At 60.1% G+C, this 57,671-nt stretch carries 48 protein-coding genes (2 of these 48 only partly in view); 11 read left to right on the top strand and 37 right to left on the bottom strand.

All coding sequences use genetic code 11. The features are described from left to right. Positions 1-138, bottom strand: partial view of a DoxX family protein gene (locus JQ845_RS06865; RefSeq protein WP_010656997.1) — the start only. It extends 297 nt beyond the left edge of the window; 138 of the gene's 435 nt are visible here — the first part of the coding sequence; it begins with the start codon at positions 136-138; its stop codon lies beyond the left edge, outside the window. Positions 139-241: 103 nt separating this feature from the next. Then, complete coding sequence (locus JQ845_RS06860; protein WP_203008802.1) at positions 242-1,660, bottom strand: MltF family protein; 1,419 nt, start codon at positions 1,658-1,660, stop codon at positions 242-244. A 236-nt stretch (positions 1,661-1,896) separates the two neighbouring features. Between JQ845_RS06860 and JQ845_RS06855 the strand changes: the two genes are divergently transcribed. The 3 genes from JQ845_RS06855 to JQ845_RS06845 all read left to right on the top strand — a co-directional run bounded on the left by JQ845_RS06855 (position 1,897) and on the right by JQ845_RS06845 (position 4,725). Continuing rightward, on the top strand, positions 1,897-2,697 hold the full coding sequence (locus JQ845_RS06855; RefSeq protein WP_203008801.1) for a TatD family hydrolase: 801 nt from the start codon (positions 1,897-1,899) through the stop codon (positions 2,695-2,697). 161 nt (positions 2,698-2,858) lie between these two features. Next, a complete protein-coding gene (locus JQ845_RS06850) occupies positions 2,859-4,340 on the top strand; it encodes a methyl-accepting chemotaxis protein (RefSeq protein WP_202210407.1) in 1,482 nt (493 codons plus the stop codon). 118 nt (positions 4,341-4,458) lie between these two features. After that, entirely contained in the window at positions 4,459-4,725 is a 267-nt protein-coding gene (locus JQ845_RS06845) for a terminase (protein ID WP_127195882.1), read from the top strand. Here JQ845_RS06845 and JQ845_RS06840 read toward each other — a convergent pair whose 3' ends face one another. From JQ845_RS06840 to JQ845_RS06830, 3 genes are all read right to left on the bottom strand, one after another. Beyond that, positions 4,726-5,523, bottom strand: coding sequence for an acyl-CoA thioesterase (locus tag JQ845_RS06840; protein ID WP_203008800.1), 798 nt, complete (start codon positions 5,521-5,523; stop codon positions 4,726-4,728). Positions 5,524-5,615: 92 nt separating this feature from the next. Further along, the gene (locus tag JQ845_RS06835) at positions 5,616-6,389 is read right to left on the bottom strand and encodes a CHAD domain-containing protein (RefSeq protein ID WP_203008799.1); all 774 of its coding nucleotides are present in this window, start codon (positions 6,387-6,389) and stop codon (positions 5,616-5,618) included. Between the two features lie 28 nt (positions 6,390-6,417). Beyond that, positions 6,418-6,699, bottom strand: coding sequence for a hypothetical protein (locus JQ845_RS06830; RefSeq protein WP_003446784.1), 282 nt, complete (start codon positions 6,697-6,699; stop codon positions 6,418-6,420). A gap of 248 nt (positions 6,700-6,947) precedes the next feature. Here JQ845_RS06830 and JQ845_RS06825 point away from each other — a divergent pair, with 248 nt between their 5' ends. Then, positions 6,948-7,976, top strand: coding sequence for a patatin-like phospholipase family protein (locus JQ845_RS06825; RefSeq protein WP_127195879.1), 1,029 nt, complete (start codon positions 6,948-6,950; stop codon positions 7,974-7,976). On the opposite strand, the gene JQ845_RS06820 is transcribed toward JQ845_RS06825, so the two are convergent. From JQ845_RS06820 to JQ845_RS06785, 8 genes are all read right to left on the bottom strand, one after another. Continuing rightward, positions 7,977-8,669 carry a response regulator gene (locus tag JQ845_RS06820; protein WP_003446780.1) on the bottom strand — a complete coding sequence of 231 codons (693 nt, stop codon included), beginning with the start codon at positions 8,667-8,669 and terminating at the stop codon, positions 7,977-7,979. 36 nt (positions 8,670-8,705) lie between these two features. Then, complete coding sequence (locus JQ845_RS06815; RefSeq protein WP_003446778.1) at positions 8,706-11,372, bottom strand: sensor histidine kinase; 2,667 nt, start codon at positions 11,370-11,372, stop codon at positions 8,706-8,708. A gap of 75 nt (positions 11,373-11,447) precedes the next feature. Continuing rightward, the gene (gene kdpC / locus JQ845_RS06810) at positions 11,448-11,999 is read right to left on the bottom strand and encodes a potassium-transporting ATPase subunit KdpC (RefSeq protein ID WP_203008798.1); all 552 of its coding nucleotides are present in this window, start codon (positions 11,997-11,999) and stop codon (positions 11,448-11,450) included. Positions 12,000-12,020: 21 nt separating this feature from the next. Further along, complete coding sequence (gene kdpB, locus JQ845_RS06805) at positions 12,021-14,093, bottom strand: potassium-transporting ATPase subunit KdpB (protein ID WP_037001931.1); 2,073 nt, start codon at positions 14,091-14,093, stop codon at positions 12,021-12,023. 10 nt (positions 14,094-14,103) lie between these two features. Next, complete coding sequence (gene kdpA, locus JQ845_RS06800; protein WP_202210402.1) at positions 14,104-15,798, bottom strand: potassium-transporting ATPase subunit KdpA; 1,695 nt, start codon at positions 15,796-15,798, stop codon at positions 14,104-14,106. Between the two features lie 8 nt (positions 15,799-15,806). Beyond that, on the bottom strand, positions 15,807-15,896 hold the full coding sequence (gene kdpF / locus JQ845_RS06795; protein WP_003446770.1) for a K(+)-transporting ATPase subunit F: 90 nt from the start codon (positions 15,894-15,896) through the stop codon (positions 15,807-15,809). A gap of 194 nt (positions 15,897-16,090) precedes the next feature. Further along, positions 16,091-17,320, bottom strand: a complete 1,230-nt coding sequence (locus tag JQ845_RS06790) for a hypothetical protein (RefSeq protein WP_203008797.1) — start codon at positions 17,318-17,320, stop codon at positions 16,091-16,093. Between the two features lie 27 nt (positions 17,321-17,347). After that, positions 17,348-17,797 (bottom strand): YcgN family cysteine cluster protein, encoded by a 450-nt coding sequence (locus JQ845_RS06785; protein WP_003446767.1) that lies wholly within the window; start codon positions 17,795-17,797, stop codon positions 17,348-17,350. Positions 17,798-17,952: 155 nt separating this feature from the next. Between JQ845_RS06785 and JQ845_RS06780 the strand changes: the two genes are divergently transcribed. After that, a complete protein-coding gene (locus JQ845_RS06780; RefSeq protein WP_003446766.1) occupies positions 17,953-18,546 on the top strand; it encodes a nitroreductase family protein in 594 nt (197 codons plus the stop codon). Between the two features lie 368 nt (positions 18,547-18,914). Here JQ845_RS06780 and JQ845_RS06775 read toward each other — a convergent pair whose 3' ends face one another. The 3 genes from JQ845_RS06775 to rnd form a co-directional block, all read right to left on the bottom strand. Further along, the gene (locus tag JQ845_RS06775; protein WP_202210401.1) at positions 18,915-19,847 is read right to left on the bottom strand and encodes a D-2-hydroxyacid dehydrogenase; all 933 of its coding nucleotides are present in this window, start codon (positions 19,845-19,847) and stop codon (positions 18,915-18,917) included. Between the two features lie 119 nt (positions 19,848-19,966). Continuing rightward, positions 19,967-20,260 carry a YcgL domain-containing protein gene (locus JQ845_RS06770; protein WP_003446762.1) on the bottom strand — a complete coding sequence of 98 codons (294 nt, stop codon included), beginning with the start codon at positions 20,258-20,260 and terminating at the stop codon, positions 19,967-19,969. Next, the gene (gene rnd / locus JQ845_RS06765) at positions 20,257-21,390 is read right to left on the bottom strand and encodes a ribonuclease D (protein ID WP_003446760.1); all 1,134 of its coding nucleotides are present in this window, start codon (positions 21,388-21,390) and stop codon (positions 20,257-20,259) included. The genes JQ845_RS06770 and rnd overlap by 4 nt, the downstream gene beginning before the upstream one ends. Positions 21,391-21,613: 223 nt before the next feature. Between rnd and ampC the strand changes: the two genes are divergently transcribed. Further along, positions 21,614-22,774 carry a class C beta-lactamase gene (ampC, locus tag JQ845_RS06760; RefSeq protein WP_203008796.1) on the top strand — a complete coding sequence of 387 codons (1,161 nt, stop codon included), beginning with the start codon at positions 21,614-21,616 and terminating at the stop codon, positions 22,772-22,774. Here the strand turns inward: ampC and JQ845_RS06755 are convergent. The 3 genes from JQ845_RS06755 to JQ845_RS06745 all read right to left on the bottom strand — a co-directional run bounded on the left by JQ845_RS06755 (position 22,771) and on the right by JQ845_RS06745 (position 26,477). Beyond that, positions 22,771-23,418, bottom strand: a complete 648-nt coding sequence (locus tag JQ845_RS06755; RefSeq protein WP_003446756.1) for a class I SAM-dependent methyltransferase — start codon at positions 23,416-23,418, stop codon at positions 22,771-22,773. The two genes, ampC and JQ845_RS06755, sit on opposite strands and share 4 nt — an antisense overlap. A gap of 143 nt (positions 23,419-23,561) precedes the next feature. Then, positions 23,562-24,941 carry a glutamine synthetase family protein gene (locus JQ845_RS06750; RefSeq protein WP_010657006.1) on the bottom strand — a complete coding sequence of 460 codons (1,380 nt, stop codon included), beginning with the start codon at positions 24,939-24,941 and terminating at the stop codon, positions 23,562-23,564. Positions 24,942-25,289: 348 nt separating this feature from the next. Then, positions 25,290-26,477 carry a low temperature requirement protein A gene (locus tag JQ845_RS06745; RefSeq protein WP_127195875.1) on the bottom strand — a complete coding sequence of 396 codons (1,188 nt, stop codon included), beginning with the start codon at positions 26,475-26,477 and terminating at the stop codon, positions 25,290-25,292. A gap of 194 nt (positions 26,478-26,671) precedes the next feature. Between JQ845_RS06745 and poxB the strand changes: the two genes are divergently transcribed. Next, positions 26,672-28,393 (top strand): ubiquinone-dependent pyruvate dehydrogenase, encoded by a 1,722-nt coding sequence (poxB, locus tag JQ845_RS06740; protein WP_203008795.1) that lies wholly within the window; start codon positions 26,672-26,674, stop codon positions 28,391-28,393. 734 nt (positions 28,394-29,127) lie between these two features. On the opposite strand, the gene JQ845_RS06735 is transcribed toward poxB, so the two are convergent. The 3 genes from JQ845_RS06735 to JQ845_RS06725 are packed head-to-tail and all read right to left on the bottom strand — an operon-like array spanning position 29,128 to position 32,729. Next, positions 29,128-30,585, bottom strand: a complete 1,458-nt coding sequence (locus JQ845_RS06735) for a cytochrome c (RefSeq protein WP_203008794.1) — start codon at positions 30,583-30,585, stop codon at positions 29,128-29,130. A 3-nt stretch (positions 30,586-30,588) separates the two neighbouring features. Then, a complete protein-coding gene (locus tag JQ845_RS06730) occupies positions 30,589-32,178 on the bottom strand; it encodes a GMC family oxidoreductase (RefSeq protein ID WP_003446746.1) in 1,590 nt (529 codons plus the stop codon). A 14-nt stretch (positions 32,179-32,192) separates the two neighbouring features. Next, entirely contained in the window at positions 32,193-32,729 is a 537-nt protein-coding gene (locus JQ845_RS06725) for a sugar dehydrogenase complex small subunit (RefSeq protein WP_177412933.1), read from the bottom strand. A gap of 230 nt (positions 32,730-32,959) precedes the next feature. Between JQ845_RS06725 and JQ845_RS06720 the strand changes: the two genes are divergently transcribed. Further along, entirely contained in the window at positions 32,960-33,202 is a 243-nt protein-coding gene (locus JQ845_RS06720; protein ID WP_003446744.1) for a ParD-like family protein, read from the top strand. Continuing rightward, positions 33,199-33,987 carry a type I methionyl aminopeptidase gene (gene map, locus JQ845_RS06715; protein ID WP_203008793.1) on the top strand — a complete coding sequence of 263 codons (789 nt, stop codon included), beginning with the start codon at positions 33,199-33,201 and terminating at the stop codon, positions 33,985-33,987. The genes JQ845_RS06720 and map overlap by 4 nt, the downstream gene beginning before the upstream one ends. A 42-nt stretch (positions 33,988-34,029) precedes the next feature. On the opposite strand, the gene JQ845_RS06710 is transcribed toward map, so the two are convergent. Further along, entirely contained in the window at positions 34,030-34,725 is a 696-nt protein-coding gene (locus JQ845_RS06710) for a response regulator transcription factor (protein WP_003446742.1), read from the bottom strand. Between the two features lie 520 nt (positions 34,726-35,245). Between JQ845_RS06710 and JQ845_RS06705 the strand changes: the two genes are divergently transcribed. Beyond that, positions 35,246-35,941, top strand: coding sequence for a response regulator (locus JQ845_RS06705; protein WP_003446740.1), 696 nt, complete (start codon positions 35,246-35,248; stop codon positions 35,939-35,941). Position 35,942: 1 nt separating this feature from the next. Beyond that, a complete protein-coding gene (locus JQ845_RS06700; RefSeq protein WP_203008792.1) occupies positions 35,943-38,318 on the top strand; it encodes an ATP-binding protein in 2,376 nt (791 codons plus the stop codon). 50 nt (positions 38,319-38,368) lie between these two features. On the opposite strand, the gene JQ845_RS06695 is transcribed toward JQ845_RS06700, so the two are convergent. From JQ845_RS06695 to tssF, 14 genes are all read right to left on the bottom strand, one after another. Beyond that, complete coding sequence (locus tag JQ845_RS06695; RefSeq protein ID WP_236010193.1) at positions 38,369-40,609, bottom strand: ATP-binding protein; 2,241 nt, start codon at positions 40,607-40,609, stop codon at positions 38,369-38,371. Between the two features lie 405 nt (positions 40,610-41,014). Further along, a complete protein-coding gene (locus JQ845_RS06690; protein ID WP_003446734.1) occupies positions 41,015-41,230 on the bottom strand; it encodes a hypothetical protein in 216 nt (71 codons plus the stop codon). Positions 41,231-41,448: 218 nt separating this feature from the next. Further along, positions 41,449-42,120: a response regulator transcription factor gene (locus JQ845_RS06685; protein WP_328823148.1), complete on the bottom strand. Its 672-nt coding sequence runs from the start codon at positions 42,118-42,120 to the stop codon at positions 41,449-41,451. Between the two features lie 456 nt (positions 42,121-42,576). Beyond that, positions 42,577-45,846: a type VI secretion system membrane subunit TssM gene (gene tssM, locus JQ845_RS06680; protein ID WP_203008791.1), complete on the bottom strand. Its 3,270-nt coding sequence runs from the start codon at positions 45,844-45,846 to the stop codon at positions 42,577-42,579. Positions 45,847-45,891: 45 nt separating this feature from the next. After that, complete coding sequence (icmH, locus tag JQ845_RS06675; protein WP_003446727.1) at positions 45,892-47,097, bottom strand: type IVB secretion system protein IcmH/DotU; 1,206 nt, start codon at positions 47,095-47,097, stop codon at positions 45,892-45,894. After that, complete coding sequence (tssK, locus tag JQ845_RS06670; protein ID WP_203008790.1) at positions 47,094-48,434, bottom strand: type VI secretion system baseplate subunit TssK; 1,341 nt, start codon at positions 48,432-48,434, stop codon at positions 47,094-47,096. Before tssK ends, icmH begins: the two co-directional genes overlap by 4 nt. Then, positions 48,421-48,957, bottom strand: a complete 537-nt coding sequence (gene tssJ / locus JQ845_RS06665) for a type VI secretion system lipoprotein TssJ (protein WP_202210392.1) — start codon at positions 48,955-48,957, stop codon at positions 48,421-48,423. The genes tssK and tssJ overlap by 14 nt, the downstream gene beginning before the upstream one ends. Further along, entirely contained in the window at positions 48,944-51,028 is a 2,085-nt protein-coding gene (locus tag JQ845_RS06660; protein WP_203008789.1) for a type VI secretion system Vgr family protein, read from the bottom strand. Before JQ845_RS06660 ends, tssJ begins: the two co-directional genes overlap by 14 nt. A gap of 14 nt (positions 51,029-51,042) precedes the next feature. Beyond that, positions 51,043-51,414: a DUF4280 domain-containing protein gene (locus JQ845_RS06655; protein ID WP_003446719.1), complete on the bottom strand. Its 372-nt coding sequence runs from the start codon at positions 51,412-51,414 to the stop codon at positions 51,043-51,045. Positions 51,415-51,766: 352 nt separating this feature from the next. After that, the gene (locus JQ845_RS06650) at positions 51,767-52,456 is read right to left on the bottom strand and encodes a hypothetical protein (RefSeq protein ID WP_178105448.1); all 690 of its coding nucleotides are present in this window, start codon (positions 52,454-52,456) and stop codon (positions 51,767-51,769) included. 420 nt (positions 52,457-52,876) lie between these two features. Continuing rightward, positions 52,877-53,362 carry a hypothetical protein gene (locus JQ845_RS06645; protein WP_236010192.1) on the bottom strand — a complete coding sequence of 162 codons (486 nt, stop codon included), beginning with the start codon at positions 53,360-53,362 and terminating at the stop codon, positions 52,877-52,879. Between the two features lie 172 nt (positions 53,363-53,534). Further along, positions 53,535-56,147 (bottom strand): type VI secretion system ATPase TssH, encoded by a 2,613-nt coding sequence (tssH, locus tag JQ845_RS06640; RefSeq protein WP_203008788.1) that lies wholly within the window; start codon positions 56,145-56,147, stop codon positions 53,535-53,537. After that, positions 56,140-57,126 carry a type VI secretion system baseplate subunit TssG gene (gene tssG, locus JQ845_RS06635; RefSeq protein WP_203008787.1) on the bottom strand — a complete coding sequence of 329 codons (987 nt, stop codon included), beginning with the start codon at positions 57,124-57,126 and terminating at the stop codon, positions 56,140-56,142. Before tssG ends, tssH begins: the two co-directional genes overlap by 8 nt. After that, on the bottom strand, positions 57,111-57,671 hold the final stretch of the coding sequence (gene tssF, locus JQ845_RS06630) for a type VI secretion system baseplate subunit TssF (protein WP_203008786.1). It continues 1,320 nt past the right edge of the window; 561 of the gene's 1,881 nt are visible here — the last part of the coding sequence; its start codon lies beyond the right edge, outside the window — the gene reads right to left on this strand; it ends in the stop codon at positions 57,111-57,113. The genes tssG and tssF overlap by 16 nt, the downstream gene beginning before the upstream one ends.

Raw genomic sequence — 57,671 nt, 5'->3', positions numbered from 1 at the left:
GGCAAGTCCACCACCACCGAACCAGCCGAAGAGTTTTTGTGAGCCATGGGCAGCAAAAATAATGCCCACGAAAACCCGCAACACTGTCAGGCCATAGCCTGCACGGGTGCCCAAAACGGTTTGGATCAATTTGCTCATGCTGTAGTCCTTTAGATCATCAGGTGGGGAATGCTCGCCATACTAATCAGTTTTCATCATGTTAAAAGTCGAATAAACCCGACATAACAATCAAATTATCCGATCATTTCCGGGAGACCAGCTCAGGCTTTACTGGCTCCAGCGAGTCACGCTCCCGGTCGAAGGCCAAATAGTATTTATTCACACTATTAACATAGCTGACCGCACCCATTCCAACCTGCTCCATGGCAATCCGCTCGACCTGGAAGAACCATTGATCAGGGTTCAAACCACGCCGCCTGGCCTCGGCCCGCATACCCTGCACACGTTCCGGGCCCATGTTGTAGGCCGCCAGCACAAAAGCCATGCGCTCACGCTCATTGAGCTTGGGGCTGGCAAAGAACTTGCGGCGGATCATCGCCAGGTACTTGGCCCCTGCTTGCACATTGTTATCTACATTCTGAATGTTGCTGACCCCCACTCTCTGGGCAGCCGAAGGGGTAATTTGCAGCAACCCCGTAGCCCCGCCAGAGCCCCGGGCATCAGGGTCAAGGGTTGACTCCTTGAACGCCAGCGCCGCCAGGTTCAACCAGTCCATCCCCTGCTGGCGCGCGTGCTTTTGCAGAATCGGCCGCAGCTTTTCAAGCTTCTGGCGATCGGCCCGGGCCAACGGGTAATGCACTCGATACAAGCGTCGGTACACCCGCTCGAAGGCTAGGTCCTGATCGGACGGGGCCTTGTAGCTCAGCACAAAGCGGTCAATGCTGGCACGCAACATCGATGCATCACGGCGCACATACCAGCGCATGGCAGCAGGTTCGCTGACCAGTACCTTGCGGTCAAAACGCAGCTTGGGCATCAAGGTCGCCCAGCGTTCGGCAATAGGTCGCTCAACAATGGTCAGATGAAAAATACCGGCCTGAACCATCTCCAGCACATCTTCGACGGCCAGGCTGGGGTCCACCCATTCGATTTTTACCGCCGGCAGTTTTCGCAGGGCCAGCTTCTGATTGATCATGTTGACCGCCGCTCCGGCTGCGCTGCCGGTGGTCAATGTCACAGTCCGGCCTGACAGCTGTTCGAAACGGCTGAACCTGCGCTCACCCTTGACCCCCACCAGCAGCAAAGGCACGTCATCGACGATCGGGTCGCTGGGGCTGATGGCATGGTTGGCTTTAAAGTCGAGCAACTCGCCCGGGGCTACCAGATCACCTTCACCACGGGACAAGGCGCCCAGCAGTTGATCCTTGGCTTTGGGGATGATTTTGAGGGTGATTTCCTGGCCATCGCGGGCGTGGCCATTGAGGTAGCGCTCGAATGCGTGCAACCGATGATATTCAACACCGATCGCCTGGCCTTGCACCTCTCCCGAGCTATTGCGGCTTTGGTTGACCAGCACCCGTAACACCTGACTGCTGCGGATTTGCGCCAGATCGCGGACCTGACTGGGCTGCCCGACCTGTAACGGTCCGGCCAGGCGCGCCAGTACCGGTAGTGGCAGCAGCATCAGGCACAGCGCAATCAATAGTGTTGGTCTTGTCATCCGTTCTCCGGAAAGAATACAGCCCGGCGCCGTGTCGGATTACCCGACAACCGGTGCCCCTTTTGGGGGATTTAAGCGCTGGGAACAGCGCGCAATACAGTCAATGCGTCCTGTAGAAAACCGGGCATTGCGTTGTTGCGGCATTCAAAGACAACCATAACTGTCTGTAGTTCTTGGTTTTTCTTATAAATCTACAGCTCTGATATGCTTCTCGGCCTGTGGCCTGAGGTAGCACCATGCAACTCATCGATATCGGCGTCAACCTGACCAACCCTAGCTTCGACGGCAAACACCAGGCGGTTTTAGACCGTGCTTACGCGGCTGGCGTGGCGCAACTGATCCTCACGGGCACCAGCATTGAAGGCAGTGAACTGGCCTTGCAACTGTGTCGCGAGCTTGACCAGAGCAGTCAGCGACTGTTCGCCACAGCGGGGATTCACCCGCACTCGGCCAGTGACTGGAACAGCGACAGTGCCCAGCGTTTACTGGCCCTGCTCAAAGACCCCAACGTGCGTGCCGTGGGTGAATGCGGGCTGGACTTCAACCGCGATTTCTCACCGCGCCCGCAACAGGAGAAAGTGCTGGAAGAACATCTGGCGCTGGCGGTAGAGCTGCAGTTACCGGTGTTCCTGCACGAACGTGATGCCAGTCAGCGTCTGCTGGAAATCCTGCGCAACTATAGCGACCACTTGCCCGCTGCGGTGGTGCACTGCTTTACCGGAGAAAAGAAGGCGCTGTTCAGCTACCTGGACCTGGACTTGCACATCGGTATCACGGGCTGGATTTGCGACGAGCGCCGCGGTACCCATTTGCACCCGCTGGTGCGGGATATTCCCCGGGGTCGCCTGATGCTTGAAAGCGATGCGCCGTACTTGCTGCCGCGGACCTTGCGACCAAAACCGAAAAACGGTCGTAATGAACCGGCTTACTTAACAGAAGTTCTGCGGGAAGTGGCGGTGCATCGGGAAGAGAGCGAACAGGACCTGGCCGAACATACGACGGCATGCGCGCGGGCGTTTTTTGGATTGCCGGGTTAGCAGCAAGCCTCAAACCTGTAGCTTGCAGCCTGCCATACGGGCAGTTGGATCAACAACAAAACAACAGCATCCTTGACCCATATCAGCAGGTCTTCCTCGAGTAGCGGCACAATGATGGCACCTTGCCAATATTGTTTCCGCAAAATCAGAGAAGACCTTCCATGGGTACCTGGCTTAGCAACATCTCGCTCAAATACAAGTTCTGGGCCGTCAATGCGGTGGCTTTCATCACTACGTTGCTGCTGGTGCTGTACGCCGTACAGCTTGAGCAACAATCGCGCAGTGAAGCTGCTCAGGCCAGCGCCCGGGCCCAGGCCCATCTGCTGGCTGCATGGCCCGCCGGTCAGGCGCTGCCTGTAGCCAGTCATGTCTTGCTGTTACCAACCGATAAGGCCCCCAATCTTGATCCGCGCTCACTCGGGCAACTGAACAATGGCAATGGCTGGGTTTCTATCAATGCCATGCCACTGTTCGGGCAAAATCCGTTGCTGGGCGCCGAGGTGGTGACCCGCGGCGACAACCAGAAAATCGCGGTGCTGGCCTATGCCCCCAGCCTGGCTCAGGTATTCATGGAGCGCCTGCCCAACTATGCAGGGGCTGTGCTGATTCTGATGCTGGCGATGCTCGGCGCCTCGCAATTGCTGATCCGCTTTTTGCTCAGCCAGCTCAATACCCTCAAGGATGTGATGCTGCATGTCGAGCAAACGGGCGATTTGTCTGCCCGCGTACCCCTGGCCTGTACCGATGAAGTCGGGCAAATGGCCAGCGCCTTTAATGCCATGCAGGCCGGCTACCAGCGGGTGGTGCATACCGTCGCCGACACTGCCGCGCAACTGGACGCCGGCGCCGAGCGCCTGGCCAGCAGCATGGATGAGGTACGCCAGGGCATGCTCGGCCAGCAGAGCGAAACCGATCAGGCGGCCACTGCAATCAACCAGATGTCAGCCACCGTTTTCCACATCGCGCAGCACGCCGGCGCTACCCGCGACCTGTCTCAAACCGCCGATGACCTGGCCGGTAGCGGGCAGCAGGTGGTCAGTCGCGTGCAGCAATCCATCGCCAGCCTGTCCACCGGGGTGCAAACAACCGCCGAGATGATTCAGCAACTCGCCCAGGACAGCCAGAAAATCAACAGTGTGGTCGGGGTGATTCACAGCATTGCCGAACAAACCAACCTGTTGGCGCTAAACGCCGCAATTGAAGCTGCCCGCGCCGGAGAAATGGGCCGGGGGTTTGCAGTGGTCGCCGATGAAGTGCGCCATCTGGCCAAGCGCGTCCAGACCTCCACTGACGAAATCACCGCAATGGTATCGGCCCTGCAGGCAGGCACCCGGGACGCGGTGGACTTTATGCAGGAAAGCTCATTCAAGGCCGATGACTGTGTACAGCAAGCCCAGGAAGCCGGGGCAGCCCTGGCCGAGATCACCCGCGCAGTGGCGCAAATGCGCGAAAGCAACACCCAGATCGCCGTTGCCGCGGAGCAACAGAGCCAGGTCGCAGAAGAAATGAATCGGGCCGTGGTCAGCATCCGCGACGTTACCGAAAACACCGTGCAGCAAACCGTAGATTCCGCCACCACCAGCAACCAGCTGGCGACTCTGGCAGGTGAGCTGAATCGGGCCATCGGGCAGTTGAAACTATAGAAAAGACCCTATCGGGCCAATAGCCACAGTTGATTCGCCCCGCCCGTAACCCGGGCTTATGCTTTGTTCATAGGGTTCAACCAAGGCTGAACCGCTGAATAAAACAAGGAGAGCAATCATGGGCAAACGTCACCCCAACCTGCCGGCCTGGCAATGGCGCTCCAACCCGCAGAGCCATCAAAGCTCCGCGCATCAGGCACTCAACCTGATCGCAATACCCATGATGGTGCTGGCTTTTCTGTTGCTGGTATCCGGCGTATTCAGTGAAAACGCTGTGAGTGCCAGCATCGGGCTGCTGGCCTTGTTCGCAGGCATGGCGTTGCAACACCAGGGGCGCAAGCTCGAAGCCAGGGCCGGGAATGCGCAACGCAGCCAGACATTTTGACTAACCGAACACCGCTACCGTCTGGCGGCTGATCGCAACCAGTTCGCCATTGGGCGCCCACAGATTGGCCGCCACATGACCGTAGCCGTCACGGGCATGCTCAATCACGGCCAGATACTGACACCATTCAAGCGTGCTGACTTGTGGCAGGGGCTGCACAAACTCGATGGTCCAGGTCAGCGTGCTGCCCGCTGTAGGTTTGTTCAATAACGGCAGCAATGCAGGTGGCCAGGTATCGACCAGGGCCAGCAAATGGGTTTCAGTCAGCGGCTCGTCCTTGATATCACCGGCAAAACGCACCCAACCACCCATCTCCCGTGTGCCACGCCCGGTGAAAGGCAGCGCACCCACGGCCCAGGCCATGGACATGTGCCGCATGAACTCCGGGGTCACGCCCTTGATATAGGGCAGCAACGGGCTGTCTTCAGGCGCCTTGATCTGCGGCGCGGGCACTCCTTCGAGGTTGATGACCGACTCGCGCGGGGCACCAAAACTGCCTTGCACCAGGGTCACGACCTGACCATTCTGCACCGCCCGCCCCAGGACCTGGCTGACCGCCTTGCCTTCACGCAGTACTTCGACTTCAAAACTGATCGACACATCCGGCTCGGCAGGGCCGACAAATGTCACCGCCAGCGAACGCAAGGCACGCCCGGCGGGGACCTGCGCGCGCATGGCTTCGTACTGCAAGGCAACCATCAGGCCGCCGAAGCTGGCACGCCCCTGACCCCAGTCCGGGGTAATGGTGACGTCCAGTGGATTGCGGCGAACCGCTTCGACCAATTCACAAAACTGCATGAGCACCTCGATACAGAAAAATATGCAGCGATACTACTCATCCATCCGCCACTGCACAGTGTTGTATCCGCCAAATAGCCAGCCGAAAGGGCCTAGCGAAAACTGGCCGCGCTCAACTTGACCAGTGCCCGGTCTGCGCGCTTCTCGCCGCGAGCCAGCGCGGCCTGCCATTGCTCCACACAAGGCTGCAGGTCGGGCTGCTGCTCGGCCTGAACCAGCCACTGCCAGGCGTCATGCCATTCCCCCAGGGCCTTTTGCGCCTCCTTCAACCGGGCCAGTACCAGCACCGGCAAGCGATCCAGCTGTGGATAGGCTTCGGCGGCGTAACGCACGCGCTTGATCAGCAGCCGCACCCGATGCCGGTCATGCCCCGGATCATTCAGGGCCTTTTCCAGGGTCTGCCACTGTTTATCCAGAACCGTCCCGATCCGCTTGCGCAAGCCTTGCAGCAACCCTTCACGCTGAGCCGCGCGGATAAAGCGCGGGAAGACATCGAGGATCATCAGCAACTGTGCCAGTTGCGCACTGTCGGCCACCGCCGCATAACTGCCTGACAGCTGCTCCAGACGCCGCGCGGCCTGCACCCGATAGCCTTGCTGCTGCAAGTGCGCAGCCAGCACTTCAAGATCGCGCAGCGGCGTCGTCAGGAGACCTACCTGGGAGGCGGACATTTCCAGTTGCACCACGCCCGGCAAACCGCGCAACGGGCGCAACGGGCGCAACAGGCTGCGCAAACGACGTACCGTAGTACGCAAATCGTGCAGTGCCTCGGGATCGGTGTCAGCCTGCAAACGCGCCTGGCAGGCCAGCAACCTGACCTCCAGGCGCACAATTTTGCCGATTATCCGGTCTACCAATTGAGACATCCTTACCCTCCCCCTTCACCGCAACGGCTCAACGTCCTGCGCGGGATTCACGAATATAGAAACGCGCTTTTTCGGCTTTTGTGGTGCAGCCTTCAAAGGCTTCGAATTGTTGCTGGGTTTTCGCCCCGGTCAGTAACGACAAGGCTTTGGAATAACTGACAGTCCCTGCAAAACCTTCCGCCTTGGCCAGATCCAGCTCATGCCAGGCAGCGTCCAGCTGGGTAGCGCAACTGTCTCGATAAGCCGCTTTATTGCCCGCACAACCCGCCAGAGCCAATGCAATCAACGGTACACAAAGCCAAGCTTTCATAATGTTTCCCTCAAAAATTAATGTTCAGTGCAAACTCAGACGGGCAAGTGCCGTAAAAGTGCCTTGACCGGTGTGTGACTGTTGCTGCGACACGCTTTTCAATCGGCCCACGCCGACTGAAAAGCGCGTCCGTGTAACGGCGAGCGATTGCCCTTACATCCTAGCTGGCCGGCGCCGATTTATGCCACAGCTGTCACTACAAGGCACAAAAAGGCATTGTGGACACCTGTCAGACGAAGGTTCGGTTCATGAAAAAACGTATTGCACTGGTATTAGGCTCCGGGGGTGCCCGGGGTTATGCCCATATCGGCGTCATTGAAGAACTTGAGCGTCGCGGTTACGACATTGCCTGCGTTGCAGGCTGCTCCATGGGCGCGGTCGTGGGCGGCATCTACGCCGCCGGTAAACTTGACCAGTATCGCGACTGGATTCAAAGCCTGGACTACCTGGATGTATTGCGCCTGGTCGATGTCAGCTTCCGGCTGGGAGCCATCCGCGGCGAAAAAGTCTTCGGCCAGATCCGCAATATCGTTGGCGAAATCAACATCGAAGACTTGCGCATCCCTTACACCGCAGTCGCTACCGACCTCACCCACCAGCAGGAAATCTGGTTTCAGGAGGGCTGCCTGCACCAGGCCATGCGGGCTTCGGCGGCAATTCCCAGCCTGTTCACCCCGGTGATGCAGGGCAACCGCATGCTGGTCGACGGCGGCCTGCTCAACCCTTTACCCATAGTGCCGGTGGTCTCCAGCCATTGCGACCTGATCATCGCCGTCAACCTGAACTCCACCCACCACAATAACTATCAACTGCCCGTCATCGAGCGCCCTGCAGCATTCAAGGGCCGCTTCGACAGTTTGATGAGCTCACTGGGGTCGCACATTCCGTTTCGCACCAAACAGGCCGAGCACCTGTTGAACCTGGAACAGGAAATGCTCAACCCCCTGACCGAACAGCTGCCCGATCCCTGGCTCGAATCGGCCGCACCAAAAGCCCGGCATACTGGCGACCAGGGCGCCCCCAAGTCAGCCACCGGCTCGTTCATCATCGACAACGTCGGCCCCGCTTCGCTGCTGGACTTGATCAACCAGAGCTTCGAGGTGATGCAGACATCCCTGGCCCAATACAAGATTGCCGGTTACCCGCCGGATATCCTGATCAATGTGCCCAAACGCGTGTGCCGCTTCTTTGAGTTTTACAAAGCCCCGGAACTCATCGCTCTGGGCCGGCAAATCGCCAAAGACACGCTGGACCGCTACGAAAGTGAAGAGCACTAGTCAAACCCGGGTCAGCAACCGATAACCGACGCCCGCTTCAGTGGCAATAAATCGCGGATGCGTCGGATCATCCGCCAGCTTTTGCCGCAGATGGCCGATCACGATGCGCAGGTAATGACTGTTTTCGATATGGGTCGGGCCCCAAATGTCCTTGAGCAATTGCTGCTGGGTGATCACCCGTCCCGGATGCCGTGCCAGTTGCGCCAGCACCGCGTACTCCTTGCGGGTCAGGGCCACTTCGACCCCATCAAGCAACACCCGGCGATAGGCCAGGTCAACCACCAGAGGGCCAAGCTCAATCGCCGCTTCTTGCGTCTCGCCTGCGGGGGCCTGGCGCAACAGAGCCCGGACCCGGGCCAGAAATTCCTGGATACCGAAAGGCTTGGTCACATAGTCATTGGCCCCGGCGTCCAGCGCCTGGACCTTTTGCACTTCACTGGCGCGCACCGAAAGCACCAGCACCGGCACGTTCGACCATTCGCGAAATTCACGCAGCACCTGCTGGCCGTCCATGTCGGGCAGGCCCAGATCCAGTACCAGCATGTCCGGCTGCTTTAACGCCGCCTGGCTCAAGCCATCAGCCCCAGTGGCAGCTTCCAGCACGTTGTAGCCCTGGGAGACCAGACTGATGCGCAAAAATTTGCGAATCTGCGGTTCATCGTCGATGACCAAAATAGTCGCGCCCTGGCTCATGGCATCACATCGCAGTAAAGGAATGGCCGAAGAATATCAGTGTTCAAGGCCGGACTCTTCCTGATCGAAGGCGGGCTGCTCGGGCAAGGGCAGGTACAGCGTGATACAGGTACCGCTGCCATCAATACCGTCACCGACGGTAATTCGCCCCCCGTGGGCACCGACCATGCCCTGACAGATAGCCAGCCCGAGCCCGGTCCCCTGCCCGCCCCGATCGCCACGGGCGGCGGTGTAGAACATGTCGAAAATCTTCGCCCGCTCGTCCTCCGGGATGCCCGGGCCCTGATCGCTGACCGCAAACCACAGCTCCTGCTCATCGGCACCCGCTTGCAGCACCAATTGCCCGGCAGGCGGTGAGAAGCGTGCAGCGTTCTCCAGCACATTGATCAGTGCCTGCTCGATCAACGCCGCGTGGATGTGCAGCAACGGCAGTTGCGCCGGCACCTCTACCTTTACCTGCAGCGGTGCCAGCACCGCCCGCAGCCGATTCAGGGCACTGCCCACAATATCGGCCGGAGACACCCAGTCACGGGCCAGCTTCAACGCGCCGTGCCCCAGCCGGGTCATGTCCAGCAGGTTCTGAATGTAGCGGTCCAGACGCTCGGCTTCATCGCGGGTGGCTTCCAGCAGTTCGCGTCGATCCTGTACCGGTATCGACTCGCCCAGTGCCAGCAAGGTATCGATACTGCCCTGCATCGTGGTCAGGGGCGTGCGCAGATCATGGGACACTGAGGCCAGCAAGGCACTGCGCAGCTGCTCGGTCTCGCCGTGCAAACGCGCCGCTTCCAGATCCTGGGCCAAACGGGCCCGGGCCAGTGCCTGGGCCAGAGGTTGGCTCAGCGCCATCAACAGGCGACGATGTTGACCGCTGAGCGCCAGATTTCCCTTGGGGCACACCCCAAGCAAGGCCAGCGGCCCCTCTTCAGCGCTTAACGGCCACCACCACCAACGCCCCATGGGCAGTGTGCCGGTGCCCTTGCCGGAGGGCTGGTCGTGGGCCCAGGCCCAATCCGCAGCCGCGCGCTCGGCCTCGCTGAGCTGCAGGGGGCCGCCAGTCTCGACCTGCCAGCCAGCGTCGGGGTCCCGCTTGAGCAAACACACATCGAGCTCCTTCCAGCTGCTCAAATGCTGGGCCGCGGCATTGATCACCGCCTGGCGATCGGTAGCCGCAGTCAGCTTGCGCGACAGGTCGAGCAATTGCGTGGTTTCCTCCTGAGTCTCACGCAGCGCCTGCAACTGCCGTCGTTGCCGGGCCGCCAGATTGCCGGTGAGGGCTGCCATGAGCAAAAAGAACAACAAGGTCAGCACGTCTTCTTCGCGCTGGATGCTGAACGAGAAGTTGGGCGGGATGAACAGAAAGTCATAGGCCAGAAACGACAGCGCAGCGCAGGCCAGCGAGGGCCCCAGACTGCTGCGCACGGCCACCAGCAACACCGCCGCCAGAAACACCAGCGAAATATTGGGCAGCGCCAGCACACTGGAAACGCCCCAGGCCAGGGCACTGGCCAGGATGGTCGCCACCAGCGCCAGGCCATAATCGAACCACACCAGGGTGGGCACTCCCCGGCTTGAAGCCGCAGTGGGCGACTGCTCATTGTCGAGCACGTTGATTTCCAGACCGTGGGCATCGCGCAGCAGCCGCGAAGCCAGCCCGCCGCCAAAGACCCGGCGGCGCCAGGTCAGGCGCGACTGGCCCACCAGCAACAGGCTGGCACGCCGCTCGCTGGCGTGCTGGATCAGCGTCCTGGCCACTTCACCGGCGCGCAGCAGCACCACTTCGCCCCCCAGGCGCTCAGCCAGCTGTTGCGCGTTTTGCAGACGCAGCCGTGACTGCTCGTCACGCACCGTGCCGTTGTCCACATGCACCAGACTCCAGGGCAGATGCCTGCGCTCTGCGACGCGGCTGGCGTGACGTACCAGGCGCTCGGCATGCACGTCGCCATCAATTCCCACCAGCAGGCGACCACGCAGCGCCGGAGCCGATTGCCCCTGCTGGCGATAACCTTTGTCCAGCTCATCGTCGACGTAGACCGCTGCCGTCTGCATCGCCAGTTCACGCAGGGCGTTGAGGTTGGTCTGGGAGAAAAAGGCGTCGATCGCTGCCCGTGCCTGCTCGGGCACGTACACCTTGCCCTCGCGCAGACGCTCCAGCAGCTCCCGCGGCGGCAGGTCGATCAACAGCAGTTCGTAGGCTTCCTGGATGATCCAGTCGGGCAGGGTTTCACGCACCTGTACCCCGGTAATGCCGCGCACCCGATCATTGAGGCTTTCCAAATGCTGGACGTTGACCGTGGTATACACATCGATGCCCGCTGCCAGCAGCTCCTGGACATCCTGCCAGCGCTTGGCATGACGGCTGCCCGGGGCATTGCTGTGGGCCAGTTCGTCCACCAGCACCAGCCCGGGTCTGGCCGCCAGCAAACCGTCGAGGTCCATTTCTTCGAGCTGCACGCCGCGATACTCCGAACGCAGCATCGGTTGCTGAGGCAGCCCGTTGAGCAATGCCTGGGTTTCGGCCCGGCCATGGGTCTCGACCACCCCCGCCAGTACCGTTACGCCCTGACGGACCTGAGTATGAGCCGCTTGCAGCATGGCGTAGGTCTTGCCCACGCCGGGGGCTGCGCCAAGGAACACCTTGAGCCGGCCACGGCCTGCCCGTGGCAAATCAGCTAACAGCGCATCGGCGCGACCGGAATCTGTCATGGAATTACCTATTGAATACATAAACCCCGCAGGAGCGAGCTTGCTCGCGAGCAAACTCGCTCCTGCGGGGTGCAGTCAGTTTTTAAGCTGAGCCAACGCCTGGTTCAGCAGCAATACGTTCACCACCGGCGGCCCCACCAGCGGCTGCTCGATATGTTGTTGCAGCAGCTGCTCTACCGTCTGCACCGGCAAATTACGCGCCGCAGCCACACGCACCAGTTGATAGCGTATTGCCTCAGGAGGCAAGTGCGGGTCCAGGCCACTGCCCGAGGTGGTCAGCAGCGCCAGGGGCACCGGGCCCTGATCGGCTATCACCAGCTGCGCAGCACTGTCCTTGACCCGCGTGGCCAGCGCCGGGTTGCTCGGCGCCAGGTTGCTCGCGGCACTGGACACCGTGGCAAACGCCCCCGCTGACGGGCGCGGGTGGAACCAGCCAGCCCCTGTGAAGTCCTGCGCGATCAGCGCCGAACCCAGGACCTGGCCCGCACTGTCGCGCACCAGGCTGCCATTGGCCTGTTGTGGGAACGCCAGCTGCGCGATCCCGGTAACGGTCAGCGGGTAGATCACCCCGGTGATCGCCGTCATCAACACCATCAGGCTCAGGGCCGGACGTAAAAGAGTCGCCATGATTGAGTCCTCTAAAAGTTCTTAAACCAGGTGCAGCGCCGTGAGCAGCATGTCGATCAGCTTGATGCCTGCAAAGGGCACCACCAGCCCGCCCACGCCATAGATCAGCAAGTTGCGGCGCAGCAAATGCGCGGCACTTGCCGCCTGGACCCGCACGCCACGCAAGGCCAGCGGGATCAGCACCACAATGATCAGTGCGTTAAACACGATGGCCGAAAGAATGGCGCTCTGCGGGCTGCTCAGACCCATGATGTTGAGCACACCCAGCTGCGGGTAGATGGTGGCAAACAGCGCCGGCAGGATCGCGAAGTACTTGGCCACATCGTTGGCAATCGAGAACGTCGTCAGGGCGCCACGGGTCACCAGCAGTTCCTTGCCGATTTGCACCACATCCAGCAACTTGGTCGGGTCGCTGTCCAGATCGACCATGTTCGCGGCTTCCCGCGCAGCCTGAGTGCCATCGTTCATCGCCATGCCGACGTCAGCCTGGGCCAGCGCCGGTGCATCGTTGGCCCCGTCGCCACACATGGCCACCAGCCGCCCGTCATTTTGCTCGTGGCGAATGCGCGCCAGCTTCTTCTCCGGCGTGGCTTCGGCCAGCACGTCATCCACACCGGCTTCGGCCGCTATCGCCGCAGCGGTCAGCGGGTTGTCACCGGTGACCATCACGGTGCGAATCCCCAGCTTGCGCAATTCGGCAAAGCGTTCGCGGATCCCGGGCTTGACCACGTCCTTGAGGTGAATTGCACCCAGCAACCGGCCCTGGGCGCACACCAGCAACGGGGTGCCGCCGCTCTGGGCGATCTTGTCGATCTCCCGCGACAACGCCGGCAGTACTTCGCTGCGTTTGAGGCCGACAAAGGCCAGTACCGAATCCACTGCACCCTTGCGATAAATCCGCCCGTTGCAGTCGATACCCGACAAGCGAGTTTCAGCGGTAAAGGGCACGGCGGTGAAATCAGAGGCCGCAGGCTCTGGCAAGCTATGCAGGCCGCGAATGAACTCGACGATGGACTTGCCCTCCGCCGTTTCGTCCGCCAGGGAGGCCAGCAATGCACCTTCAGCCAGCTCTTTGGCAGTCACGCCGGGGGATGCATACAACGCCGTGCAGCGACGGTTACCGAAAGTGATGGTGCCGGTTTTATCCAGCATCAACACATGCACGTCGCCCGCAGCTTCCACCGCACGCCCGGATTTGGCGATGACATTGAGCCGCACCAGCCGGTCCATGCCGGCAATCCCGATGGCCGACAGCAAGCCGCCAATGGTGGTGGGAATCAGAGTCACCAGCAATGCCACCAGAAACACCAGCGGCAAGCTGCCACCGGCGTAATAGGCGAACGGCTGCAAGGTCACGACGACAATCAGGAAAATCAGGGTCAGCCCGATCAGCAGGATATCCAGCGCCACTTCGTTAGGGGTTTTCTGGCGTTTGGCGCCTTCCACCAGTGCGATCATGCGGTCCAGGGTCGACTCGCCGGGGTTGGCGCTGATTTGCACCAGCAGCCAGTCCGACACCAGCCGGGTGTTGCCGGTCACCGCCGAGCGGTCACCACCAGACTCACGAATCACCGGTGCCGATTCGCCGGTGATCGCCGCTTCGTTGACTGCGGCAATCCCTTCAATCACCTCACCGTCACCGGGGATCATCTCCCCGGCTTCGACGCGCACCACATCGCCCTTGCGCAGGCGGGTCGCAGGTACCACTTCAAAACCGCCCGTGGCCGTACGCCGCCGTGCGCTCAAACCGACGCTGCCGGCCTTGAGGCTATCGGCGCGGGCTTTACCGCGACCCTCGGCCAGGGCTTCGGCAAAGTTGGCAAACAGCACGGTAAACCACAGCCACAGGGCGATCTGCACCGCCACCCCGGTGGGCACCGCAGGCTCGGGCATAAAGCACAGCACGGTGGTAAAAATGGCAGTCAGTTCCACCACCAGCATCACCGGTGAGCGCTTGAGCTGACGCGGATCGAGTTTGACGAAGGCTTGCAGCAAGGCCGGACGCCAGATATCGGCAAAGGATGTTTTGGGTGATTCGAGCGCCCTGGTTTCAGGCGCAGGAGTCAACTTGGAAACAGGAGCAGGCATAGTCATCATCGTCTCCTTAAAAGCCCAGGGTCAGTTGTTCAGCGATTGGGCCAAGGGCCAGGGTCGGCAAGAATGTCAGGCCGCCCACCAGTAAAATGGTCACAGTCAACAGCGCCACAAACAGCGGGCCGTGGGTGGGGAAACTGTCCTGGCCAATGGGCGCGGTTTTCTTCATCGCCAGGCTGCCGGCCAGGGCCAGTACCGGGAGGATGTAACCGAAGCGCCCGATCAACATGCCCAGGCCCAGCATCAGGTTGTAGAACGGCGTGTTGGCGCTGAGCCCGGCAAATGCCGAACCGTTGTTGGCACTGGCCGAGGTGAAGGCATAGAGGATCTGGCTGAAACCATGGGGCCCGGGGTTGCTCACCGAAGCCACGGCACTTGGCAATACGGCAGCGATAGCCCCCAGCACCAGCACCCCCACCGGCATCACCAGCAAGGTCACCACCAACAACTGGACCTCTTTGGCCTGCAGTTTTTTACCGAGGTATTCCGGGGTGCGGCCAATCATCAGGCCGGCCAGGAACACGGCGATCAACACGTTGAGCAACATGCCGTAGAGCCCGGCACCGACGCCGCCGAAGATCACTTCGCCGACCATCATGTTGACCAGCGCCACCATCCCGCCAAGCGGGTTGAGGCTGTCGTGCATACCGTTCACCGAACCGTTGGAGGCGGCGGTGGTGGTTTCGGTCCAGAGCACGGTGCCCGTGGTGCCGAAGCGCACTTCCTTGCCTTCCAGCGGCGCGGTTTGCTCCACCAGCGGGCTGTTCAAGGTCGGGTTGGGCTGGTATTCGGCGTACAGCGCCGTACCGCCGCCGATCAGGAACAATGCCAGCATGCAGGCGATGATGGCCCGGCTCTGACGCAGATCCTTGACGTAATGGCCAAAGGTGAACACCAGCGCCACCGGAATCAGGATGATCGAAGCCATCTCGAACAGGTTGCTCCAGGCGCTCGGGTTCTCGAACGGGTGCGCCGAGTTGACGCCGAAAAAGCCCCCGCCGTTGGTACCCAGTTGCTTGATCGCAATCTGGCTGGCCGCCGGGCCCAGAGGAATGACCTGATCCGCGCCTTGCAGGGTCAGCGCATTGACGTAGTGGGCGAAGGTTTGTGGCACCCCCTGCCAGACCAGAAACAGCGCCAGCACCAGACACAGCGGCAACAGGCCGTAGAGCGTGGCGCGGGTCATGTCGACCCAGAAGTTGCCCAGGGTTTGCGCCGAGCGGCGGCTGATACCCCGGCACAGCGCAACCAGCACCGCCAGACCGGTGGCCGCGCTGACGAAGTTCTGCACGGTCAGACCGGCCATCTGGCTGAAGTAACTGAGGGTCGCTTCACCGCTGTAGCTCTGCCAGTTGGTGTTGGTGACAAAACTCACAGCGGTATTGAATGCCTGGGTCCACTCTTGCCCCGGCAACTGCTGCGGGTTGAGGGGTAAATACTGTTGCAGCAACAAAATGGCGAACAACAGCACAAAACCCGCCAGGTTGAATGCCAGCAGGGCCAGGGTGTATTTCTGCCAGCTTTGCTCGGTGCCCGGGTCAACCCCGGCGACGCGGTAGCAGACCTTCTCCACCGGCCCCAATACCGGAGTCAGCCAGGTGCGCCGGCCTTCCATCACCCGATAATAAAAACGCCCGAGAAAGGGCGCCGGCAGCAGCACCAACGCGAAGAATGCAAGAATCAGCGCATAGTCATAACTGTGCATACCCGCTCCTAGTTCCGATCTGCGCGCAACAGCGCAACCAGCAGATAAACGAACAGCCCCACTGCCAACAGCAGCGACACTCCATCCAGAACGCCCATGACAAATCTCCCCGTAACGGCAATTGCCGCGTGTAGGAAGAGTGTGCGCAACATGGGCGTAAAGGATCGAGATCGAGGGGGATGCGGGGGCGTAAAGAAGGCGTAAAAAACCGAGCTTACCTGTAGGAGCGAGCTTGCCTCGCGAGCTCTTCGCAGCCAGATTCAAGAGCCCGCGAGGCATGCCCCGTAATGGTTTAATGCAGCAGCGGTGTGTCCAGCACCTCGGACTGCCCGCCCAGCACGCTTTCGCTCAGCTGGATAAACACCTGGGTATTGACCTTGTCCAGACGCATCAAGGCCTGGCTGACGTCATCCAGTGAACGCTTGTTGCGGGTTTGCAAACGGATCTCGCGGTCCAGCGCCTGCAGCAGCGTGACAGCCCGCGCCACCATCGCCGGGCTGGCCGGGCCACGCAGGCGGGTCACGCCCTTGCCGGCAGCATTGAGCCGGTGCTGCAGGGCCTGGTAACGCTCGTCACTCATGCCACCGGCACGGCGCATCAACTCAATGGCGTAATACTCACTCAGCCCTTCGCCAATCCAGGCATGCTCCGGCTCGACATTGATCGCGCTGAACAGCTGCACCAGTTCGCGCAACAACGGACTGCTCCCAGCTTCATTGACCAGAGGCAGGCTACTGGAGAGGTAAATCGAGTTGCGCGCCGCGGCACTGCCTTTCCACATCGGACTGCCCGCACCGACGATCAGCAGTTTGGCCGGGTTACGCGGGAATACGGCTTGCACCTGGGGCCAGACGAACGTCAGCAGGGTCAGCACATCCATACGCCGCATGCCCTGCCCCTTGGGCGCGGAGACAGTCACTTCGGTTTCCCCCAGCATGGTGCGGCGACTGCCCAGCGTACCGGCGAGCATCCAGCCGGTCGGCCGGTCAAACACACGGGAGACATCGTCGATGCGAAAACGGTTTTTGCCGATCCGCGGCCATGGGGTTTCGATGCTTTTCCACCCCGGTGGCAACTCGAATGCCAGACGCGACACCAGCTCGCTGCCGTCCTGCTGATCGAGACTGGCCGCAGGGACCAGGTCTTCGCCGCGAAACAACGCCCACTGCGGGGTGATCCGCGTGTCGAAGCTGCCGTTCTTGCGCTGATGGTTCAAGTGCACGCGATAGCTCAGGTTGGCCTTGCCCGGCGCCGGGTGCCACAGGCCACGGCTGTGATGTGCATCGGGGGTCAGCTGCCACTGGCCGTCAGCCTTGAAATCGCTGTAACTGCCCGGTGGCCCAAGGTCGAAATCCAGGCTGCGCACTGCCGTTCCTTCGGCCAGGGTCAAGCGCACCTCGGCCTGATCGCTTTGCGGCAACAGGCGGACATGGTAGTCAAAGTCGACTTTTTTGGCGGCCCACAGCGGGCTGCTGACTATCAGTAGCAGCAGCCCCAGAGGCCATTGGTATCGCAGCGGCATACACACTCCATGGCACCGCTCCGGCACTTAACCGGCGCGAAAAATCAGATGATCTTCCCAGTCGTCTTCCGGCACGCTGCCCTCGGCGAGCATGCGTCCGGATTGCGAAATGCGTTCGTGGTGCACCGCGTCAGGGTCGCCACACACCAGATGGTGCCAGAGCGGCAGGTCCTTGCGTTCACTGACAAGGCGGTAGCCACAGGTCGGCGGCAACCACTTGAACTCTTCGGCCTTGCCCGGCGACAACTGAATGCAGTCCGGAACACTGTCGCGACGCTTGGCGTAATCGGTGCATTGACAGGTTTTCAGGTCGAGCAATTTGCAGGCAATGCGCGTGTAGTAGACGCTGTTATCGTCTTCATCCTCGAGCTTCTGCAAGCAGCACAGGCCGCATCCGTCGCACAGCGACTCCCATTCCTCTTGATCGAGTTGATCGAGGGTTTTGCGGATCCAGAACGGTTCAACTATTGCGGCCATGGCTCAAACATCAACATCAGGGAGTGGAAAAGGCCGCCAGTCTAGTGCCCCGCGCTCCCCGGGCCAAGCGCTGGTGACTGACGGTGTCACTGGACTTGTCACGTTCAAGGCGTAACAGTAGCTTTGTACCCGCCAAATCAACTCAGGAAAATCGAATGCCTGCTTCCAATCGCATTGCCGAACACCAGATCCATGAGCAGTTCACCCAACGCTGGTCGCCCCGTGCCTTCACTGACGAAAGCATCGACAAGGCCACCCTGCTGAGCTTTTTCGAAGCCGCCCGCTGGGCACCTTCGGCCTACAACTCGCAGCCCTGGCGCTTTCTGTTCGCCCTGCGTGGCACCCCGGATTTCGAGCGTTACCTGAGCCTGCTGGTGGAGTTCAACCAGGGATGGGCCAAACACGCTGCGGCGCTGGTGGTGATTGTGTCGAAAACCACATTCGCCGCGCCGGGTACTACAGAAGAAAAGCCGGCTCCGACCAACGCCTTCGATACCGGCGCTGCCTGGGGCCATCTGGCGCTGCAAGCGCACTTGAGCGGCTGGCACACCCACGGCATGAGCGGCCTGGATTACGAGCGCGCACGTCAGGAACTGAAAATCCCTGAGGGCTATGCCATTCAGGCGATGGTGGCCATCGGCAAACTGGGCGACAAGGCCAGCCTGGTGGATTACCTGCAGGCCAAGGAAGTCCCGAGCCAGCGTGAGCCGCTGAGCAAGCTGGTTGCCGAGGGTGACTTCAGCCTGTAACGCCCCAACCCTGTGGGAGCCAGCTTGCTGGCGATGGTAGCGGTGCGCTGTATCAGGCGAGCCCCGTCGCCGGCATCGCTGGCAAGCCAGCTCCCACAAGTGCCTCACCCGCCTGGAACACCCCAACCCTGTGGGAGCCAGCTTGCTGGCGATGGTAGCGGTGCGCTGTATCAGGCGAGTCCCGTCACCGGCATCGCTGACAAGCCAGCTCCCACAATGGTGTATGGGCCCTGTGGGAGCTGGCTTGCTGGCGATGATAGCGGTGCGTTGTATCAGCCGAGCCCCGTCGCCGGCATCGCTGGCAAGCCAGCTCCCACAATGGTGTATGGGCCCTGTGGGAGCCAGCTCCCACAAAGCTGACCATTTCTTTAATACCCGCGTGCGAAATCCACTTCGCCGCGCAGTGCCTCATCCGCCTGGAACGCCCGCAGGTTGTCGACAAACAGCTGCACCATCAACGACGGCGATGTCGGCGCCGAGCTATGACCGGTCAGCAGCAAACCCCAGGCCGTCCAGAATGGATGCTTGGCCGGTAACGGCTCCTGACGGCAGACATCAATGATCGCGCCCGCCAGATGCCCCACACGCAAGGCTTCAACCAGGTCTGCATCCACCACGGCCACACCGCGCCCGGCATTGATGAACACAGCCTCGGGGTTGAACAGTGCAAAGAGTTCGGCGTCGTACAGGTCGTGGGTTTGCGGCGTGTTGGGCAACAGGTTGACCACGTAATCCATCTGCCCCACCAGCCGCGGCAAATCGCTCAATGTGGCAACTTCCCGGAACGGCGCCTGTTCCCGGGCAGTGCTGGCAATGGCGTACAGCTCAACCCCGAAGGGTACAAGAAACTGTGCCACGCTCTGGCCAATGTCCCCTGCCCCGACAATCAACACCTTGCGCCCTACCAGGCTGCGGCCGGTGCGGTTGTCCCACTTGCGTTCAACCTGGCTCAGCAGGCGCGCTATGACTTCACGCTCATGGCCGAGCATATAGGTCAGCACATACTCGGCCATCACCTGGCCAAAGATGCCGACTGCCCGGCTTAACCGGTAATCGCGCTGCAGGCCGTCGGCCAGCAAGGGGGTGATGCCGGCCCAGGTTGATTGCACCCACTGTGGTTTGTGCCCTTGACGCAACAGGGTCGCCATCAGGTCCGGCTGCCCCAGCCACACCGGGCAATCTGCAGCCATCTTCGCCAATTGCGCCGAATCGCCGCTGGTCTGCACTTCCAGTTCGGGTGCAGCCTGCTGCAAGAGTTGGGCGTAAAGCGGGTAATCGTGCTCGGCAATCAGGACGCGCATGCTTGTAACCTTCCTAAAACACTGCAGCGCCCGCCGCCGGGATCGCCCCCGTAGCGTTCGGCCACCGCCAATCAAAATGAGCCTTTTGCGACAGGCGCCCGGAACCGGGCGCCGGGCATTTACATCGGGTCGTTACGACGCAACAGCTCTTCGGGCAAGTGCTCGATATATTCGTCCTCGGCCGGCGGCATCTGCAGGTGATAGCCCTGGGTATCCAGGTTTTCCAGCACCTTGTGGATGTCTTCACGGGACAGGGCGCGCTCGGGGCTCAGCACCAGATCGAACGCGTGGTGCGGCTTGCCAAAGGCACTCATCAGGGACTCGGGCACACGTTCCAGAGCATCGGCCTTAAGCACGTACAGGTACATTTCGTTGCGTTTGAGGCTGCGGTAGATAGAGCAAATACGTTTCAAGACGGTTCTCCAGCGGTGGCCAGGCTATCGAGCAAAGCCTGGCCCATCAGCTCACGGCGCCATCCGCGCAGTGAGTCCGGCAAGTGATAAGGGCCATTGGGAAAGCCGCTTTTAAGCAGGGCTTCCAGGGTTTTCTTGCGCAGCATCAGTTCCGGCGCAATGTTCAGACGTTCAGCTTCTGCCTGACCGATGGCACGCAGGCGCTTGATCAACGCGGCGGCTTCAACCGGCAACGGCTCAGGCACAGCCGGCGGCCATTGCTCTGGCGGCAGACTGGCAGCGCGCTTGATCATGTCCAGCAAAAACTCGCCATCCTGACGCACGGTGCGCGGGTGCATATCTTCAATACGCGCCAGGGCCACCAGATTGTCGGGCTGGGTTTTCGCCAATGGCCACAACGCATGCTCACGCACTACACGATTGCGCGGCAGATCACGGGCCCGTGCCTGCTGTTCGCGCCAGGCGCAAATTTCACGCAGTACTGCCAGTTGCGCAGGTGACAGCTTCCAGGCCAGCTTGGCCTCACGGTACACCTCGTAAGGGTCCACTTCACGGCGCAGATTGGCCACCAGTTCGGCGCCGTCCTCCAGCACCCAGGCGTACTTTTCATCCGACAGGCGCGGACGCAGCAACACATACACCTCGGCCAGATGCAGGGCATCTTCGGCGGCATAGCTGATCTGGGTTTCCGACAGCGGACGCTGCAACCAGTCAGAACGGGTTTCACCTTTGGGCAGGTCGAGGTCAAGGACTTCCTTGACCAGGCGCGAGTAGCCCATGGAGAAGCCCAGGTTCAGGTAGGCCGCGGCCAGTTGCGTGTCAAACAGAGGCGCCGGCAGGCTGCCGGTCAGGCGTAACAAAACCTCGAGGTCTTCGCTGCAGGCGTGCAGCACTTTGACCACTGCCGGGTTTTCCAGCAGGTCGGACAAAGGCTGCCAGTTGTCGATGGTCAGGGGGTCGATCAGGTAAGCGCGCTCACCGTCGCCAATCTGGATCAGACCGGCAATCGGGTAAAAGGTGTCGACCCGCATGAATTCGGTGTCGAGGGCTACGAATGGCAGGCTCTGCCATTCGGCGCAATGCTGGCCGAGGCTATCGTTGTCGCGAATCCAGTGAATATCGATGGCCACACGGCTCTCCCTTGAAGAATGGCGCGCAGTATATATCGCCGCCAGGGAGTTCCGGGCATTGACTGACACTCTAAGCGACGAAAAACCTACACAATTTCAGGCAACTACCGTCACAATTTTTATTCCTGAGCCGGGTGATTTCCCAAACCTGCAGGGTACGGTGCTTTGAAACCGCAAGAACACCCGTCAGTGTCCACGCAAACAAGAGTCGAGGATTAACCCCATGCCTGTCCCACGCAAGCTGTCCGGTCTTACTTTGGTGCTGGTGGGCCTTTGCGCCTTCAGCACTGCAGCACTGGCGCAAGACCTTGTTCCCGGACTCGATGCCGCCGTGACCGAAGGTGCCACACAGTTGATGCAGACCTATGGTGTTCCGGGTCTGAGCATCGCCGTCAGCGTCAATGGCAAGCAGCACTTCTACAACTTCGGCGTAGCCTCCAGGGACACCCGGGTGCGCATCAGTTCCGACACCCTGTTTGAGGTCGGTTCGATCAGTAAAACCCTGACCGCCACCCTGGCCACCTATGCTCAGATCAATGGTCAGCTGTCACTCGACGCCCCGGTTTCCCGATACGTTCCCGAACTTCAAGGCACGGCTTTTGGCAAGGTGCAACTGACCCATCTGGCCACCCACACCGCTGGCGGTTTCCCGTTGCAGGTGCCAGACGCCGTACAGAATGAACAACAGTTAATGGACTACTTGAAGGCCTGGAAACCGGTCTACCCCGCGGGTACCCAAAGAAGCTACGCCAACCCGAGCATCGGCATGCTGGGCCTGATTACCGCCAGGAGCATGAACCAGCCTTTTGTCCAAGCCATGGAAAACACCTTGTTCCCCGCACTGGGCCTGCACAGCACCTATATCGATGTGCCGAAGAGCAAGATGGCCCTCTATGCCCAAGGCTATGACAAGCAGGATCAACCGGTCAGGCTCAATTCCGGCATGCTGGGCAACGAAGCCTACGGAGTCAAAACCAGTAGCCGTGACCTGATTCACTTTGCACAATTGAATGCCTTGCCGGGCAAGCCGTCGACAAAAATCCAGCAGGCCATTGGCGACACTCACACCGGCTACTTCCGGATCGGGCCCATGACCCAGGATTTGATCTGGGAGCAATACGCCTACCCGGTCACGCTGAAGAATCTGCTGCTCGGCAATTCGGACAAAATGGCCTACGAGAACAATGACGCCATCGCCCTGCACCCGCCATTGGCACCACAGGAGGCGGTGTGGATCAACAAGACAGGCTCCACCGGTGGCTTTGGCGGCTATGTGGCGCTGATACCCGTGAAAAAACAGGCGGTGGTCATACTGGCCAACAAGAACTACCCCAACAGTGCCCGCATCGAACTGGCGTATAAAATCCTCAACGCCCTCGACTAAGCCTCTTTGCGCACGATGTAGATGCTGCCCAGTGCATAACCGGGCAGCACATCGTAATGCTTGAGGATGCTGAAACCTGCCAGGGCAAACTGGGATTCAATTTCTTCCTTGCGCACGACAATCCGTTGCGAGTCCCTGCACTGATCCACAGAGCGCCCCACACATACCGACAGGATCAGGCTGTCGCGGCTCACGCGATGCAGTTCGCGCAGGATGGCCAGGCGATGTTCGCTGTCGCGAACATGGTGAAACAGCTGCATGCAGAAGATGCTGTCCACCGCGTTTTCGGACATGTCGATGGAAAACACCGAGCTCTTGAACAGTTTGATGCGCGCCAGCAAGCTGAGCGGATGGTGGGTCTGGGCATGATCGAGCATGCCCTGGGAAGAATCGGCGGCGAGGATTACCCGGTTACCGTGCTCTGCCAGCACGGGCCAGAAACGCCCGGCACCGCACGCCAGATCCAGCACCAGCCCCGGCTCGCCCGCCACCTTGAGCGCCCGGCGAACCAGCCGTTTTTCACGCCATAACGCCAGCCGCCGGACAATGCCCTGCGGCCGCACTTCGCGGCACACTTGCGCATGCTCGCGGTCGTAGCGTTCGGCGAATTCAAGCTCAACGGTGGAAGGTAGCTGCGATGACATGGCCCGCGAACTCTAGTGTTTGGTTATGTTCGACACAGAGACTAGCGGGGCACCAGTGAAAAAATTGTCAGAAAACCATAAAACCCGGATAGATAATTGATCAATTCTGCGGGAGCGAGCTTGCTCGATCCCGCAACACCGAATCACGCCTGCTGCAGATACCAGCGCCAGTCCTGCTCGCCGACTTCGCCCATGAACTGGCGGTACTCGGCGTTTTTGACTGCCAGATAGACCTTCAAAAACTCCGGCCCGAACGCCTCTTTGGCCCAGGATGAGCCTTCAAGCGCACGCAATGTGGTCAGCCAGTCGGTCGGCAGCATCTCAGTGGCCTGGGCATAACCGTTGCCCTCAACCGGAGCCCCCGGATCGCGCTGTTCACGAATCCCGCGATGAATACCGGCCAGAATCGCGGCGGCAGCCAGATAGGGGTTGGCATCAGCACCACAGATACGGTGTTCGATATGGCGCGAATACGCGGGCCCGCCCGGCACGCGCAAGCTGACGGTGCGGTTATCCACGCCCCAGGTCGCGGCCAGGGGGGCATAGCTGTTGCTCTGAAACCGACGATAGGAATTGGCGTTCGGGCAAAACATCAACAACGAATCGAGCAAGGTGTCGAGCATCCCGCCCACGGCGTGCCTGAGCAGCGGCGTGCCGTCCGGCGCTTCACTGGCGAACAGGTTGTTGCCCTCCTGATCGGCCAGGCTTACGTGCATATGCATGCCGGTACCGGCCAGGTCATCAAACGGCTTGGCCATAAAACAGGCGACCATCCCGTGTTTGTGCGCCACACCTTTGACCAAGCGCTTGTAGCGCACGGCCTCATCCATCGCCTGCAACGCGTCGTTGCGATGCTCCAGGGTGATTTCAACCTGCCCCGGTGCGTATTCGGAAATCGCTGTGCGCGCCGGAATCCCCTGCAGCTTGCAGGCGCTATACAGGTCAGCCAGAAACGGCTCGATCTGTTCCAGTTCCCGCAGCCCGTAGACCTGGGTTGCACGCGGACGCTGACCGTCGGCATCCCGTGCCGGTTGCGGGCGACCGTTGCTGTCCCGTTGCTGATCGAGCAAATAAAACTCCAGCTCCGCCGCCATCACCGGGTAGTAGCCATCGGCTTTCAAGCCATCGATCACTTTGGACAACAAGTGCCGGGGGTCAGCCACCGTCGCCGGCATCCCCGATTGCGGGTGCATGCTCACTTGCACCGCCGCCATGGGAATCAGGCGCCACGGCATGCGCTGCAGGCTGCCACTGATCGGGAAGGCACGGCAGTCGATATCGCCCACATCCCACACCAGACCGGTATTTTCAACGTCATCGCCATTGATGCTCAGGCCCAGAATCGTGCTCGGCAGCGGGCGGCCGTTTTTGTAGACCTCCAGCAACTCATCGCGGTGCAACAACTTGCCCCGGGGCACGCCGTTATTGTCGAGGATGAACAACTCGAACATCTCGACATCCGGGTTCAGTTCCAGAAAATCCAGGGCTTCTTGCAGCGGGGCAAACGCAGGGGTGGCACTCATGGCAATTCTCGTAAATTCGTATAAGACAGGCGCACAGGCACGCCATTTCGGGCGTAAACCCACAGACTCAACGTTAGATACGAGCATCCGGCGGGCGGGCATGCCGGCAGTGGAACAAGGCCCAAAAGGCCAGTTTTGAAGGGAGGCCGCAGGCAGAGGCCGATGCACAGGCAAAAAAATCAGGGCAAGGCACAGCGCTTGACGTTAAAACGTCCGACAGCCAGTGGTCGCCAATCCTGATCGGGCCAAGCCTCATCGCCAAAACCATTGCCTACAAAGAACACCCAGCCTCACACGCCAGCCCGGGCAGGTCAAATACAGACATTTATACCTTTGGTTGCACTGCGACTAAACATTGGGCATCGGACCGCGCCCCAAGGACACCGCCTCCCACCCCGCGACGATGAGCAGGATCAGGGTGGTCAGCGCCCCCAGGATCAGTCCTGAAAATACCTGTTCCAGGGCAGCCGGCAGCAGAATCAACAGCAGCAACATACCCCCCATATGGGAAAACGGCGGCAGCGGGCGGTCCGACATCACCCATTTGAACAATGCACACCCCAGCAAAAACAGGAATGGCCCAGCAATCATGGTGATCACCGCCCCAGTCGTTGCGTGCCCGGGGTGCATCAACACCAACTCGTCGGCCACCGCGCTGACGATCACCCCGGCAATCATCAGCACATGAATGTAGGTGTAGGCCAGACGCGCATGACGCCCCGGGTCACGGGCGTGGGCAATGCGTTCATGGGCCCGTTCGGCGCCGCTGTCAAAATAGATCCACCACATGGCGATGCTGCCCAGCACCGCCACCACAAAGGCCGCAAAGCCAGCAAGGCTCCAGCTCAACCGGGCAAAAGTGGCCCCCGTCACCAGCAAGGACTCGCCAAGGGCAATGATCACGAACAGCCCGCAGCGCTCAGCCATGTGATTAGCTTCAACGTTCCAGTCGTCCAGGGTCGAAGCCCCCAGCCCCGGCACCCAGAAGAACAACGACGGCGACACCAGCTCGATGGCCAGCGCCACGGCCCAGCAGGCCAGTCGCTGATTGCCTTCGAGCAAACCACCGCTGATCCAGAACACCCCTGACAACAGCATCCAGATCAAAATGCGCTGAAAGTTTCGCGCCAGCCCGGGCGACTCGGCGCGCACCACCCACATGGCAAACGCCGAGCGTGCCACCTGCATAAATACGAAGGCCCCGGCGAACAGCAGTCCGCGATCCGTGAAGGCGTGGGGGATAGACACCGACAGCAGTAACCCGGCCACCATCAGCACAAACAAGCCAATACGGATCGGGATGCGCTCGGGGTCGAGCCAGTTGGTCACCCACGAAGTAAAGATCCACACCCACCACACGGCAACCAGCAGCAAGCCCACATGCACCGCACCCAGGGCCGTTAAATTGGCCAGCAGTGAATGGGACAGCTGGGTCACGGCAAACACAAACACCAGGTCGAAAAACAGCTCGACCATGCCGACCTTGCCACTGTCATGACTGCCTCGGCCGCGCAGCACAGAAAGAGTGCGGGTCATATTTGATCCTCCGGGAAGCAATGGCTGTGGCAACTGATCAACCCCGCTGCCCGGATCGCAGGCAAGCCTGCAGCCACAACAGCAGCGCGCGTTATGCAGATGAACACTTGTTCATCGAACGTTTTAAAAACCTGCAGGGTCGGATGCTGCGTCTACTCTGTTTTCCTCCGCATTCTTACTTCAAGGAACCTCCCATGACCAGAACGGTTGCCGACTTCATCACTGAAACCCTGCAGCAGGCAGGTGTCAAACGTGTATTCGGAGTAGTGGGAGACTCCTTGAATGCGTTCACCGATTCGCTGCGGCGCCAGGAACAAATCCAGTGGGTTCACATGCGCAACGAAGAGTCCGCAACCTTTGCCGCCGGGGCCCAGGCGCATTTGACTGGCGAACTGGCAGTCTGCGCCGGCAGTTGCGGCCCGGGCAATCTGCATTTGATCAATGGCCTGTTCGACGCCCATCGCAGCGGTGTACCGGTGCTGGCGCTGGCCGCGCATATTCCCGGCAGCGAAATCGGCATTGATTACTTCCAGGCCACCCATCCGGAAAGCCTGTTCCAGGAATGCAGCCATTACGTCGAGCTGGTGTCGCGGGCCGAGCAGCTGCCGCAAGTGCTGGAGCGCGCCATGCGCATGGCCATCGCCAAGCGCGGGGTGGCGGTAGTGGTGATTCCGGGGGACGTGGCGCTGCAGGCCTGCGACGCCAAAGTGCCCAACTGGCTCAAGCCGAGCCTGCCGATGATTCGTCCGCACGATACCGACATCGACCGACTGGCCTCATTTCTCAATGCCGGCAAAAAAGTCACCTTGCTCTGCGGCGCAGGCTGCGCCGGTGCCCACAGCGAAATCCTGGCCCTGGCCGAACGCCTGAATGCACCGATCGTGCATGCGCTGCGCGGCAAGGAGCATGTCGAATACGACAACCCCTATGACGTCGGCATGACCGGGTTGATCGGTTTTGCATCGGGTTACAAGGCGATGGCCAACTGTGACACCTTGCTGATGCTGGGCACCAATTTTCCGTACCGCCAGTTTTACCCGGAGCATGGCTATATCGCGCAAATCGACCTGCGCTCCGAAGCCCTGGGCAATCGCTGCCCGCTGGAGCTGGGTCTGATCGGCGATGTTCAGCTGACCTTGCAGGCGGTGCTGCCAAAAGTGCTGCAAAACCCTGAGCGCGAGCATCTGGATACCGCCCTCAAGGACTACAAAAAAGCCCGCGAAGACCTCGACGCCCTGGCTGAAAGCGGCCCTGGCAGCTCGATCATCCATCCCCAGTACCTCAATCGTCTGGTCAACGAGCTGGCGGATGAAGATGCGATCTTCACCTGCGATGTGGGCACGCCCACTGCATGGGCTGCGCGCTACCTGAAAATGAACGGCAAGCGTCGTCTGATCGGCTCGTTCAACCACGGTTCCATGGCCAATGCGATGTTGCAGGCCATCGGCGCACAAGCGACCTTCCCCGACCGCCAGGTAATTTCCATGTCTGGCGATGGCGGTTTCACCATGATGATGGGAGATTTTCTGACCCTGAATCAGGTCGGCTTGCCGGTAAAAGTCATAGTGCTGAACAACGGCACCCTGGGCTTTGTAGAAATGGAAATGAAAGCGGCGGGTTTCCCGGATGTGGGCTGCGAACTGAACAACCCGAACTTCGCCGCCATGGCCGAAGCGATGGGGGTCAAGGGGATTCGTGTCGAGCATCCAGACGAGCTGGAAGCGGCCCTGCGTGAAGCCCTGAGCCATGACGGCCCGGTACTGGTCGACGTGGTCAGTGCCCGTCAGGAGCTGGTGATGCCACCGAGCAAAACCTTCGAACAAGCCAAGGGGTTTAGCCTGTTCATGCTCAAGACCGTAATGGACGGTCGTGCCCGGGAGCTGATCGACCTGGCCAAGGTCAATTTATTCCGCTGAAAACAACCCCCGATACCCGTAGGAGCGAGCTTGCTCGCGAGCTTTTCAACCAAACACCCAAAAGCTCGCGAGACAAGCTCGCTCCTACAGAATTACAACGTGGCGGTATAACCGCGATGGACGGATCGACCTGGCCAAGGTCAAATTATTCCCCTAAAAACAACCCCGACACCTGTAGGAGCGAGCTTGCCTCGCGAGCTTTTCAGCCAATCAACCAAATGCTCGCGAGACAAGCTCGCTCCTACAGGATTACAACGTGGCGGTATAACCGCGATGGACGGATCGACCTGGCCAAGGTCAAATTATTCCCCTAAAAACAACCCCGATACCTGTAGGAGCGAGCTTGCTCGCGAGCTTTTCAACCACACAACCAAAAGCTCGCGAGACAAGCTCGCTCCTACAGAATTACAACGTGGCGGTATAACCGCGATGGACGGATCGACCTGGCCAAGGTCAACTCATTGCGCTGAAAACAACCCCGACACCTGTAGGAGCGAGCTTGCCTCGCGAGCTTTTCAACCACACAACCAAAAGCTCGCGAGACAAGCTCGCTCCTACAGAATTACAACGTGACGGTATGACCGCGATGGACGGATCGACCTGGCCAAGGTCAATTTATCGCGCTGAAAACAACCCGATACCTGTAGGAGCGAGCTTGCCTCGCGAGCTTTTCAGCCAATCAACCAAATGCTCGCGAGACAAGCTCGCTCCTACAGGATCACGTCGTTGCGGTATTAGCGTGAATGAAAGCGCCGGTTAAGCGCCATTCTTTTGGCCAGAATCTCGCGCTCCCGCTTGCGCTGGCTGCGTACCACCAGGCCCCAGGCAATCAGGCACAGCAACAACCCGCCGCCACCCCAGATCACGTAAGGCATTGCCACCACCAACAACGGCGCATCACCTCCACGACGCAGGCTGGCCACGGTCTGTTGATCAACACTGAGCAACGGGTTGCCGAAACGTTGCAGGCTGTAGTTGGCAATCGCCGCCACTTGCTGATCATTCAGGTCACCACCCAATGCCGGCATGCTGACTTGCAGGTCGGCCCCTTTACGCTCCACCCCTTCAATTATCGCCATCACCAGATTATTCGGATGCAACCCGGTCAAGGCGCTGTTCTGGCTCAAGGAAGGATAGAACCCGTCGCCGGTGCCCTGCCCGTCACGCCCGTGGCAACTGGCGCACGCCGAGTTGTAGAGCCGGGCGCCATCGGTTTCGCTGGCATAGGCCAGGGTTGCCTGATCGAGCTGACCGGTTTCGAGGGTAGTCATGTCGATCGGCGTCACCACCCGCGGGGTGCTGGCGACATGGTTGCCGGTGGCAATCGCCGGGACGGTTTTCAGGTAGCCGGCCATGGCGTACAGGTCATCATCGGTCAAAAACCGCAGGCTGTTTTCCACCGCTTCAGCCATGCCGCCCGCCGCTTGTGCCTTGTTGGTGACGTGGCCGTTTTTCAGGAACGCCACCACCTCGTCATTGCTCCAGCCGCCCAGGCCGGTGGCTTTGTCCGGGGTGATGTTAGGCGCGATCCAGCCGCCCAGTGCAGCGCCCGACAAATAGCGCTCGGAGTCTTCTGCCATCAGAGCATTACGCGGTGTATGGCAGGCACCGCAGTGGGCCAGGCTATCGACCAGGTATTGCCCTCGGGTCAGCTGTGCATCGTCCGGTTTTTTGGCAACAAAACCCTGGTTGTCGAGAAACAGCAGGTTCCAGCCAAACATCAACGGCCGGATATTGAACGGGAATGCCAGTCGGGTCGGCGCCACGGCTGCGTCTACCGGTTTAACCCCCTGTTGCAGGTACACATACAGCGCGTGAATGTCTTCATCGCTCATGCCCTGATAGGAGGTATAGGGCATGGCCGGATACAACTGCTGGCCCTTGGCGTTGACCCCTTTGCGCAAGGAATCGGCCAGTTGCTGCTCGGTGTAATCACCAATGCCGTGGGTCTTGGACGGTGTGATGTTGCTGGCAATGATCTTGCCCATGGGCGAGTCGATGGCATAACCACCGGCCAGCGCCGGGCCGTCTTTTTCCACCGTACGGTGACAGGCCCCGCAGTCGGCAGCCCGGGCCACGTATTCGCCTTGCTTGATCAGCGCGGCAGTATCTTCGACCGCCCACACGGACAGCGAAGCAAACAGGCTGCACAGGGCAACCAGGGGGCGTAGCGCGCAGAGGTAGGGATTCATGGCTCAGACCTCCCGCGCAATGATGTCGGCCACACGAATGCTCAAGGCAACCCCGGTCAGCGTCGGATTGATGGTGCCCGATGCCGGAATCACCCCGGTGGTGGCCAAAAACAGGTTCGGATGATCGAAGGTGCGGCACTCGTGGTTGACCACCGAGTCCTTGGCATCAGTACCCATGATTACGGTGCCCATCAGGTGGTCGCGGTTCTGCCAGCCGGTGTTGTCCTCAACCACGGTACCGCCCATGACTTTCACGAAGTCGGCATAGTCGGCGTCCACCCCGGGCTTGGCGGCTTTGACGTAATCACCCACTTCGTAATTGATCACCATCATCGGGATGCCCAGGGCATCGGTGCGGGTGGTGCTCGGGCGAATGGTGTTGCTCGCCAGCGGCAAGGTTTCGTACACCGTCGACACATCCACCCAGCGTGCCGAATCGTGACGAATTCGCTCGTCCAGTTCCTTGCCGAAAATGCCCTGCTCGATCAGACGATTGGCCACGGCCATGTTCGGCACGTTGTTGGCAAAGGCATGTTTGACCGACGCCCGTTCCTTGCGGAACGCGCCATCGCGACGGTTGAAAATCCCGCCTTGCTGCACCGCTCCGCGCCCCGGCCATACCGGCTCGTCGGCCAGAAACTGCAGCCCCTGACCAGTGTGGTCCATCAGGTTGCGCCCCACCTGGTCCGAGGAGTTGGCCACCTCGGAAATCAACAGCAGCTTGGGGGTTTCCAGGCCATTGGCGGCCACCACAAAATACTTGGCGGTGAGCCGCACGTTATCGCCCTTGGAGCTGCGGTAATGCACGGCAACGATCTTGCCGCCTTCGCCTTTCTCCAGCTTGTATGCCGTGGCGTCGGTCAGCAGTCTGGCCCCCGCCTGCTGCGCGTGCCGGGCATGCACATCACCGCTGTACATGGCGCCAATCGGGCATACCGGCATGCAGTTGTTGTTGCCGCTGCACGCCGGGCGATCGTCATAGGGCGTGGTGGCACGACCGTTGGGCTCATGCAGGAACACATAGCCGGCCGGGGCCAGACGCGCGCGAAGGCGCTGGAACAGGTAGGTATCGCCTTCGGGCGGCATGGGGTACGGCGTCGAACGCGGCGGAAAGGCCTCGCCGTCATGCCCGCTTTGATCCTGGGTATCACTGCCGCATACGCCCAGCGCCACTTCGGCCCGTGCGTAATAGGGTTCCAGCTCGCTGTACTCCATTGGCCAGTCGCGGCCAACCCCGTACAGGGTGTTGAGCTTCATGTCGTTGGGCAGGTAACGCCAGCAGGCTGCCGCCCAATGCCAGGTGGTGCCGCCGACCAGTTTCAACATGCCCGGACGAAACTCGAACGAGCCGATATTTTCTATGTACTGCTCATCGTAGGAATGACGCGCCCATGGCTCATTCGGATACGGCGAGTTGTAGTTACTCTTGTTCGAAGAGTTGCGAAAGTTTTCAACGATTTTCCAGCGGGGAATGGACTCACCTGCTTCCAGAATAATCACTGACTTGCCTTGTTTGGCCAATTCAAAAGCTGCGTTGCTGCCCAAGGCTCCGGACCCAACAACAATGACATCAGCATCAAAGACCTGACTCATGGGTACCCCTTGTTTTAATCGTTAGCGACGGTAGACGGCGGATCAACCCAATAGTTGGTATGCCCCCGGGAGTAGGTGGGGATCACGGTGGCATCCAGGGTCGGCGTGTACGCCAGCGCACCGGTGAAGGTCACCAGCCGGGTGTCGTCCACGGCCCGCATGCTGACCGGAGTGCCGGTATAGCCCAGGTACCAGGCGCGGACGATTTTTTGCACCGTGTCCTTGTACTGCGGGTGCTGATAAACCGGGCTGGCGCTCAACATCGAGACCCGGCTCAAACCATGCTGGCGGATGCTGCCCCACAGCCCCCTGACCTTTTCCGGGAACAATGGATCGGCCTCGGTACAGCGTGCCAGCACGCGCAGCGTGAGGCTCGGGTCCAGCGCATCGCGCTCGGTGAGGAACAGTGAAAGCTGGTGCAAAAGTTCGACATCATCAGTGGCGGCATTATTGATGCCTTGCGCCAGAACCGAACCCGCCCAGGATGAAGAAAGAAGTCCGGCACCGGTTATGGCAGCGCCAGAAGACAGTAACTTTCTGCGGGATATCACATAAATCTCCTTGATCATCAAAAATAAAGGCTGACACCTAGACCTTCGATAAATCAGGTTGTTACAAAGAATGATCAAACATCCTACAGAGATTAGTGATGGAGCTTCATGAATACCGGCTGATACCCCCTACCCGTTGCAGGAGCTGGGCGCTTGACCCGGCAAGGTTGCGATGTGGCCCCGCCATCGCCTAATATACGTTTCATATACATTTCATATTGAGCATTTAGATGGGCATTGTAAAAATCTCGGACGCCATGCACGAGAACCTGCGGCTGGCCAGCAACGCTCTGAGCCGCTCGATCAACGCACAAGCGGAGCACTGGATGCGTATCGGCATGCTGACCGAACTGCATCCAGGCCTGGATCACAACCAGATCTGCCGCCTGCTGATTGCCGCCGAACTGGACGGAGGCCTCGATTTGAAACAGTTGTGCGCCGCCACCCAAGCCACCGCAGGAGTCGATCAATGAGAGCCGGTGTCGTGATCAACAGCCCGGCGCAGATCGCCCAGTCAAAGATTGCCGGCAAGCTGGCCGCCGAAGTGCTGGCCATGATCGGCGCCCACGTCAAAGCGGGCGTCACTACCGACCAGCTGGACCAGATCTGCCACGACTACATCGTCAATGTGCAGAAGGCCATTCCCGGTAACGTGGGCTATCACGGTTTCCCGAAAACGGTCTGTACCTCGGTCAATCAAGTCGTCTGCCACGGCATCCCGAACGCGGTGCCGCTCAAGGATGGGGATATCGTCAATATCGACATCGCCGTGGTCAAGGATGGCTGGTACGGCGATACCAGCCGCATGTACCTGGTCGGCGATGTCGATCCGCAAACCCGTCACCTGGTGAAAACCACCTACGACGCCATGTGTGCCGGGATTCGTGTGGTTCGCCCGGGCGCAACCCTGGGCGACATTGGCCATGCCATCCAGTCGCTGGCCGAAAAGGAAGGGTTCAGTGTGGTCCGCGAGTACTGCGGTCATGGCATCGGCAAGGTCTACCATGATGAGCCGCAGGTCCTGCACTACGGCTACCCGGGCCAGGGCATGAAGCTTAAAACCGGCATGATCTTCACCATTGAGCCCATACTCAATGCGGGCAAACGCCATGTCAAAACCCTGGCGGACCAGTGGACCGTAGTGACCAAGGATCAGTCGCTGTCGGCCCAGTGGGAACACATGGTTGCCGTGACGGATGACGGTTTCGAAGTGCTCAGCCCCTGGCCCGACGCCAGTGACGAATACCCCGCCATCTAATGTGTGTGGGAGCCGGGCTCCCACAACCATCAGTGACTGCCATCAGCCGTTCTCGAACTGCGAGCGGATCTTGAACAATTCATTGTCGCTGGTCACACCCAGCTTTTTGTAGGCCGATTGCTTCTGGGTGCTGATGGTCTTGATGCTGCGGGAAAACTTCCCGGCGATTTTCGTCACCGACATGCCCTCAAGACAGCAGCGCAGCACTTCGCGCTCACGAATGGAAAGGGTACTCAAACCGGTCAGTTCCCCCTGGTCTGACCCGCTGTCGGCAGAGGTTTCCAGGCTGCTACGGGTCGAAATTTCGTTATGTTTGAGCTCCAGCGCCATCGCAGAATGCAAATAAATCTGGCCGGCGGCGACTTTTCTGATGGCGAGTACGACTTCATCAGAGCTTGTATCCTTGCCCAGAAACCCACTCGCGCCGCAGCGCATCGCCAGGGCTACCGTTGCCGGCGTATGCAGGGCCGAAACCACCAGCAGGCGCGCCCCCGGATACCGCAGCCGCAGACCGCGAATCAGATTCAGGCCGTCAACTTCGCCGGGGCTCAGGGAGTAGTCCATCACCACCACGTCCACACTTTGCGTTCTCAACGCGTCCATCAACTGCCGGCTGCGGGTGAAACAGCCGACAATCTGCATATCTTTATGGGGGGTGAGTAACCGAGAAAACCCTTGCAGAATCAGCGCATGATCATCAAGCAACATCAAGCGAATCGGGTTCAACATGGATGCCATGGCAACTTCCTCTTTACCTCTCAGCGTTGCTGAACCAGGTATTACTCCATATGACCCTTTATCAGGGGCGTTCGTACCAGCACTTCAACCAGAGTCAAAGCCAAAACCCGCACCAACACTAAGGGCAAAGAATCGCGCGTTATGATATGCCCGCTTCCCGCCACAAAAATAAGAATCGTCTCAAAAAGCAAAAGTGTCTTACCCCCACCAGCCTCAGCCAACATGAAGTCAGCCGCGCCAGAAAGCAGCCCAATCTCTAAAACCCGCCTTGATCCAGTTTAGAGGCATTCACTGCACAGGCTGTGCAGAGCGAAATGGGGGCTGATTCAAGTCAGGATGAACCACGGGCTACTATTGATTACGGGTAGCGGCTCCTGCCGCTGCACATGTTGTTCATAATCTATTACTCTGAAGCTCTGGCCTGCGGCCCCTGGAGCCGTGCAGATCACACTCAACACTTATTTGTCGACCTCGCGACTACTGTGGCGCGAGATGAGGACAAAGTTCTTCGAGGCTGGTCATGTCCATTCGCAAAATGATTCGGGTCATGCTTCTGGATGATCATCTATTCATGCTCCAAGGCCTGGAACTGAGCCTGAAAACCCAGGCCGACATTGAGATTGCCGGCAGTTTCAGCAGCAGTCAGGCACTGCTTGAGGCACTGCAACGACAGAGCGTCGACCTGGTGCTGCTGGACTATTCACTGGGGCCGGACGAAATCGACGGCCTGAACCTGGTGCGCGGCCTGAAAAAACGCTTTCCGGGCATGCGTTTGCTGGTGCTGTCGGCACTGCATAACCCCGCCACCGTGGCCATGGTCATGCGCAGCGGCGCCGACGGATTTATCGGCAAAGAAGTGGACCCGTCTCAACTGCCTATTGCCATTCGCCGCGTGGTATCCGGCAAGACCTACCTGGCCGAAACCATGAGCGAGCAGTTTCGTGAACAGGAGATCTCTTCCGGCGATCCATCGACCGCAGCCACCAACGATGACACTGACAGCCTGGCCATCCTTGCCACGAATGCGGCGCTGACCGGGCGCGAGCACGAAGTGATGCGCTGCCTCCTGGACGGCATGTCGGTGACGCAAATTGCCAATAAGTTTTCCCGCAGCATCAAGACCATCAGTACCCAGAAACAAGCCGCCTACAAAAAGCTCGGGTTGAACAATGACAACGAGCTGAACAAGGTCCGCTACCTGCTGGAAGGCCAGTGATATGCGCAGGCTGATGCTGCTGGGGATTGCGCTGTTGATCAGTTGCCAGGTGTACGCCGATTCCCCTTACGCCTTCACCCCGGCAGAGAAGCAATGGATCCAGGAGCACCCGGTGGTGCGCTATGCCATCGACTCCTACTGGCCGCTGGAATACATCGAAAATGGCGAACACAAAGGCCTGACCCGCGATTATCTGCAGCAAATCTCGCGCATCAGCGGACTGCAATTCGAACTGGTTCCGACAAAAAACTGGAGTGAAACCCTCGCCCTCATCGACGCTGGCAAAATCGACCTGACCACTGCCGTCTCCAAAGCCTTGATCGACAAGGACCAGGCCGGAAAACTACTGCTGTCCGACGTTTTTTTCGTCGGTTCCACCGTCGTCGTCACCCGCAGTGGTGAACCGGTACTGTTTTCGACCCACAAACTCAACGGCAAAGTGGTAGCGGTCAAAGGCGGCGGCGGCTATGAGCACTACCTGCGAAAAGAGTTCCCCGACGTCGAACTGCTACTGATCAATGACCCGGAGGACGCCCTGATGGCTTTGGCCGAGGGCAAAGCCGACGCAGTGATTGGCATGGACAGCGTTTTGCAGTTGATCATATCCCGCAAGTTTTTCGGCACCCTGCACCTGGCCGGCGTGCTGTCAGACATGCCGATCGTCAGCAGCATGGGTATCAGCCCCAAGTACCCTGAACTGTTGTCCATCATCAACAAATCACTGGCACAGCTACCGCCATCAACCATCGATGCCATCTTTGAACGCTGGCTGGAACGGACCGACTACGGCGCCCCCTCTTGGGCGACGGTTTTCCGCTACTACCGGATCGAGCTGATTTGTTTTGCCCTGCTGCTGTCGGCACTGGCCTTCATGACCCGACGTGCCATGCTGGCGAAAAAGGCCGCGCAGAAAAGCGAAGCGGCCAAATCGAGTTTCCTGGCAATGATGAGCCATGAAATCCGCACCCCGATGAATGGCGTGCTGTCGTCCATCGAACTGCTCAAGGGTTCACCGCTGACCCCGGCGCAACAGGAACTGGCCACCCTGGCCAACGTTTCGGCGCGCAACCTTCTGGAATTGCTCGACGACGTGCTGGATGTTTCCAAGCTGGAAGCCGACAAGATCCAGCTGGAATCCGTCCCCACCGATCTGCAGCAACTGGCCCGGGGCCTGGCCGACATCCACCAGCTGGCCGCCCGCCAGCGCCATACCGAGATATCCCTGGCGGTTACCGGCCTGGATGAGGTGTTACTGATCCTCGACCCGGTCCGCATCCGTCAGGTCATCGCCAACCTGCTGTCCAATGCGGTGAAATTTACCGAGCACGGCGAGGTGCTGCTGAGCCTGCACTTTGAAGCCACTTCCTCCGACTCCGGACACCTGGAGATACTGGTCAGCGATACGGGGATCGGAGTCGACGCGCAACAACAACGGCATTTATTCCAGGCGTTCGTCCAGGCCGACAACTCGATCACCCGGCGTTACGGCGGCAGCGGACTGGGGCTGTCCATCTGCAAACAGCTGGTGGAGTTGATGGGCGGCCAGATCGACCTCGAAAGCGAACCCGGCCAGGGCACCCGTGTACGCGTCAGCTTGCCGGTGAGTTTCAGGCACAAATACCCTGCCCTGCCTGCCCGGGCTGCCGAAGAGCCGCTGCCGGACGCACCAGCGAAAACCTGGCAGCAGGTGCTGGTGGTCGAAGATCATCCGATCAACCGCCAGACCATCCAGCTACAACTCACTGAGCTGGGGTATCACGCGCTGATTGTCGAGGACGGCATAGCGGCCATGGCGACCATGGAGCAGCACCGCGAGGGCATTTGCCTGATCCTGCTGGACTGTCACTTGCCCGGCATCGACGGTTACGAAGTGGCCCGCAGGATTCGCCAGCAGGAACAAGAGCAAGGCCTGGCCCACATGCCGATCATTGCGATCTCCGCCTCCACCGACGAGCAACATCAGCTCAAATGCATCGACAGCGAGATTGACGGCAATCTGTCAAAACCCCTGACTTTGTCGGCCTTGCGGCAGATCCTGGGCCTGTGGCTGCCCGGCCCCGACACCCCGCCCCAGCCTGTGGCCAGCTCACTGAGCAGCGCCTCCATCGAGGATCTGTTCAATACCTCCTGTGGCGAAGATTTCGCCTGTCTGCATGATGCGTTCGACAAGCACAACCTGGTGCTGGCCCTGCACTACAGCCATCGTCTTCACGGTGCAGCGCTGGCGATGCAGGCGAACGAACTGGCGAAACGGGCCAGGGACATGGAGCAGGCCCTGCGTGATACGGCCGGTCAGGAGTACGACTGGAGCGCCATGCTGGCCGGCATGGAAGAAGCGTTGAAGAGCTTTTACCTGAGCAGAAAAACGGGCCCGTAGTCGCTGACCGGGCACGCGGCTGCGAGCCCCCGTCGCAGCCGCGTTGCGCGTCAGCGACAAGCGGATTCCAGGGCATGTTGCAAATGCTCGATGGCCATGTGAACAGTCGCAATTTCAACTGGCTCCTGGCAAAGCGCCTCAAGTCTGCGGGCAGCCTCGACGACCCGGGGCTGATCCAGCATCATGGCGGCACCTGCAATGCGATGCGCCCGATGCGCCACCTGGGGCCAGTCACAGGCTTGCGCAAAGCCAGGCAGAGGCTCGAAGTCCAGGTGACAGGTTGCAAAAAAAGCACTTAGCAGATCGCCGTCAGCCGGCTCCGGCAGCATGGGATGCGCCGGGGCTGGCGTGCATCTGTCACACCACAGATCGATTATTTCCCGCAACTGGTCAACCCGTAACGGCTTGGTCAGCAAGCCATCGATACCGGCGTCAAAACACGACTCGGCATGCTCCGCCCCAACCATTGCCGAAATGGCAATGATCGGTGTACGGATCTGGCGCCCGACCTCCATGACACGTATACGGCGGGCGACGCTATAGCCATCTATATCCGGCAAATTGCAGTCCAGCAGCACCACATCGAAGCGTTCCCCGGCAAAGCAATCCAGACCCGCCTGCCCCGTCAGCGCCTGGACGTTTTCATGGCCCATGGTCTGTAACTGGCGCCTGATCACAAACTGGTTTTGCGGATGATCCTCAACCACCAGTACTTTCAGCGCCGGCATCCCGCTACCCGCCGCCGCGGTTGAAGCTAAGGAATTTGTCTGCTGGAGGTGCACCTGCGGCTCTGCCAGCAGCGCGGGCACCCGGACCACGAAGGTTGTGCCCTTGCCGAGCTCGCTGTGCAACACAATAGTGCCGCCCATCAACCCCAAAAGACGGCGGCAGATGGTCAGCCCCAGACCGGTGCCGCCAAACTTTCGGGTAATCGAGTCGTCGGCCTGGGTAAACGCCTGAAACAGGCGCCGCTGATCACGCCAGGAAATGCCGATGCCGGTGTCAATAATACTCAGGTGCAACAGCCCCCTGGCTGAATCCTCAGGGTCGATCTCAAAACCGGCTACCACCTTGACCTCACCGGCCTCGGTAAACTTGATTGCATTGCAGAGCAGGTTGATCAGTACTTGCCGCAGGCGCAGGGCATCAACACTCAACCACAGCGGCGAGTCCCACTGCAGGCTCATCTTCATCGGCAGGCCTTTCTCCTGCGCCCGCAACTCCGAGATGCTGAGCGCCTCCTCGATCAACCCGTCGATATTGGTGGGCCTGAACTCGAGCACCATGCGCTCGGCCTCCAGCTTGGAAAAATCCAGCGCACAATCGAGCAGCCCCAACAGCGTATTGGCACTGGTCACTGCAATTTTCGCCAACTCGGCATCTTCCGGCGCGAGCCGGGCTCGCCCCAGCAGCTCGACACTGGAAAGAATCGCATTCATGGGCGTACGAATTTCATGACTCATGACCGCCAGCAACATGGCCTTGTCCCGCTCGCTACGCCGGGCCTGGCGTTGCGCCAGATGGGCGTTGCACAACAGATACATGAAGATGGCGAGAAACAGGACCACCACGAGCATTTCGCGGCAATAGTATTTCAGCAGTTCGGACCACGACGGCGGCCCGTAACTGGCGGCATCAACCCAGCGCGCCAGCATGTGGTCGGTCTCGCGGGCGGTCAGCGTGGCCAGGGATTTGTTGATGATCGAGACCAGTAACGGCTGGTCCATTCGTATGCCGATGCTGACCACTGCGGGCAATTCGGCAATCGAACCCGCGACGTGCAGCGTATCGAAATAGCGGTGTTGCAAAATCGGGATCAACACCGCATCAACATCGATGGCGGCATACAGCTCGCCGCTCGCGACACGCTCCAATGCCTCTGTTGCAGTTTCGACCGCGATCAGCAGGATTGCGGGGTAACGTAAACGCAAACTGCGCTCATACCCGCCTCCGGCCTTGACGGCGACCTTCTTGCCCTCCAGTTGACGAGGATCGAACATCACCGGCGAACTGGCCCGGGTCACAATAAGCGTGGAACCTACAAAGTAAGGTTTGCTGTAGGCGATATGCTCACGGGATTGCGGCGCAGCCATCTGCTGTGAAGTGGCCGCAAGCAAGTCGATACTGCGCTCCGCCAGTGCAGCCCTGGCGGAGGGCCAGCCCAGGCCTTGCTTCCAGCGAAACTCCAGGCCGGAAACCCTGGCAATGGCTTTCAGGTACTCAGCGCTGAGCCCTTTATAAACACCATCTTCAACGTATTCCAATGGGCGCCAGTCGGGATCCACAGCCACATGGACCACAGGATTGGCGCTAATCCAGGCTCTTTCCTGTGCAGTGAAAAGCTGTTCAGCCTGCCCTTGGGCCATGCTCCGAAAACAGGCAGAGGCCAGCAACAGGCCCCAGACAAACCTGCGGCCGCTGCGATCGCGCCTGAAAACTTTCTTGGCGTACCCCATTGCCCGGCCGGCTGCCGAGGCAATCACCCGGCACCCGATGGGCGCGCAGGACTACGGGATACCGGATTATGGGTGGGTATCACTGCTCGCAGAGTGCATGCGGGTGCATAGCGGGCGCCGACCCTGAGCAAACAACCGACCCGACACTGGCAGATCCTCGGGGCCCGAGCCCGTACCATCGCCCGGCATCGTTGCCAGACAAATTTTGAGTTCACCATCAGGCCAGCCATTTGCAACCCGCTAAAGTACTTCCTGGGAGTTGAGCTGACATAAAGCGTCCAACAGCAACAAATGGTTTTTATCCAGCATGTCGACATAACAGGCCAGGAGTTGCGCATTCACGCAATTTACCGGTAAATCGACACCATCCGTAAGTTCACGAATCATGATACTCAGCACCGTCTGATTTTCACTGATCCGGAGAATTGCCTGTGATAAAGCCACAACACTGTCCATCGAATATCCTTATAAGTAAGTAGACTCTACGGGGAATCCATCCCCTCCAACGCAGTACTGCTTGAGCAACAGACATACTTCTGAATCAGCAGACGGCATTTAAAAAAATATAGCAGCACTCTAAAAATCAAAAATAAGAACATTCTTATAATAACCCGGCAAAAATCAGGCCATTATTAGAACCCAATAGTGTCCGACCCACTAACAGCGGCCATCACTTAATCACCTTCAAACTGCGAGCGAATCTTAAACAATTCATTATCACTGCGCAGCCCGAGCTTTTTAAAAGCGGCCTGCTTTTGAGTACTGATGGTTTTGACACTGCGCTCGAATTTCAACGCGATTTGCGTGACCGACATGCCATCCAGACAACAACGCAATACTTCACGTTCACGAAATGACAACTCACTGGTTCTGACCAGCATGTCCACACCGGTGGGTTTGGCCAGGCCATTGCGCTGCCCCTGAGCAATGGAAACCCCGTTGTATTGCAGATTCGACTCCATCTGCGGATGCAGGTAACCGCGCCCGCCCACCAGTCTGCGTACGGCAACCGCCAGTTGACTGGAGCACATGTCTTTACCGATAAACCCCTTGGCTCCGCAACGCAGGGCCAGCGCCACAGTTGCAGGAGTGTGGGATGCCGAAATAATCAGTAAATGAATATCCGGAAAGCGAAGCCGCAAACCGCGAATCAAATTCAAGCCGTCAATTTCCCCCGGACTCAGGGTGTAATCCATGATGATTATGTCAACTTCCATGCCGGGCTGGCTCAACGCATCAATCAATTCCCGGCTGCGGATGAAGTGCCCGACGACTTCCATATCCTGCTCTTGCCTCAACAGTTGCAACATACCCTGCAAGACCAGGTCGTGATCATCCAGCAGCATCAGCCGGGCCGGCCGTAATAATGAAGCCATCAGAAACTCCTTTATAAGCATTGACTGTTGCAAATACCTTTTGCAGGCCGGGTGCTTTTAGTTAAAAAGCAGAAATACTCTTACCGATCAAATCCCCCTCGGCGTCATTCGACGACACCTTGTTCGGGCAGCACCTTGAACCAACTCAAAGCAGTATTGGCACCGCTCAAGCTTGCGCCAGTTCAGCTTTTTCTGCGTAAAAGCCGAGCTGGCGATGTTGTACACAGAGTAACGCCCACTCACGGCTGTTGATCCGGGTTTCAAGACGCACATCGCGGGAGACGGATTACAGGCGCGCCCCGTTTAAAGGAGTGGCAGCAATCGCAACGGAATGATTATTTCACCCGCCTCAAGGTTTGAAACCGTCCAGATGACGGTTAGGTCCGATGACGCAGAGAAAGCTATATGAACAACGGGTTACTGTATTTAGGAAAGCTCTGAAAGCTGAAGCGGTTCAGCTGAAGTGCCAATCGACGGGCAGCGGAAGCCATTCAGCGCTTCACGACCCAAAGCCATGCCCTGGCGCCCTGCCCGCAGTTGCAAGCGCACTTCCTCCCCTTCGAAGTCCAGAACCAGTTGCCGGACCTGGGGATTGTCGGTTGGTATCTGCCGGGCCTGATCAAGCAAACGAAACCAGGCCCATGCCCCTTCGGTGCGCCGGGTAAGGGTGCGGCCATCGAGCAAGGTGGCCGAGAGGCGAATCTGCGTCCCCAGGGCCTTGCCCGGAAAACCGAAAGTCACCCCGCGCAACGGTCCGTGCCGATAGTCCAGGCGCTTGTCATCGATGTGCAGGGTGAAGCTGGCGATGCGCTCGCTCATGGTCAGCGGGCTGAGCTCAAATTCGAAGCCTGCCTGGGTCCCGCCTGCCGGAAAAAAACCCGCACGTACCTGCCCGGCCTGTTCCAGGGCGAGCAGTAACGGCCCCCCGAGGGACTCGCCCCCACGGCTGTCACCCAGGCGCCACGGACGCGAACGGGTATCCAGCAAACCCGTCAGATGCTGCTGGACAAAGTCTTGCAATGCCCCGTCAGCGGCAAACATCCGGTTGAAGTCTTCGAGGCTGACGTCACTGGCCGAGTCACCCGCAAACGGGTAACGCCCGCTCAGTCCGCGCTCGCACAATGGCGCCACTTCAGCGGCCCAGGCAGTGGCCAGCGAGCGTCGGCCCTGCTGCTGTACCTGCTGCTGGCCAATCTCGGCAACGTCGAGGAAAACCGGCTGCAGCAGACCGGGCAACTGCTCGATTTCCTCATTCAAACGCTGCAACACCTCGTTGGGCGGCACCGTGACTTTCAGGGAAGGCGCTTTCTGATTGGCCTGCATCAATAAAGCGGCACCTTTGACTGCTGCGCGCACTGCCAGGGCCGGCGGCTCGGGTGCCGAAGCAGCGAGCCAGCCATGCAAAGGCTGGAAGTGCCGGGTCACCGGATGCTCCGGGGGCGCGGCAGCGGTCTCGCCCGGTTCGGCCACAGGCTGAAGACGCTGCGCCTGCTTTTGCGCCATATCCAGCCAGCCCTCGGGGGATGCTGCGGGGGTCAGTTGGGTATGCCCGGCGACGGCCTGCAGTAATACCAGCAGCGGCGAATCGGTCCGGGCCAATTGCATCAACCGCCGCGGCAGGTGTTCATGTTGGTCCAGGCCGGCGATTTGCAGATCGTCGAAAAAACCCTCCCAGTGGGCAATGTAGTCCTGATGATAGAGCGCCAGAATCTCGCGTTTGACAGGCTCCAGAGCCAGCACTTCGGAGCGCCCCAGCAGTCGACGTTCTTGCAGCAACCCAACCGTCAGCAAGGGCTCGAGCAATGTCTCGAAACGCCGATAACCCTCCCGGGTATACAACCCCGGCACCCCCTCCACCAGGCTTTCGCCGCTGCGCCGGGCGAACAGCAGCATGCCCTCGGCCCCCAGCACCGAGGCAATGCTGAACTCGGCCAGGGCCTGACCCCGCATCCCCTCAAGCAGTTGTTCGTATAAACGCTGGGCCAGCGGTTGCGCCGCCAGCCGGTTGCGCACCTGCTCGATCAGGCCGCGATCCAGCGGCACCGGGCCGGACTGCGCCAACCCCTTGAGCAGGCCTTGCAGATGCTGATCCAGCCGCAGGCGGTAGGCTTCACCGGGGCCGCCCGCAGCCCGGGCATACCAGTCACGCAATGAGCGGGCATCCATGGGCGCCTCGCCACCGAGCATTAAATACAGCCCCAGGCTCTCGCGCAGCCCCTCGTCAGTGGTGCCATGCAAACTGCCATGCAAGCGCTGCAACAGATCCACCAGCAAAACCTGCTGCAGATCCCGGGCATACAACTGCCCGGACAACTGACGTAACTGGCGATCGGTGGCCCAGACCCTCCAGCGCCGATCGAGAAGCCGGGCTATGCCGGCGAGCCGGTCCAGCCGCAGCAGTGCCCCGGCCCCCAGCGCGACGGGTGCTCCATGGGGCAGCGCCTGCTGCAATGCCGCGATGTGTTGATCAACCTGCTCCAGGCGCCGGTCCTGATCACGGTACAGATTGAGTAACAACAACCCGGCGAGCAAGCTGGCGATCAGCATCAGATAGTGCGCCCGCGGTCGCCACCAGGCACCGGCCTGACGCAACGGGGTGCGTATCCGGCCCGGCCGGCGGCAGGTCTGCAAGGCCCGCAGCAGGGCCGGCGCCGGCGACTCCGGGGTGGCTGCCCGGGCGCTGAAACGTATGGATTGCAAGGCGACCTGGGCAATGCCCGGCTCCTGGGCCAGCGCTGTATTCAGCAGCCCGTTCAATGTCAGTGCAAACCCTCGCCACATCGGTATGAAGCCATACAGCCGGGCGCGCACCTGAACATCCGGCTCGCGCTGCAGACGCTCGAACTCACTGCTGTCGAGGCCCTCGATCAGGGCAGCCATGCGCTGTTCGAGGGTGGTGAGCAAGTGCCGGTTGCGGGTGGCCGGGGCGAATTCCACGCTCAACTCGCGGCGGTCCGCCGGTAGCCAGGCCAGTGATTCGCCATAGCCGGGCAACTGCTCGCATTCACTGATGAACAACTGCAGCGTCAGCCCTTTGCCGAAGCGGCTGGCCAGCTCTTCCAGACGCGCGCGCAGGCTCAATGCAATCTGGTCCCGCTCCACCTCTGTCGCGCCCTGCAGCCGGGCGGCCGATAGCACCAGGATCACTCCACGCGGATGCTGGCCCGAGGCGCCCGACTGCCCCAGGTCATCCAGCAAGCGACGCCACAGCCGCACTTCCTGCGGGTGGCGCTGGCTCACCAGGTGGCCGCCGATTTCAAACAGCCCATAGCCGTCAACGGCACTGCAGCGCAAGTCTTCATCGGCATTGGCCGGCAACCCGAGCAAGGGCCCCTTCTCGACCCCGGCCGGCCCGATCACCAGCAACCCCGGCAATTTGCCCCCGGTGCGCTGGCGCCATGCACACAGCCGTTCGCGCAATGCCAGTTCGCGCTCCGTCAACTCGTCGAGCACCGCTGCCGTGGCGACCGCTTGCGGCTCGGCCTGCTGCTTGCCACGCCGCCCGAGCCAGACCAGCAGCACTGCCACCAGCAGCAGCGCGCCACACAGCAGCAGGCGCACCACCAGAGCGGCCAGCGGCACATGACCGTCAACCGCCAGGCGCGGGCCATGGACCAGGATCAGATACATCGTAAATAGCAGCCCCAGCAGCCAGGGCGAGGCCCGCAGCAGGGTTTTCAAAACACGCAGGAGCATGGCAGCAACATCCGCAAGGTAGAAGGTTGAGGGAAGGCGCCCGGTTTACAGCTCGGCGGGGTACACAAAGATTTCGACCCGACGGTTACGGGCCCGGTTGTCCGGGCTGTCATTGGCGAACAAAGGTTCGAATTCGCCACGTCCTTCAGCGGTAAAGCGCGCCGGGTCGATCTGATTGCCCTGCAACCTGTGCAATACCGCCTCGGCACGGGCCAGCGACAAGGCCTGATTGGAGCCCAGGCCTCTGGCCACCGGCGTATCATCGCTATGCCCGATCACCTTGATCTGCACCGGCCACTGCTCCAGGGCCGCCGCAATGCGCGACAACACTGGCTCATAGGGCGCCGCCACTTCACTGCCGCCGGTGGCGAACAGGCCCGAGGAACTGATGATGATGCGCACCCCCTGCCCGTCTTCGAGCAGGTTCAGACGCCCCGCACGCAAATCTGCCGACAGCGTCTCGGCCAGGGACTGGGTCAAGCTGATCAGCGGGGCCTGCTCCAGTGCCTGCAAACGTAAAAGGGTCTGATAGGCGCGATTTTCCAGGTGCCAGGTCAGGCCCGCGGCCAGCACCAGCAACAGGGCGCCACAGCCCCACCAGACATAGCGCTGGCGTCGGCTGAAGTAGCCGCGACTCCACGAACGCAAATGCTCGTCCAGGCGGGCCTTGGGCAGGTAGCCGCGTTGCAGGCGGATGGTTTCGAACAGCTGGTTGCGGCGCAACGCCAGTGCCGCGCGCCCCTCGCTCTGGATGCGATAGCGGCCTTCCAGCCCCAGGGCCAGGCACAGGTACATCACTTCCAGCAGGGCAAGGTTTTCCTGGGGCTTGAGTTCCGCGGCGTCGAGGTAGGCGAAAAAACCGTCACCACCGGAGGTCTGGCCATGAAAAATCATCAACAGACTGTGTCTGGACCAACCGCCGCGCCCCCATTCGGAGCCCGAAATAATTTCATCGAGCAAGGTACAGATGGCGTACTGGGCCCGTTCCACCGTATCCAGCGAAGCCCCGTCAGCCATGGCCTGACGATGAAAGGTGCGCACCTTGGTGACCAGTCGGGCCCGCAGCTCATCCAGATCCGGCGCACGTTCCAGACCGCGCAGCAGTACCACTTCATACAACAGGTCACTGGCGCGCTGGCCAAGCCCGTCGCTGCTCAGCGGGGGCAATGCTTCAGCCGGGCCGGCGGGTTGTGCAGAGGCACGCAAACGCGCCCTGATACGGGCTAACGGAGAGACAAAACGACGAATCATTGAGGGTCCTTGATCGCCCAGAAGGCCAGTTGCAAGCCGGGGAAGTCACCGGCCAGATGGAGTCCGAAACCGGCACCGGTGTTGAGTTCCTGCCACAGCGGATGATCGCTTTGCAGCTCGAAATAGCTGAAGCCCGCGTAATAGGGCAGCTCCCGCGGAGCGGCCGGCAAGACACTGACGCCAAGCCCGGGCAACTGCAGGTCCACCAGGTCGGCGACCCGCTCTGCAGGGCCAATTTTCAGGCGGGTCGGGAACACCTTGCGCAGTTCATCGTCCGGCACCTGGGCGCGCACCGCGAGCACAAAGCGGGCGCTGGCGTACAGGCTTGAGTCGAGCACGGCGGCAAAGCGGATACCATGTTCGCGCTCGTGCAAAACCAGAGGAATGACATCGGTACCGGCCTGGGCGCTGAGGGTATAGGCCAGATCGTCCATGATCGGGGCGAAGCATTCGCCAAGCCGGTCGTGGCGATAAACAGGATAGGATTTGGGCCGTTTACTGCTTTCAGAAAATATCGCCAGCTCCCCGGCCAGCCCCAGTAACTCGCGGTAGAGCACCTCAGGGTGCAAGCCCGGATAGCTCGCCAGATGACCCAGCATGGACTCGGCCCGGTTGATGGTTTGCAGCATCAGAAAATGCTGGACCTCCGCCACGCCGCCCAGCCCCGGCACCCCCATATTGGTAGCCAGCATGTAGCCACGCTGCTTGACCCGGCTCAGAAAGTCGTCAACAAAGCTGACCAGGGGCCGGGCCAGACGCCAGTTCAACACCGGCGCGATAAAGCCCTCATCCAGACTGACCTGGCCACCGGGGCTGCGCTCGGCGATGCGCAGCACGTCCAGATAGACATGGGACCGTGCAACGTCGCGCTTGCCCGCCAGCATCAGGTTCAGCCGCGCCAGTTGCAGGGTCGCCTCGCCCGTGTCGGGGGCCGAACTATCCAGGGCCGGCGCTTCCACCAGACGGTAGCGCGCCAGGCTGTCGGGGCCGCTGTCACGGCTTACTTCGACAGTCGAGATGCCCGGCGCGGGCAAGGCCAGGACCACCTCCAGTTCCCGTGCGCCCTCGGGCACCACAAAGCGGGTGCGGGCCAGCTGCTCGGTGTCCAGATTGAAGAGTGTGCCGTCGGGCAAGATGCCGGCGCACTCCAGTAACTGCACGTAGCCCAGGGCCAGTTGGGCCGCATCGACCTTCAGCGCGGTAAAGCCCCAGGCATGGCTTTGCAAAGCCTGCAGGCCCTGCACCAGTTGCGCCTGCTGGTGGCGTTGTTGCTGTTGAAAATGCTGCGGCTGGAGGAACATCCCTTCCGACCACAGCACCCGGTCATTGCTGAACACTGGATGCTTCTCCTTGTAATGGAATCAGGCGGATCGAAACCCGGGTCCGTTGCAGATTGATCTGCAGCGACTCGGGGGTTTGCCCATGAAACACCTCCACGGTGCGCCACTGGGCATTTTCCAGGTCGCGGTATTCCGCCACTGCGCCGAACAACTGCACAGCAGGTTCGGGCACAAAACGCCGGGTGAGCTCCTCCCCCGGTCTTAACTGGAACGTCTCGCGCTTCAACCAGGCGGGGCTGGCCGGCTCTGCGTCCGGTTCCAGCAGACTGGCCGGGTCAGCCGCGAGAAATGCCTTGGCATCACTCAATTGGTAGATCGTCAGAATCACGGGCGATGGCCGCCCATGGATATCCGGATTCACATCGAGGGCAGCCTCGACCTGCAGGCTTCGGTACGGATCGGGTGGCGGGTCCTGGAACCAGCCGAACATCTGGCAGCCCTGCATCCCGCCAAGCACCAGCACCGATGCGCCGCAGAGCGCCAGCCGGCGCACCTGCCTAAGGGCGTCAGTCACGACCATGGTCGGCTTCCTCGGGTTGCTTGGGCATTTGTGGTTTCTGGGTGGGGATGGGCTGCGGTGCCTCGGCCGGATCGGCGCTGCTGTCGCCCCCGCCGTTGATGTCCACCTTGCCCTTGGCGTCGATGGTCACCAGTGCGCCGTTGATCGCCACCCCCTTGGGCCCCAGGACCAGGGTGCTGGAGCCGGCTTTGAGGGTCAGGGTCTGCCCCGCCTCGAGGGTCAGGGTCTGCGAGCCCTTGAGGTCGACGCTGGTGGCGCCGAGCCGGAACTTGCCGCCGACCTTGGTATCGCTGTCGCCAGCAACCTCCAGCGAATGGCCGCCTGCTACTTTGAACCGATGATCGGCACCGGTTTCCATCGAGTAACCGGCACCGACTTTGATGCTGCGGTCACCCACCACCTCCAGCGAATGGCCGCCCGCAACGTACACATTGAATTCGCCACCCAGATGCTGATGGGCATCCTTGAGCACCTGCTGGAAGGAATTGCCCCCCACCTTCACGTGGCGGTCGTTGCCCACATGCTCCAGGGCATCATTGCGCACCGTGACGTCCTGATTGCGCCCGGCATGGAACAACAGTTGTTCGGCGCCGTCCCTGTCTTCAAAACGCAGTTCGTTGTAAACATCCCGGGCCCCCAGCGACTGGCTTTTAATCCCGCTGCGCGCCACCTGTGCCGGCAATTCATGGGGCGGGCGCATGCCACCGTTGTACAGGCTGCCGGTGATCAGAGGGCGGTCCGGGTTGCCGTCAAGAAACTCGACAATCACTTCCTGACCGATGCGCGGCAGAAAAATCGCGCCCCAGCGTTGCCCTGCCAGCGGTTGGGCGACGCGCACCCAGCAGGAACAGTTTTCGTCGGTCTGTTCGCCACGGTCCCAATGGAACTGCACCTTGACCCGGCCGAATTCATCAACCCATAGCTGCTCGCCGGCCTTGCCCACCACAAAGGCGGTCTGCGGGCCGGGCATTCTGGGGCGCGGGGTCTGGACCGGGGCGCGATAGCGGGCATTGCTGCCTATGGCCTCGATATCACAACTGAAGCTCGGCGCGCTGACCCCGGTAGACGAAACCCTGCAAGTGGCGGTCAGCGTGGCCCGGGTAATCAAGTATTCGGCGTTCTGCCCAGGGTCGGCATGCCCGGACAACTTGAACGTGCCACCGGGCAACAGATAAGGCGCACAACCCGTGGCCCCGACCCGTTGCCGCAGCGCGTGCAAAGCCTGCACCCGGACCTTGGTCGCGGCCTCACCGCTGGCGCTGTTGTTAAAATGACCGGGGTAGCGGTAGTGCTCAAACCCGGCCTGATCATGGCCCGCGGCGATCGAGGCCGCCGCCGCAAGCACGCTGGCCTCACGGGTATTGGCTTTGCTGAAATCAAAATCAGCGGCACTCACCCGACCGCTGCACAGGGCCTGTTGCGGCACCCAGCCCCAAAGGCTGTGGAAGTTGTCGTCGCTGCCCACCCGCCAGTACAGGGTGTCACCGGCCTCCAGACTCCGGTGTTCGCTCATCGAGTCGGTCACCACCAGACTGTGCCCTTCGCCGCTATGGCGGAAGAAGTAATAGAGACCGGCCTCCTCCATCAGGCGACTGACAAAGGCGGCATCGGTCTCGGCAAATTGCACGCAATATTCCAGTGCCGCATAGCTTTCCGTCGCCGCCCACTCCACCTCGCCGGGGTAAGGCGCCAGCACAGCCTTGAGCACCTCCAGCACGCTCTGGTTCTGGAAAATCCGGCAGTTGCTGGCACAGCTTGCAAACCACAGCCAGGGCCGCAGCAAAAACTCATAACAGGGGAATCGCCCCTCATCGCCAAGACGCCGAAAGCCACAGACATGGCCATGCACCTTGCGCGATGAGGGGCTGTTTTGTGCCGAATGATGAAGTTCAAGCCCAAGGGCCTTGCCCAGCCAGTCGTCCGCGTTCAGTTCCCCTTCCGGGCTCAACACCTTCACCCGGTACTCAAACAGCTCGCTCAGGCCTTCATGACCGTGCAGCCCGGCAAACAACAAGGCACTTGAGCCCGGTGGCCCGGTAAAACCACAACGTGGCAGCAAAGAATCACTCATTGCACAACAGCTCCTCAACTGACCAGGGTTTTACCGGTGCCGGGGTGATCGATCTTGATCACCCCGGCCCAGTTGCACATACAGGTACATTTGCCGTGTAACGCCGGTTGCCCGGCGATAAAGGTTTTTATCGCCCCGGGGGTCCAGGGCGAGCTGGTAGCCGGTATGCAAGGCATGGGCGTCAATACCCCCATCGCCGCAGACGTGGCAGCAGACACCGCCGGGTTGGCCATCGACTTGCAGACACCGAACGGCGCGATATTGACCATCGGTTTGTGATCCATGATCGTGGCCGCGGGCTGGCCTTCAGCGGTGACCCGGTTGACCGGCAACACCGCCAACTTGGCGGGCGCTGCGCCAAATGAGCAACTTAACAGCGCGCCCATTACAACTTGTTGTGGCACAGGTAGCCCTCCGCGTAATGATTCATGGCTTTAGGTAACAACCGGTAGCTAATAACTGATGGGCGCAGCCTAAAGAAAAGCAGGCACCATCACATAGGAATAGTCCTAAACTTGATAAGTTTTTTCAGACGATACCCGCAAACAGAAGATCCGCTTAAGCGCTTATCTGCCACGTAAACTTTCTTATCAAGTTCAGCGAGAGCAACCTTAAGCCCTGGCGCTTTCAAATTAAATCCATGGCACTTTGAAAACAGCAAGGACTTAAGGTTTATACAGTCGCCCCCCTCAAGACGCTGTGAGCGCCTCGTTGGTAAAAGGCTAATGTTCCACAGCGTCACAAGATGATTTTTGGCGAACCGGCTATTTTATTGATGGCCATTATCTGTTGCGCCTTCGACACCAGAAACGCTTTTCTGTTGAGGTCCTGAGTCTTGGACAACACCCACACCTCACGAACCTTGATCGGGCTCGTCACCCCCAAGCCCTGATATATATTGATATGCGGACGCCCAACAAGCAGCACCTCATTATGATTGCTCATTACTCTGGCGGTACGCCCAAGCAATTCCATCGGCGTACAAAGTTGATTAAACCCGCCCGCCACTTTCTTGCCCGGGCTTTTCGTCACCCCGGAATAAATAGCATCCACCAAGGCATAAGAATTGGTGACCTGGGTGCTGCCGTTTCTTCCAGGCTGTGTCCCGATATGATTAGGAAAACTTACATCATAGGCATGGGTGCCCAAGATATTTTGAATCGGCACATCCAGCACCAGGGCCAATTCTCCAAAGGCCATGGTTTCTGCGTCTGAATCCGCACTGGCTCCTTGCATACGACCCAAATCAACCAGCGATGCGCTGATCACATCCCAGGTTTTAAACACCTCCTCAGCCGGCCTGGATAATAACGGGCTCAGGTCCGTACCCACGCCCATTAAATATTTGTAACGCAACGTATGAACCAATGCCCGAGACGCGCCCAACTTCTCCGGGCTCCACTCTTTCAGAATACTGACCTTATTCACAACATCCACCTTTTACATCCAGACTTAAAAAAACAACAATCCTTATCGTTCAGCCAATCAACACACTGAGGGTCGACTAAACACCACCCAGAGCGCCAAACCGCTAACGTTGAGTGACGTAGCGCTGGCGCACGCCTGGAATTACTCAGGAAACACGTCAAGCCATTGCGGACGCAGCCAGCGCTAAATGGCGAAAAAAGTTTTATCGTCTTGAAGCGCACTTCTGAACTTACGCTGACGCCCAACCACGTCCTGTCGACACTACACAATGACATGCTCAAAGTTTAGCGGTATATCACTATTGGTGGACAGCATCAGGGCACCTCGCATAGCCGCTACAGGCCTATGGTACTTTTGAAGCACATACTTTTTGATATCTGTTTTTAATTTAACGCCCGGCTCCCTTATCCACTCAAAGACTCAGAAATTAGCATCAAACAGATAGATTTTTCCATCACTCTTCAACTTGAGCAATGCCATCGCATGAAAACTATCATATTTACGCATTACTTTGAGCAACGGACTTTTGTCAGCACCTATCTTCCAGGACATATAAACAACCGCATTCTCACCCGACGGCAGCGAAAATCCATTCACCAATGCAACCGAGGAATCATAATCATTGACACTGCGTCGCACCAAGCACTTATCCGGCACTTTCAACTGCAATTCAGACACTTTGTTATTCATAAAAGCCAATGAGCTGCCACCCGCATCATCATAAGCTTCGTACTCAGCCTGTATCTTTCCCCCCATAAAAAAATTGGGTGGCGACAAGGTGCCTGACACCCCCGTTATAATTTCAGACATCCACAACCATGTCTGACCCAAACAAAGCCCTGCACTATTAGTTGCTTCCAAGTGCTCGTGATAATTAATCGCTTTGTGTAGCCGCTTAAAACTCATACTCTGAACTTACCTTAGTATTTAAAACCATCAACCCAGCCGCTCCGAGAGGCATCCCCCAAAGCACTTCAACATCAAAAGATGTAGTGTTTAACCTGCACGAGACTCAACAAACCTGCCTGAAAACATAGTGGCGCGGCTATTGACCAGCTCCAAAACATTGCGGCTATCTTTACATCTCAACTTCCAGCCCCACCCCGCCCTCTGCGATGTTCAAACTCAGACTCTTAGGAGCTTTCTGATCCTTGGTCCATTGCAAAAACACCCGGCTCATCTGTGGCAACAACTCGCGGGTGAGGATGGTGTCGACCATACGGCCGCCGCTCTGGCGGTCGGTGCACTGGCCGACGATATGCGCCACCAGACCCGCGTCGTAGTGCAAGGGCACCTGATAACGGCACTGCACCCGTTGCACCACGCGCTGCAACTGCATTTCAACAATGCTGCCCAGCATCTCGTCGTTCAGGGGGAAGTACGGGATGGCCACCAGCCGCCCCAGCAGTGCCGGGGGGAATACATTGAGCAGTTGCGGGCGCAGCAACTGCTCAAGGTCCTGGGCTGTTTCGCCGCCGCGCAGGTTGAACAGCGCCTCGGTGCCGACGTTGGTGGTCATCAGGATCAGGGTGTTGCGAAAATCGATGACCTGCCCTTCGCCGTCTTCCATCCAGCCCTTGTCAAAAACCTGGAAGAACACTTCATGCACGTCGCGGTGCGCCTTTTCCATTTCGTCCAGCAGGATCACGCAGTGCGGGCGGCGGCGAACCGCTTCGGTCAACACGCCGCCTTCGCCGTAACCGACATAGCCGGGCGGCGCGCCCTTGAGGGAGGCCACGCTATGGGGCTCCTGGTACTCGCTCATGTTGATGGTGACCAGGTTGTGTTCACCGCCATATAACAGCTCGGCCAGGGCCAGCGCGGTCTCGGTCTTGCCGACCCCGGAGGGGCCGGCAAGCATGAATACACCCACTGGCTTGCCGGGGTGGTCGAGGCCGGCGCGGGAGGTCTGGATGCGGCTGGCAATCGCCTGCAGGGCATGGGGCTGGCCGATGATGCGGTGCTCAAGGCTGGCGGCCAGATCGAGGATGGTGTCCAGTTCATCGCGCTGCAACGTGCCCAGCGGAATCCCGGTCCAGCCCTGCAACACATCCGCCACGGCCTGGGCGTCGACATCGGGCAGTACCAGGGCCGCGGTCCTGGCGTGAGCGGCCTGCAGGCGCTGCTGCAAAGCATCGGCACGCTCCAGCAGGGCTGCCCGCTCGGGAAACTCGCCTTCATCCTCGGCCTGCAGGCGTTCGCGCAGCTGCTGGATTTCCTCGACCCATGCCGCTTCGATCTGCCAGCGCGCTTCCAGACCTCGCCCGTCATGCAGCTCTTCGCGCAGCTGTTGCTCAAGGTTGAGCAAACGCTGGGGATCCCCCAGGCCGATGGCCTGTTCGCGCTGCACCATGGTTTTTTCTGCGTGCAGGTAGGCCAGGCGCTCGCGATGGTCTGCCAGCTCCCCCGGCAATGCCTGCTGACTGATGCGCACCCGGGCACAGGCGGTGTCCAGCAGGCTGATGGCTTTGTCCGGTAGCTGACGCTCAGGCAAGTAACGGTGGGACAGGTTCACCGCCGCATGCAGCGCTTCGTCGAGAATTTGCACCTGATGGTGTGCCTGCAAGGTGGGCAGTACGCTGCGCAACATATTGATCGCCACTTCGGGGCTGGGCTCATCCACCCGCAGCACCTGGAAACGTCTTTTCAGGGCCGGATCTTTTTCGATGTGCTTTTTGTATTCGTCCCAGGTGGTGGCACCAATGGTGCGCAGCTGACCCCGGGCCAGCATCGGCTTGAGCAAATTGGCCGCATCACCGGTACCCGCCTGCCCCCCGGCCCCCACCAGGGTATGAACTTCATCGATAAACAACAGGGTCGGCACTGCCGCGGCCTGAACCTCATCGACCACCTGGCGCAAGCGCTGCTCAAACTCGCCCTTGACCCCGGCGCCCGCTTGCAACAGGCCGATATCCAGCGCCAGCACCCGTGCCTGGCGAAACGCCTGGGGCACGTCACCGGCAACGATACGCTGGGCAAACCCTTCGACCACGGCGGTCTTGCCCACCCCCGCCTCGCCTGCCAGCAAGGGGTTGTTCTGGCGCCGGCGCATGAGGATATCGATCAACTGGCGCACTTCATCATTACGCCCCACCACCGGGTCCAGTTCGCCGCGCCGGGCTTGCTCGGTCAGATCGCTGGTGTAGCGCTGCAAGGCACTGCAAGACTGACCCGGGACATTGGTTATTTCGCTCTCGACAAAGGTCGCCGGTTGTTCCGGTGAACGCTGCACGATCTCGCTGAACTGCTCCATCAGCAGTTCGCGGTTGATCTTTTCGAACTCCCGCGACATGGCGAACAAGGTATGGCGCAAATTACTGGTGCCCAGCACCCCGAGCAATATATGGCCGCTGCGAATCTTCACCGCATCGAGCTGCAACGCACCGTATATCCAGCTGCGCTCCATGGCTTCGTCCAGTTGCCCAGACAGGTCAATCACCGATCCGGAGCGGGCAGGCAAACGCTCGAGGGCGTTGATCAGGTCGGTCACCAGCCGGGCGTTGTTCAGCCCGAACCGTTCGTTGATCCGGCGCAGATCGGAGTCGGGCTCCTGCAACATTTGTTGAAACCAGTGCACCAGCTCAACGTAGGGGTTACCGCGCAGACGGCACAGGCTGGTGGCAGACTCCATGGCCTGGAACGCCAGGTGGTCAAGTTTGCCAAATAGCTTGGCGCGGCTGATATCAGTCATGGCTCAATTCCTGTTGAAGTCGGTGAAGACGGGCCCTGCTCAAGACGCAAGCCCGTGAATGAAGCGAACGCGATGTGCCGGGCAACCATGAAGCCAGGCCCAATGCCTGGTTGGCTCCCAGGCGCACTGCCGGCTCAGCCTCATCGGCGACCAGCAGTTGCACATCCCATTCAAAACAGCTGCCCAGGTAGTCATCGACCAAACGGGTCAGGCTTTGTAACAGCGCAGCGGCGGACAAAAATTGCTCCAGCCGGGCAATCGTCAGGGGCCCCAGCACCAGGCGAACGCTGTGCTGGGCATTCCATACCCGGCGCCCCAGCAACGCGCTGTGCCCCAGTTGTGCGGCACCGGCGCCGCCAAGCCGGGGTTGCTGCAGGGCGGTCTGTTCGCTCCAGCGGCCGAACCATTGCTGCAACCGCACCGGCATTTGCAGATGGTCGCGCAACACCGCCAGCAGCCCTTCGGCGCTACGCCGCTGGTCGACATACTGAGCGGCGTAATAGCGCTCACCACGGGGCGTGAAGGCCTGTACATAATCCGCAAAACGGTCCTGCCCGGGACGGTCGGCCGACACCGCCGGCCGGGTCACCGCCCAGCTGCGATACAGCAGGCACAACAGGCGGTGATGGAAGATGTCGAGAAAGTCCGCCAGCAGGAAATCGTTGTGATTGATTTGCCGGGACAAAACGTCCTCGCTGAACGCCAGCGGCATCGGGCCGTTGACCCCGGTCAGGCCAGAAAACGTAACCGCCAGCCGGGCCGCCCGCCCCTCGCGCAGTTGCAGGTTGCGCAGCATCCCCGGCTCGAAGCCCAGCGACACTGCCTGCCCGAGACGCAGCGGGTCCTGCTGCAAGTGTTCGCTGGTGCCCAACCTTGGCGTGCGCGGGTCCAGGGCATCGATGCAGCGCAAGGCACTGAAAAAATCGAAGCGCCAGGCAGCGCTCTGCAGTTGCGCCCAGAAATCTACAGGACCATGCATTGGCCACCCCTGACCGGCCACCGGTGAATCAGGCCCCGGCCCCGGGTGTACAACACCGTGCAGGTAAAGGAATTGATAGCCGCGTAACGGGCGAAAAACCCTTCCAGCACGCCCCCAAAAACAAAGGCACCGATGCCTTCGCACGCCGCATCGTCGAGGGTCAGTTCAAACTGCAGCCCGCGCCCGAACACCACCGGCCCCGGCCCGGGCAGACGCCGGGTGAGGACACTGGCGCGTAACGAGAGGATGCTTTGGAGCAGACGTTGCAGCACGGCATCATCGGACGCGATGTACAGCGACAACATCTCGCGCAGGGCAGCGGCTCCCGCCTGACCGTCCGCATCTGCCAGCGGCAGAAAGTTACGCGACAAATGCTGGATCGCGCTCCACGGACCTGCGCCCGAGACCGGCAGGGACAGCGGCGCCGACGGCCCGGCCAGGCGCCGAATGGAGATCACCGGCGCACTGACTTCAAGGACGAAATCGGTGTTGCCCTTGCCAAAACGGATGTGCTGCACCAGGTGCCGGTTGGAACAGATGACATC

The sequence above is a fragment of the Pseudomonas paraversuta genome, from assembly GCF_904063065.1.
In the GTDB taxonomy this organism is placed as follows: domain Bacteria; phylum Pseudomonadota; class Gammaproteobacteria; order Pseudomonadales; family Pseudomonadaceae; genus Aquipseudomonas; species Aquipseudomonas paraversuta.
This window is presented reverse-complemented; position numbering and strand designations above follow the sequence as displayed.

Bases quoted from the DNA above. Each gene is read 5' to 3' on its own strand.
- map (WP_203008793.1), top strand. From the start codon at position 33,199: ATGAGAGCCGGTGTCGTGATCAACAGCCCGGCGCAGATCGCCCAGTCA.
- JQ845_RS06790 (WP_203008797.1), bottom strand. From the start codon at position 17,320: ATGCCGCTGCGATACCAATGGCCTCTGGGGCTGCTGCTACTGATAGTC.
- JQ845_RS06655 (WP_003446719.1), bottom strand. From the start codon at position 51,414: ATGGGCGCGCTGTTAAGTTGCTCATTTGGCGCAGCGCCCGCCAAGTTG.
- JQ845_RS06730 (WP_003446746.1), bottom strand. From the start codon at position 32,178: ATGAGTCAGGTCTTTGATGCTGATGTCATTGTTGTTGGGTCCGGAGCC.
- JQ845_RS06835 (WP_203008799.1), bottom strand. From the start codon at position 6,389: ATGTCTCAATTGGTAGACCGGATAATCGGCAAAATTGTGCGCCTGGAG.
- icmH (WP_003446727.1), bottom strand. From the start codon at position 47,097: ATGATTCGTCGTTTTGTCTCTCCGTTAGCCCGTATCAGGGCGCGTTTG.
- JQ845_RS06735 (WP_203008794.1), bottom strand. From the start codon at position 30,585: ATGAATCCCTACCTCTGCGCGCTACGCCCCCTGGTTGCCCTGTGCAGC.
- poxB (WP_203008795.1), top strand. From the start codon at position 26,672: ATGACCAGAACGGTTGCCGACTTCATCACTGAAACCCTGCAGCAGGCA.
- tssG (WP_203008787.1), bottom strand. From the start codon at position 57,126: ATGCATGGTCCTGTAGATTTCTGGGCGCAACTGCAGAGCGCTGCCTGG.
- JQ845_RS06830 (WP_003446784.1), bottom strand. From the start codon at position 6,699: ATGAAAGCTTGGCTTTGTGTACCGTTGATTGCATTGGCTCTGGCGGGT.
- JQ845_RS06815 (WP_003446778.1), bottom strand. From the start codon at position 11,372: ATGACAGATTCCGGTCGCGCCGATGCGCTGTTAGCTGATTTGCCACGG.
- kdpF (WP_003446770.1), bottom strand. From the start codon at position 15,896: ATGGGCGTTCTGGATGGAGTGTCGCTGCTGTTGGCAGTGGGGCTGTTC.
- JQ845_RS06720 (WP_003446744.1), top strand. From the start codon at position 32,960: ATGGGCATTGTAAAAATCTCGGACGCCATGCACGAGAACCTGCGGCTG.
- kdpA (WP_202210402.1), bottom strand. From the start codon at position 15,798: ATGCACAGTTATGACTATGCGCTGATTCTTGCATTCTTCGCGTTGGTG.
- JQ845_RS06690 (WP_003446734.1), bottom strand. From the start codon at position 41,230: ATGGACAGTGTTGTGGCTTTATCACAGGCAATTCTCCGGATCAGTGAA.
- kdpC (WP_203008798.1), bottom strand. From the start codon at position 11,999: ATGGCGACTCTTTTACGTCCGGCCCTGAGCCTGATGGTGTTGATGACG.
- JQ845_RS06860 (WP_203008802.1), bottom strand. From the start codon at position 1,660: ATGACAAGACCAACACTATTGATTGCGCTGTGCCTGATGCTGCTGCCA.
- JQ845_RS06820 (WP_003446780.1), bottom strand. From the start codon at position 8,669: ATGAGCCAGGGCGCGACTATTTTGGTCATCGACGATGAACCGCAGATT.
- ampC (WP_203008796.1), top strand. From the start codon at position 21,614: ATGCCTGTCCCACGCAAGCTGTCCGGTCTTACTTTGGTGCTGGTGGGC.
- JQ845_RS06855 (WP_203008801.1), top strand. From the start codon at position 1,897: ATGCAACTCATCGATATCGGCGTCAACCTGACCAACCCTAGCTTCGAC.
- tssM (WP_203008791.1), bottom strand. From the start codon at position 45,846: ATGCTCCTGCGTGTTTTGAAAACCCTGCTGCGGGCCTCGCCCTGGCTG.
- tssH (WP_203008788.1), bottom strand. From the start codon at position 56,147: ATGACTGATATCAGCCGCGCCAAGCTATTTGGCAAACTTGACCACCTG.
- JQ845_RS06705 (WP_003446740.1), top strand. From the start codon at position 35,246: ATGTCCATTCGCAAAATGATTCGGGTCATGCTTCTGGATGATCATCTA.
- JQ845_RS06840 (WP_203008800.1), bottom strand. From the start codon at position 5,523: ATGCAGTTTTGTGAATTGGTCGAAGCGGTTCGCCGCAATCCACTGGAC.
- JQ845_RS06845 (WP_127195882.1), top strand. From the start codon at position 4,459: ATGGGCAAACGTCACCCCAACCTGCCGGCCTGGCAATGGCGCTCCAAC.
- JQ845_RS06850 (WP_202210407.1), top strand. From the start codon at position 2,859: ATGGGTACCTGGCTTAGCAACATCTCGCTCAAATACAAGTTCTGGGCC.
- JQ845_RS06700 (WP_203008792.1), top strand. From the start codon at position 35,943: ATGCGCAGGCTGATGCTGCTGGGGATTGCGCTGTTGATCAGTTGCCAG.
- tssJ (WP_202210392.1), bottom strand. From the start codon at position 48,957: ATGGTCGTGACTGACGCCCTTAGGCAGGTGCGCCGGCTGGCGCTCTGC.
- JQ845_RS06645 (WP_236010192.1), bottom strand. From the start codon at position 53,362: ATGAGTTTTAAGCGGCTACACAAAGCGATTAATTATCACGAGCACTTG.
- JQ845_RS06755 (WP_003446756.1), bottom strand. From the start codon at position 23,418: ATGTCATCGCAGCTACCTTCCACCGTTGAGCTTGAATTCGCCGAACGC.
- JQ845_RS06750 (WP_010657006.1), bottom strand. From the start codon at position 24,941: ATGAGTGCCACCCCTGCGTTTGCCCCGCTGCAAGAAGCCCTGGATTTT.
- JQ845_RS06785 (WP_003446767.1), bottom strand. From the start codon at position 17,797: ATGGCCGCAATAGTTGAACCGTTCTGGATCCGCAAAACCCTCGATCAA.
- JQ845_RS06745 (WP_127195875.1), bottom strand. From the start codon at position 26,477: ATGACCCGCACTCTTTCTGTGCTGCGCGGCCGAGGCAGTCATGACAGT.
- JQ845_RS06780 (WP_003446766.1), top strand. From the start codon at position 17,953: ATGCCTGCTTCCAATCGCATTGCCGAACACCAGATCCATGAGCAGTTC.
- JQ845_RS06775 (WP_202210401.1), bottom strand. From the start codon at position 19,847: ATGCGCGTCCTGATTGCCGAGCACGATTACCCGCTTTACGCCCAACTC.
- JQ845_RS06685 (WP_328823148.1), bottom strand. From the start codon at position 42,120: ATGCTGCTGGATGATCACGACCTGGTCTTGCAGGGTATGTTGCAACTG.
- kdpB (WP_037001931.1), bottom strand. From the start codon at position 14,093: ATGACTATGCCTGCTCCTGTTTCCAAGTTGACTCCTGCGCCTGAAACC.
- JQ845_RS06710 (WP_003446742.1), bottom strand. From the start codon at position 34,725: ATGGCATCCATGTTGAACCCGATTCGCTTGATGTTGCTTGATGATCAT.
- JQ845_RS06825 (WP_127195879.1), top strand. From the start codon at position 6,948: ATGAAAAAACGTATTGCACTGGTATTAGGCTCCGGGGGTGCCCGGGGT.
- JQ845_RS06660 (WP_203008789.1), bottom strand. From the start codon at position 51,028: ATGAGTGATTCTTTGCTGCCACGTTGTGGTTTTACCGGGCCACCGGGC.